The sequence below is a fragment of the Planococcus wigleyi genome, assembly GCF_014836985.1.
Classification (GTDB): Bacteria; Bacillota; Bacilli; order Bacillales_A; family Planococcaceae; genus Planococcus; species Planococcus notacanthi.
The window spans coordinates 115,049-172,719 of the sequence record NZ_JACSPU010000005.1 but is presented as its reverse complement, the minus strand read 5'-3'; the positions used below and the strand labels follow the sequence as shown (position 1 = coordinate 172,719).

Sequence of the window (57,671 nt, the reverse complement as noted above, 5' to 3'; positions counted from 1 at the left end):
GCCATCGCTTGGCTGGCCAATGCCTTGTCGGAATACGAAGTTTCATTGTTTGCCGGTGAAATCATTTTGACGGGTGCTTTTACAGCCGCTCTTTCGATAGAGGACGGAGATACATTTACTGCTGAATTTGCTCACTTAGGTTCAGTATCTGCAAGTTTTTCGAATGGAGGCAATTTGAAATGAAAACAGCATCATTGGAAAAAGCAGTAGAAGATTTATTCCAGGCGGAAAAGAATGTCCGGACCTTGCCGCAATTTGCGACGGAATTTCCGGATTTTGACGAAGACAAAGCTTATGACGTCCAGGAGCTCCTGATCGATAAAAAATGCCGCGAAGAAGAGACCGGGATTTCCGGATGGAAACTTGGGCTGACGAGCAAAGCGAAGCAGCAGATGATGGGCGTCCATGAACCTTCATACGGCGTGCTATTGAAAAACATGAGCCTGGATGAGGGACAGACGCATTCGATCGACCGTTTTATCCACGGCAAGTTAGAACCTGAACTGGCTTTCATCTTTAAAGAAGATATTCAAGGCCCTCATATAACCGCAGCTCAAATCATTCAATCGACGGCCTATGTGCTGCCGGCATTTGAAGTGATCGATAGCCGCTTTGAAGCATTTAAATTCACCCTTCTTGATGCAGTGGCGGATAATTCATCTTCCTGCCGCTACATACTCGGCAATCAGATGCTGCCACCGGATGCTGTAGATATGAGCCTGACTGGAATCGTCTTCCGGAAAAATGGGGAAGTCATGGCAACCAGCACACTGGCTGCCGTCATGGGCAACCCGGCAAGTGCCATCGCCTGGATGGCCAATAAAATTGCCAAACGCGGCCAATTCATCAAAAAAGGCCAAGTTGTTTTGAGTGGGGCCATCACACAGGCGGTCCACATCGAACCGGGGGATCATTTCTCAGCTGCATTTGACGGCTTCGGAACCATTAATGTCAATTTCAAGGCGGGAGAGTGAAAACTATGCCATTTATCCAAGTCACGATTGCTGAAGGACGGGAACCTGAGAAGGTGGAACAGCTGATTTCTGGTCTTACGACGACCGTATCAGAAGTTTTGGATGCTCCAAAGGAAAATGTCCGGGTATTGATCACAGAAGTGCCAAAAACACATTGGGGAATTGCAGGCCAGTCTATTTCAAAAAGAAAAGAGGAATCGCGATGACTACAGTCGAAACAACAGTAAGGGAAGTTCAGCATTTCATCAACGGGAATTATGAGGCTTCATCTGACCAGCAGACATTCAAAGTCAAAAACCCAGCGACACAGGAAGTGATCGCCGTTGTTGCAGAAGCGACGGAACAGGACGTAGCAAAAGTATGTGCGGCTGCACGGGAAGCATTTGAAAACGGCCCTTGGCGTACGATGACTGTAGCGGAACGTTGTGCGAAAATCCGTCGCATGGCAGATATTATTTTGGAACGCAAAGAAGAAATTGCGCGTCTGGAAGCATTGGATGTCGGAAAACCATACAGCCATGCATTTGCAGCGGAAGTTCCGCGTGCAGCGCATAACTTGAAATTTTTCGCGGATTTTGTGGAACAGCAAGGCGGGGAAACCTATCCGATGGAAGAGGCGTACATCAACTACACGCGCCATGAGCCGGTAGGGGTTGCAGGACTGATCACGCCGTGGAACGCTCCTTTTATGCTGACGACTTGGAAACTTGGTCCTTGTTTGGCAGCTGGAAATACAGCCATCATCAAGCCTGCTGAAATGACGCCCTTGTCGGTTTCTTTACTGGGCGAAATTGCAAAACAAGCAGGCATTCCAGATGGTGTCGTCAATATTGTCCACGGTAAAGGCAGTGTTGTCGGAACGGCGATTACCAAAAATACCGATGTCGATTTGATTTCATTCACCGGCTCAACAGCGACTGGAAAAGCGATAATGCGCAATGGTGCCGATACGTTGAAAAAGTTTGCCTTTGAACTTGGCGGCAAAGCGGCTAATATTATCTTTGAAGACGCAGATTTGGATAAAGCGATTCCAGTTTCGATTCAAGCCGCTTTCCTGAATTCCGGACAAGTATGTCTTGCGGGTTCACGGATTCTGGTACAGCGTTCAATATTAGATACATTCATCGAAAAATACAAAGCTGCAGCAGAAGCATTAGTAGTAGGAGATCCGCAGGCAGCCGAAACGAAAATGGGACCGCTTGTCAGTGAAGAGCATTTCAATAAAGTGAAATCCTATTTGGAAATCGCCAAAGAAGAAGGGGCCACTTTGATCACGGGAGGCGGCACACCCGAACTGGCATCCCATTTAAAAGAAGGTTATTACCTTCAACCGACGGTTTATTTGCACGAAGATCCTAAGGCCCGCATTTGCCAGGAAGAAATTTTTGGTCCGATTGTAACGATTATTCCGTTCGATACGGAAGAAGAAGCATTGCGGATTGCGAACGATACAGATTATGGATTGAACGGCGTGATCTGGACAGAGAACTTGAAACGGGCTCACCGCATCTCCCATGGCGTAAGAGCAGGCACAATCTGGGTCAACTGCTGGTTTGTACGTGATTTGCGTGCGCCATTCGGTGGTTTCAAAAAGAGTGGAATTGGTCGCGAGGGTGGACAACACAGTCTGGATTTCTTCACGGAAGCGAAAAACATCTGCATTGCTTTAAACTGAAGGGTGGAAAAGTGAATGGGACAAGAACTGACTTCTAACCGCGAACCGTTGAGAACGATGGGGAGTGAACAATCTCAGAGACTTCAAAAACGTGATTCAGTAGCATTGCCGCTGTCAGCTTTTTCAGCTTGGCAAAAGCAATTGGTTAAAATGCTTGGCATAGCAACCGTTAAAAAGAACTTCTTTCAGTTTGGCTGGTCACAGGGTGTCGAAGTGGCGCAGACTGTCAGCCGACGAGAGGATTTGGACTTGATTTCTCAAATGCTTCAAGGGGCTGAACTGCATGAAGCGTTGGGACAGGCAAATGTATTTATTGACGTCAAGAAGGTTGAAATTGTTGGGAATGAAGTGGTTTCTGTCCTGTTCAAAGGCCGATGGACCGATTCTTTCGAAGCAGACCAGTATATAAAAGAAGATACAACCGCTGTAAAACCTACGTGCTATATGCTTTGTGGGTTTGCCAGCGGTTATATCTCTACACTGGTAGACAAAGATGTATTTTTTAAAGAGCATGCCTGTCAAGCAAGTGGAGATGCCGCCTGCCACTGGGAAGGGAAATTGCTCGAGCACTGGGATCCGAAAGAATATGAACACTTAATGGGCGCGGATATTGAAGAAGAGATTCTTCCTTATACTAGGCTTGAAGAAGAACGTAACCGCCTGCAGATGGTTATTGATATTCATAACGAACTGACAGATGAGCTTATTCGGTCGAATAGTTTAGAAAACCTGTTAAGTATTTTAAAAAAATACATTTCACACCCCATCATCATTGAGAACCAGAAAGGCCAAATCACGGAATATGAAAACATCACCCTGGAAGAGGCAACTGTCCTGCAGGTACCTTTTCACCGGCGTTTGAAGGAATGGCCGATTCACAAAACAGATTTATTTCAATTCGAAGATACTAGCCGGTTAACGGCTCCAATATATATACAAAACCAGATTGCCGGCTATTGTTCATTTATCTATGGGCCGGGCGTTCAGCCTAAGGAAGAAATAGACCGGATGATTCTTGGCAGGCTGACATCGATCAGTACGTTGGTTCATTTAAACAATAGAAATATCATGGAAGCCAATGCGCGGACGAAAGGTATTTTGTTCGAGAAAATGCTGACGGATGGTTTCGAATCGAAAGAGCAGATTATACGGGAGTTGAACTTGCTGAATATCGATGTGTCGGGTGATTATCATATCGCTTATTTAGCACTTGGCTACAACGAATTCAATAAAGAGGACAATTTATCGATTTTCACAAATATCTATGAGGAAGTGGTGCAGTTTTTCCAGGAGCGCAGCTATGAAGTGCTGCAGGTTCAGCGGGCAAACGGGATTCTGTGCTTTATTCCGGAGTCAGCTGATCATGCCTTGATGGAAAATGGGCCGACCCTCTTCTATGAGCGCATTAAACGCGCCTATCCGAAAATCCAATGCCATGTCGGTGTCAGTTCTACGTCCAATGACCTTAGCTGCGTGACCGATCAAATGCAGGAAGCGATGACAGCAGCCAGGTTTACGACAACCTGTCAGCCGACGATGAATTTCAAGGAGTTGGGGATTCTTGGCATTCTTGTGCATTCGCAGGAAGAAAAAGCGATACGCAAAATCGCTGAACTTCAATTAGGTGAACTTTACGGGACTTCCGAGCAGCAACTCGATTATATGCAGACACTTTACGAATTCCTGATGAATGGCGGCAATTTGGAGATTACTTCTGCTAAGCTGCAATTGTCAGTGAGCGGCTTGCGCTACCGCATCAACCGGATTGGTGAAATCATAGAAGTGGATCTGCGTGATTCCGAAAAGCAATTCGATCTGCTGCTGGCTTTGAAGGCATTGAAGGTGATTGGGGAGTTTTAGGCAAACTTTATTTCAGGTAAGAGTTGGAACTATTTAATGATCAAAACAACTATTCTTATATATTCAGAAAAAATCCACTGAAGAAAAAGCTTGGCTTTTTCTTCAGTGGATTTCTTGTTTCCTATTCTTTTTCCGTCAAGAACGTAATGACCAAAAACAGCAGGAACGCCAGCAATAGCAAGCTTCCGCCTACGATGAAAAAGATCATGACGAAGGTTTCATTCCAATTGAATGGATTCAGGTTATACAACCACATGCCACTTGTCAATGTAAAGGCGCCGACCATGCCGAGTATGCTGTGGATGGCGACAAGTTTTTTGAACTTGATTGTATAAACCCGGTAGAAGATGCCCCATGCAAATACTGACAGCCAGCCGACGAGCAAGATGTGGGCATGGATTGGACGCAGGCTGTAATCCATTTCTCCAGCCATTTGTGAACCAAGAAACGTGCCGAACAAGCCAAAAATGGCTGAAAAGCGTATTAAACGAAGACTCCAAGTTTTTTCCATAATAAAACCTCCAACTTAGTATTGTGTGGGAACGGGATGCGGGAAGGACAGGATAAATTCACTTCCTGTGCCTAGCCGGCTATTAACCCGAATGGTGCCATGGTGCAAGGTGACGATTTGGTGCACAATCGACAGACCCAGTCCGGTGCTGTCTTTTTTGCGTGCGGCATCGACACGGTAGAAGCGGTCGAACAACTGGGGCAAGGCGTCTTCCGGAATGCCTTGGCCGCTGTCTTTAAATGTAACGGTGATGCCGGTATCGTCCGACTGCAGGATGATTTCGATGCTGCCGCCAGATTTATTGTATTTGATGGCGTTGGTCAACAAGTTGTCCCAGACATTATCAAGCAGTTCGGCATCGCCGCGGAAACGTGTTGGAGCGAGCTGGTAAGACAGGTTGATGTCTTCTTCTTCAAGCCGCCAGCGGTATTTCCGGACGACGCCTCTCAATTGTTCATCCAGCTGGAACTCTTTTGTTTTCATCGGATAAGCACCTTGGTCGAGCGATGTCAGCAGCAGCAATTGGCGTGTCAGGCTGGACAACCGCTTGGCTTCCTGGTCGATGATGGACGTATAGGCAAGGCGATCTTCATCGGAAAGCCCCGGTGACTTCAACAGATCCGCGTAGCCCTGGATGTTCATCAACGGCGATTGGAAATCATGTGATACGTTGCTGATGAACGATTTACGCGCCAAGTCGTTGTGCTGCAATTGTTTCTGCATCAAATTGAAGCTTTCAGAAAGCTGGCCGATTTCATCATTGCGCCGAATATCAAGCGGAAAGCTGTAGTTCTCGCGGGCAATATGTTTGGTCGCTTCTGTCAGCTGGACAATCGGCCGCGTCAATTGCCGCGCCATCCAAATCATGCCGATGATGCTGACAAGTGCAATTGCCACTACAAAGCCGATTAGGACAGAATGGATATCCGTCGACACCAGCTTGGTATCGGGACGGATGAACAGGCCATAAGGTTCACCGTTTCTTTCAAACGGCACGCCGACTGTATTGTGCAGTTTATTGGTGAAGTGGCCGATCATGAAAATGTCATCTGTGAAATTGTCCAGTCCCGTATAGACTTCATTTTCCGACAGAACAAGACCGGCCTGTTCAGGAAACGCCGTATCGTCAAACGGTTTTCCGAAAAACTGCATCTCTCCGGAACTGTCGACTAGCGCAATCTGGTAGCCGAGCTTTGCGACTGCCTGCAGGTAATTGGTGAAACTTTCATCCGAATACGGCACGTTTTGTACGGTGCTGATAATTTCTTCGGCAATGGCCACGTTTTGTTCGATCGTTTCATCTTTAGTGACCGTCACATAGAAGATATTGGCGATGGAAAACCCAATGAGGATGCTGATGGCCAGAATGAACAGCGTAGCGACAGTGAATTGCCGGTACAAAGTTTTCATTTTGAAGCCTCCAGCTTATAGCCGATTCCACGCAATGTGTGGATTTCAACATCAGCTCCGTAACGCTTGAGGCGGTCCCGGATCCGGTTGATGTGGGTATTCAAAGTCATTTCGCTGCCTTCGTGTTCTTCGCCCCAGACATAATCCATCAGCAATCCGCGGGGAGTGGCCAGATTGACGCGCGAAACCAGCAGCGACAGCAACTCGAATTCCTTCAGCGGCAAAATCAGTGTTTCTTTGCCGATGGTCACTTCGAAGTTCCGGCGATTGATCGATAGGTTTCCGGCCTGCAGATTCTCCTGGACAGAACGCTCCGAGCGGCGCAGGACAACGGCGACGCGAAACAGCAATTCCTTCGGTTCGAAAGGCTTGACCATGTAATCCTCGGTTCCGGACAGGAAGCCTTTTTCCTTATCCTCGAGCTGGCCTTTTGCTGTCAAGAGAATCACGGGAATATTGAGGTCCTGGGTCAGGATACGGGTCAGCTGAAACCCGTCCATGCCCGGCATCATAACGTCGACGATGGCCAGGTCAACAAGTTGGTCCTCAAGCAGCAGCAAGGCCTGTTCTGCATCATTTGCTTTAAAGACGGTATAGCCTTCTTTGCTGAGGTGAATTGCGACCAGCTGCTGGATATAAACATCATCGTCCACGACGAGTATTTTCATGCGGATTCCTCCCATTCAATCAGAAAGCCCGGCACATGGGTGGCCGGACTTTCCACTCTCTATATTATGCAGGGTTTACTTGTCTTTTTCAAAAAACAATATCAAAGCTGGAAGAAGCATGCCGCGCACCAGGAAAGTATCAATCAAGATTCCGATTGAAACCATGAAACCGAATACGAACAAATCAGCGATTGGCATAGTAGTCAATGCGGCAAAAGTGGCGGCCAGGATGATGCCGGCAGAAGAGATGACACCGCCTGTATGGCTGATGGCGATTTCCAGGGCTTTTTTGACTTTGTGTGATTTCCGTTCTTCGATAAAGCGTGAAACCAGGATAATGTTATAGTCAATGCCAAGTGCTACCAGGAAGATAAACGCATATACCGGTACACGTGTACTGATGGCCTCATAGCCGAACAACACATCGACCAGGAAAATTCCCAAGCCGAGCGCCGACAAGTAAGAAAGCAAAATCGTCGCCATCATATAGATCGGCATTTTCCAAGAGCGGGTCAGGACGAACAGCAATACCAAAATCAATAAGGTTTCAAGTACAACAATTTTGTAGATATCGCTATTGTTGACTTCCCGTTCATCAACGAGTTTCGGTGTAATGCCGCCGAAATGCGTGTCTCCGTCAATGGACGCACGATCAAGCAAAGCGCCGCTGTCGTTCCGCAGTTGTTCCACGAAATCAAGGGCTTCTGTCGAATACGGATTCATCGATAAGGCAATGTTGTATTTCACTGCTTCGCCATTATCAGTTTGGCCGGACAAACGGGCAGAAGCAATTTCGCCATAAGCAGTCAGCTCTTCAGAAAGAGCGGCTGCGGCTTCTTCTGTAATCGGCTCATCCCCAACAACCAATAGGGTGGAAGGCGCAATTTCGCCTTTGTCGAATTTCTGTTCAACAATTTCATAACCGACACGAGAAGGCATGTCTTCCGGGAATGATTTCACTGTATCGAATTCAAACTCCAGATTCACAATATTCAATGCTGAAACAATCATCAGAACGGCGACAAGTCCGCCGGAAATCAAAGGTTTGTTGACGACGAATTTCGCAACAGGTCCCCAGATTCCGTGTTTCACTTCTGAGGATTGGCCATATTTCGGCACTTTCGGCCAAAATGCTTTGCGGCCGAATAACGTGAATAAAGCCGGAATCAGCGTAATCGAAGCAATCATGATAACGAAAACAGCCGTACCGAAAATCGGTGCAAAATTTGCATAGTCACGGAAGTCTGCAAAGAACAGCACAAGCATGGCTGCAAGAACAGTACCGCCAGCGAAGAACACCGGTTCACCCGTTGCCCGCATGGCATGTTTCATGGCTTCGTGTTTGCTTTCGTAATGGTTCAATTCCTCACGGAAGCGTGAGAAAACGAACAGCGAGTAATCGATTACAGCCGCAAACAGCAGGATGCTCATGATCGAAGTCGTTTGGCTGGTCAGTTCCAATCCGCCAGAGCCCATGAAGGCAAGCGTCTGGTTAACCACCTGATAGACGATCACTGTCGCCAGAAGTGGAATGAATGCGAGTAGCGGCGAGCGGTAGATGACGATCAACAGTACAAGAATGATCAGGACTGTTGCAATCAACAACACAAAATCCGCTTCTTCAAACAATTTGACGGTATCGCCTGCAATGCCGGCAGGACCGGTAACGTAGAATTCCATCGAACCGGAATCAGCTGCGATGTCGCTGCCGATTTCAGAAGCTTCGTCATTGATTTCCGCAAAGTCGGCACTGCCGAGCCCTGCTTCAAGTGACATTGGAATAATCATTGTTGTATTGTCTTCGGAATAAAAACCTTCCAAAGCAGGAGGTGGCAATTGGCTTATGTCGACAATTGAGTCGATGCCTTTAATGTTTGCCTCTGTAATGCCTGTCAGAATTTCTTGGACAGTTTCGGGATTGACATCGCCTTCGCTGTTATGGAAAACGAGAATGCCAGGCGTTCCTTGGTCGTTCGGGAAATATTCTTTCAGTTTCTGGTCCGCGATAATTGATTGTGCATCATCGGGCAGTGATTGGAAATTGGCCACTTTGTAATCATTGAGTCTCGGTCCCATGCTGAGTGCAATCATTAGGACAAGCCAGACGATGATGGTGATCCACATGCCTTTTTTGGTCGATACCCAATCAGTGATTGGATTCAGGAATCTGTTCATTGCTTATTTCTCCTCTCTCTATAACATTTCTGATTTATCATAAAGGATGAATATAAATTGAATATCAATTTTTGATGGCAGAGATTTGAACAATAGAATTGTGTGTGTGCCAGGCACGCACACAATTGCATTCATGTACGAAAAAAAGACGGTGCGAGTAACTAGTCAAGTTACCTGCAACGTCTTTTCATATATGTTTACATCTTGATGGTAATGCGTTTTGTCATCAGGCGCGTGGAAATCAGCAAGACGGCAACCAAAATGAGTGAACCGGTGATGGCTAAAGCTGGTCCAGCTTCTGCAGGAATATAAGGTACCCAAGGAATAATGGAACTCAATCCACTGTCTCCAAGGAAATAGCCATTGAGGCTGAGAGCAGCAACCGCAATTCCGACGAAAACAAAGCCGATGATCCAGCCAAAGCGGTAATAGCCGAGTCCAATCAGCCAACCGATCAAGTAATAAGTGAAAGCGTTGATAAAAAACGTGACGGTGGCCGAAAGCCATCCGGATGACGGATAGAACGCGCCGACACCATCTGTGCCAATGGGCAGTGCAGCGAAGCCTGAAATAAAGTGCTCAATGCCGTTGACAGCGAGCGGCACTAAAGTGACAGCCGCCGCCAATGCAAGTGCGGATAAAACGGTACCCATATACAAATCCTTGCGTGTGATGCCTTGCTGCACATAGTAGCCAAGAAAGCCATAGGCTGCGATAATCCCGCAGACCAGCATGAAGATCGCTACAGAATAGCTTGAAAAGGCGAAGAAGGGATCAACGCTGGCATCGTTTCTGACTACGATGAACATGCCGATGATGTGTGCGGCAATCAAAAATGAGAAAAACCAAATCGCCCATTTAAACTGTTCGTAAAAGAGGTCGAAAGCAACTTTTGGATACAATTTTAATTGTTTCATCTTAATGCGCCTCCTCTGTTAAGTGGATGAACAGGTCCTGCAGCGGCACTGGGCCGATTTCAAGGCCTTGTTCCCGTGCGGCGAGTTGGTTCTGTTCAGTCAGCGTACCGTAAACCATAACTGATTTCGTGCCGCCCAGCCTTTGTTCGTTCAAAACTTTCATGCCGGCGACAAAATCATCAACCTGATCGGCTGCTCCTGTAATCGAAGCACCTTGAGCAGAAAGGGTTTCATATTCCTCGTTCAGCAAGAGGTTTCCTTGATCGATGATGACGACCTTATCGAAAAGGTAATCCATTTCCGACACCAGATGAGTGGAAAGAATGAAGGTCCGCGGATATTCTGCCTGGTCCGCTAGAATTTCCTCATAGAAGATTTGGCGTGCCGGTGCATCCATTCCCAGATAGGCTTCATCGAAAATTGTCACGGGCGTGCGGCTCGCAAGTCCGATGACCACATTCAACGCTGACTGCATGCCTTTGGATAATTTATGGGCAGGCTTGTCGAGCGGCAGTTTAAAGCGCTTCAGTAAATGGTTGGCGTAATCTTTGTCGTAGTTTGGGCGATACCTTTCCGGAAATTCAAGCAAAGCAGGAATCTTTTCGTATTCGTCTGCATAGTCCTTTTCATAAATGAACGAAATCTGCTGCATCTTCTCTGGATTTTCAAAGACTGGTTCACCATCAATCTCTATTTGGCCGGTTGTCGGTTCACGGAAAGCCGCGAGCAAAGACAGAAGGGAAGTCTTGCCAGCACCGTTGCGCCCGATGAGGCCGTGGATCTTGCCAACTTCCAGCGCCAGTGAAATGTCCTTTAATGCTTCAAATTTCCCGAATTTCAACGTGACATTTTTCATCTCTATTTTGGCAGCCATCATCCTTCACTCCCTTTCGTGTTTTTGATCAGGTCAATAATTTCTTGTTGGGAAATGCCAAGCTTCTTTGCTTCCTGAATGAGACTCCTGACGTAATTGTCGACAAATGCTTCTTTGCGCTGTCCGACCAATGTCTGTTTTGCTCCTTCTGCTACAAACATCCCAATCCCTCTCTTCTTAAATAAGATTCCTTCTTCCACCAGCTGGTTGATCCCTTTTGAGACAGTCGCATGATTGATCTTATAAAAATTGACGAGCTGATTGGTCGATGGTGCCTGATCTCCTTCTTTCAGCTGATCATTGACAATTTGGTCTTCAATCAATTCACGGACCTGCAAAAAAATCGGTTTACTCGAATCAAACGCATTGCTCACTGAAAACACCTCCTGAACCCTTCTGGTTGTACGGTTATATACTTATGTGTATAACCATATATCCGCTTGACTTATTTGTCAATTATTTTGTGTCATTTTTAAAACAATAGAACGAAATAAAAAGGTGTTGCACAAGCTGCTTTTCGCAGTTCAGGCAACACCTTTTGTTTACACTATTCCTGCATCTTAAAAATAACTAGTTATTTTCAGTTCTTCACAATCTGGTCGCCAAGCTTTTCCTTGCTCATCATAAACGCGACAATGAGCGCCAGAACAGCAGGGACGATCGCCCATAGGAATGTGCTCGCAATGGAAGAAGAAAGGGCATCCGTCAATTGGGCTGACAGTTCGGCAGGAATATTGGCACGTCCTTCAGCAGACAATAGGGCACGGGAGTCTCCAGTAAAGCTGGCAGCTCCGGCTCCAAAATTTTCGGTCATATTACGCGTGAACGCATGGCTTTGGATAATCCCGAAAATGGTGATGCCGATGGTCATCCCGAATGTACGCAGGAAGCTGACGGTGGAAGTTGCGGCACCGCGTTTGCGTACTGAAAACGGATGGATGGCGGCTGATGGCAGCACGGAGAAGGATGCGCCAATGCCAAGTCCGGCAAGAATCATAAAGAAGACCACCAGGAATCGTGATGTATCAATCGATAAAGTGGCAAGCAAAATCATGCCGACTGTCAGTAGAGCGAGTGTCGGAATCAAGAATGAGCGATAAGCGAACTTGGCCATCAAGGCGCCGCCGATCGAAGCACTGACAACCGAGCCGACCATCATCGGCAACAGAACGAGTCCGGAGTTCGTCGCATTCCCTCCTTGAACCCCTTGGATATAGAACGGGATGTAAACCGAAGCCGTGATGAAAGCAGCACCGCTGAAAATCGAAATGAGGCCACTTGTCGCAAAGAGGCGTTCTTTGAACATGCTGAAATCGATGACCGGTTCATCAGCGCGACGTTCTGCAATGATGAAGATGATGGCGAGTACAGCAAAGCCGGCGAATAAACCGAAGCTTTGAGGAGATACCCACGCAAATTCCTTGCCGCCCAGTTCCACTGCAAACATCAGGCAGACAACTGCGCCGACAAGTGTAGCAGCACCGAGCCAGTCGATTTTTTGTTCGGCGTGTTCGAGTGATTCTTTATAGAAGAAAGCCACCATTACGAAAGCAATCAAGCCAAGTGGGATGTTGATATAGAAAATCCAGGTCCAGTTGATGTATTCCGTGATATAAGCACCCAGCAGCGGACCAAAGACACTGGAAATCCCAAAGACAGCACCGAACATGCCGCTCATTTTGCCGCGTTGTTTCAACGGCACGACGTCAAACATGATTGTAAATGCAATCGGCATGAGCGCTCCGCCACCGATTCCTTGAATCGCACGGTAGATGATCAATTCATTGATGGTATCGGCTGTACCGCAAAGCACGGAACCGATCATAAAGACCAGTAACCCGAAAATGAAAAACCGCTTGCGTCCATACATGTCGGAAAGTTTGCCGAAAATTGGCATCCCGGCCATTTGTGCGACCAGATAAGCGGAAGTGACCCAGACGAATTTATCGACACCGCCCAGTTCCCCAACGATTGAAGGGAGCGCCGTCGTGACGATCGTGTTGTCCATGGATGCCACTAAAATCGCCAGCAGCAATCCCCCAATAACTACTTTAATATTGCTTTGCCCTTTATTGTTCATTTTTTCGCCTTCCATTTCTTTCAATTTAATTTTGGATGTTCATATCATAATCCTATAGAATAAAGAAAACCAAATTTGAAGGCTCGAATTTGTACCAAACTCGAAAGTTTTTTTGAGTTTTTATGATTAAGGCCTGCTTTGTATAAGTCCTTGGTTCTTTTGTTCTGTCTGGTTTTTATCTTTTAGAGCCAGCATATTCTGGTGATTGCGCAATTTATTGATTGTGGACCACTTTAACTCTGTAAAACGAAGCGCCTCTATCTTAAGAGGCGTTTTTATTTTGCTTAGGTGAGTTTAAAGAATGGTAAAATTTTAGTAGTGAAAAATAAGTGAAACGTTTTGAAGTGCCGCTGTCTCTAATTAATAAAGGGAGGATGAGGTGGATGCAGCACGATGAGGACATGATTGCAGCAGCAATTCGAGGCGATCGCTTAGCGCTTCAGAAATTATTGAAATTAGAAAAAGAGAAATTATACCGCATGGCCTATACATATGTGAAAAACGAAGATGAGGCGTTGGAAGTTTTTCAGCAGACTGTTCTTCAGGCCATTGAGTCAATCCATCAATTAAAGAATCCGGCTTACTTCTCGACTTGGTTAACACGCATCTGTATCAACAAAGCTCTGACAGCTTTGAAGAAAAACAAAAAGCTCGTTGTAATGGATAAAGTGGAAGAACAAGTACTGGAGATGGATTCCTCTGCAGATATAGCTCAGCAATTGGATGTGGCAAATGCCTTGGGTTTATTGTCGGAGAAATACAAGACGGCGCTGATGCTGCGGTATTACCAGGATTTTTCTGTAAAACAAATAGCGGAAGTAATGAACTGTGCGGAAGGATCGGTAAAGACGCTTATTCACCGGGGGCTGGCATTGCTGAAAAAGAATTTGAAGGGAGTGTATGCAGATGAACGGCAAAGAGATTTCAATTAAGAAAGCGATGGAACAGATCGATGTGCCGGAAGATCGTTTGGATGCAATCATTGAACAGGCATTCTTTGAAACTTCTGCTGCTAAAAAGAAGAAACAGCGTAGATGGCTGGCGCCGGCTGTCGCAGCCTCAGTCCTTTTTATCGGCAGTTCTGCTGCAGTTCTGACAGCCTCACCAGTACTTGCCAACTACATGGCGCAGATCCCAGTCATCGGCAATGTGTTCGCCATCTTTTCAGAGGAAGAGAGAGGGTTGTTGGAATATGAGCGCTTCAGTGAAGATGTGGGGTTGTCGCAAACAAGCAATGGCATTACAATTTCCATTGAACAGGCGGTGTACGATGGAACAAAAGTGACGTTCACATATACAGTTGAATCAGATCAAAAACTGGATTCTTCAGCGCATTTAACGGGATCTCCAATCTTACTTGAAGCAGAAGGGCCCACTGGCGGCATGGAATGGGAGCCGGTGGAAGGCGGAATTGCGGGTATTGCAGAAATCCTCCATCTTGATGAGGAGGCAAAACAGGTCAATGTCCAGTGGGAGCCTGTAAGCCTCTATACTGAACATGGGGAAATTGTGGGAGACTGGAAATTTGAGTTCGCGGTGGCGCAGCTGAAAAACTTAGAGCCTCTTATTTTAGATCAGAAAGTGAGCAATAACGGCGTCTCTGTGCACTTCGATAAAGTGACTTTTACAGACATCTCAGTAAATATTGCCTACCAGCAATTAGTGGAACCATCATTACTGCAGGACTGGCAGTATGTAGAAGCTGAACTGCTTGCCCAGGACGATTTGGGAAATGTTTATCCCGTTCCCTATAATGGCGGAACTACGCCAGGAGGTTCGCGAACAGCAGAAGATTTGGAATGGACAGCCACCGTTCGAGGATTGTCGCCAGAAGCGAAAACGCTGACCTTTTATCCGTTTGCGCACATCAGCAGGGTGGCTGAAGAAGGAGAACCAGATGCGAAGCGCATTGAATTTGATGCAGTAGAGATAGATTTGGTTGAAAGAACCCACTCTCTAATCGAAAATCCGGTATTCCCTGAATTGGAAGAAAAACAGGAGTGAAATCAGAACGAAACCCGCATCTGCCTGATCGGTAAGAGCGGGATTTATTTCATTGAAGCGACTGATATCGGTGAAATACAAGTGATAGGATTAATATCCACGGCAAGGGGTAAACTATCATTAAAATCTTTATTATTGGAGGAATCAGCAATGGCTAGAAAAGGCACAGCGGGGAAAACACCAGAAAAACACGTAGGCGCACCTGAATCGGGAATCGATAAAGCCATCAATAAAACAAAAGAAGTTTTTGACGGTGAAAACGAAGCCACTGATTATGAAGAAGTCAAAGGGAAAGAAGAAATGAAAGACGCGAAAGAACATTCTAAAAAAGTAGCGAATAAGAAGAATGAAGATAGCGAGAGAAATATTTAATCGAAAAGTGAAAAGGCACTGCCCTTACCCATTCAGGTTAGCGGCAGTGCCTTTTTAATTGCGCGGGTGCCTGGCACTCACACAATTAATTTTATTTTTATATAAAGTATAGAACGTTGAATAGTAGTTATTCTCAAACGGTTTTCTCACAAGGTATACACGCGATTAGCCATTCAATTTGTTAAAGGAATAAAATGAATAAAATCAAAACCTATTCATTCGACTGTTTGGCGGAAAGGTGGAGATGAGTAATTGCTCGAAAACCTGGCAGAGCAACTGCAGAAAAGGGAAATCCTTTTTAAAGTGCTTAATGGGAAGAATATGAATAAGTATGAATAATAGCTGGGGATTCCTGTTATTTCTCTGGAGGAAGGTTTTTAAGAGTGCTGCCTGAAAAAATGAATAAAAATATGAATTATAGGAATATAGATTTGGCCGATTATTAACTGCTATGGATGGAACCTGGTTCGTAGATTGGTTTCCCGGAAGAAAGTAAATCGGGCCTGACCTTTTCTATCGAAAGAAAAAGGTCTTGTTTTTCAATAGACAGGGTAGAGTCAAAGAAAGGAGTGATAGGAATGCTGACTGCAGAATTGCTGAAGCGATTAGATGCCAAAGAACAGCGCATCATTGACATACGGAGACACCTCCACGAACATCCGGAGCTGTCGTTTGAAGAAGAGAAGACAGCTGCCTATATTGAGGATTTCTATAAAGGGGTGGCGGTTGATTCGGTGGAGACGAATGTCGGCGGCCACCGGGGCATTGTGGTAACCATAAAAGGCGAAAAATCTGGCAAAACCATTGCGGTCCGTGCAGATTTCGATGCCTTGCCGATTCAAGAGGAAACGGATTTGCCCTTCGCATCCAAAACAAAAGGTGTTATGCATGCTTGCGGACACGATGGGCATACGGCTTATATGTTGGTTCTTGCCGAAACACTGGCTGAAATGAAAAAGCAATTGGCGGGGACGATTAAGGTTATTCATCAGCCGGCTGAAGAAATGCCGCCGGGCGGAGCCATCGGCATGATTAGAGCTGGCGTGCTTGACGATGTGTCGGCCGTATTCGGCATCCATGTTATGTCGACGATGGAAGCCGGAAAAATTTTTTACAGAAGCGGCAATACCCAAACCGGGCGTGCACGCTTTAAGCTGCATATCCAGGGAAAAGGCGGCCATGGTTCTTCTCCGCACATGGCGAATGATGCCATTGTGGCAGCAAGTTCTTTTGTCATGAATTGCCAGACCATCATCAGCCGACGGATGGATCCGTTTGATACGGCAGTGGTGACAATCGGCTCATTCGACGGCAAAGGGCAATTTAATGTCATCAAGGATGCTGTCGCACTGGAAGGCGATGTCCGGACGATGTCCCAGGAATCCCGTGAGCTGGTTGAAGCACAGGTGCGCCAGTTTGCGGAAGGGCTGGAAACTTCTTTCGGCGTTCAGGCGACACTGGAATATGCGAATGATTATCCGGTCCTCTATAACGATCCTGAAATTACCGGGCAAGTTCGCCAGGCGATTGAAGAAGCGAATATCCCGGAAGTAACAGCAGTTGAAGAAGTGGCGCCACAGCCCCCTTCTGAGGATTTTGCCTATTACCTGGAGGAAAAGCCGGGCTGTTTTTTCTATGTGGGTGCAAAACCCTTAGGAAAAGAAGCATATCCACACCATCATCCCAAGTTTGAAATTGACGAGAAAAGCTTGTTGATCAGCGCGAAGGCAATGGCTGCAGTGGCAGCGGATTTTTGTCGAGAAAAGAAAGATGATTGAGTTCTCTTTTTGAATAAAGATCTGAATAATCTTGCAACTTATTTACAAACCTCTAATACTGGTTTAAAGTGACAGTAAGGTGCGCGGAAGCATCAACTGTTCTTGCCGGGCACTTAGCGTATGTATACCCATGAAAAGATATTGCCAAGTCTGCAGAAATTTCACGATGAAATTTTTACGCGTAGATAGAAGCCAGTTCATCCAGACAAGCAGTCTTGCTGTTGTCTTTTTGAGCTGGCTTTTTTTGAAGAGCAAGAAAATCGGGAGGGGCGATTCATGATGGATTTTTCATTCACAGAAGAACAGGGGATGCTGCGAAGCACAACGCGCAGTTTTGTCGACAAGGAAATTATGCCGTTTATCGAAGAATGGGACCGGGCGGGCAAGTCAGACCCTGCCATTTACGGTAAGCTTGCCAACCTTGGACTGATGGGCGTTTGTATTCCGGGAAAATACGGCGGGAGCGGCATGGATTATAATTCGTTGGCGATTGTCTGCGAAGAATTGGAGCGAGGCGATACGACATTCCGTACGGCGGTATCTGTCCATACCGGATTGAACAGCCTGACCATTCTGCAATGGGGGACGGAAGAACAAAAGCAGCAATACTTGATCCCGCAGGCGAAAGGCGAGAAAATCGGCGCTTTTGGATTGACGGAGCCGGGTGCTGGATCAGATGTGGCGGCGATGAAGACGACTGCTGTGAAGCAAGGCGACCATTACGTGTTGAATGGGCAGAAGACCTGGATTTCTCTTTGCGATGTGGCAGACCATTTTCTGGTCTTTGCCTACACAGGTGAGCAGGAACAAAAGCATGGAGCGATTTCCGCTTTCATAGTAGAACGAACCTGGCAGGGTTTTTCTTCCAAGGCCATTAAAGGAAAACATGGCATCCGGGCGGGCAATACGGGTGAATTGTTTTTTGAGGATGTGAAAGTTCCGGCAGAAAATCTGCTGGGGCAAGAAGGCGAAGGGTTTAAGATAGCTATGTCGGCCCTTGATAACGGGCGCTTTACGGTGGCCGCCGGAGCTGTTGGACAAATCATGGCATGCCTGGAAGCGAGCGTCAGCTATTGCCATGAACGCCAAACTTTCGGCAAAGAAATCGGCAGACATCAACTGGTCCAGCAGATGATCGCAAAAATGGAAGCCGGTTTTCAAATGAGCCGCTTGCTCGTTTACCGGGCGGGCGAATTGAAAAACCAAGGAAAGCGGAATACCCGGGAAACTTCATTGGCGAAATGGCAAGCCTGTGATTTTGCTAATCAGGCAGCGGACGACGCATTCCAAATTCACGGTGCTTATGGTTACTCCGATGAATATCCGGTCAGCCGCTACTTGCGAAATTCCAAAGCACCGGTCATCTACGAAGGGACGCGTGAAATCCATACCATCATGCAGGCGGAATATGTGCTGGGCTATAAAGAAGATAAAACTTTGTCCAAAACATTGCCGGCCTGGGAGCGGCAAACCGACTCAACAGCCAGCCACTGAGGGGATGAAAAAGAATAGCGGGACACAATAGCTATTGCCAGTTGGAACTCCCATCAGCAGGAGGTTCGGAAGAGGATAGCATGCTTAATCTCTGCGGGTATAGGGTACTCTTTCATTAGGAAGAGAGACTGCCCGGCAGTCCAATAAACCACACAAAAAGGAGAATGATCATGGAAATTCTAAAAAGGTTCAAAGACATTATGACAAGCAATATTAATGCCCTGCTGGACAAAGCAGAGGATCCGGAAAAAATGATCGATCAATATTTGCGTGATTTGAACAGTGACTTGGGGAAAGTAAAGTCGGAGACGGCTGCGATTATGGCTGCGGAAAAACGGGAGCGCCGCGAACTCGAGGAATTTGAGAAAGAAATCGGTGACATGCAGCGTTATGCGGTAAAAGCATTGGAAGCTGGCAATGAAGACGATGCACGCAAATTCCTGCAGCGCAAAGCAGAGCTTTCCGAGAAAGTGACGGATAAACAGACAGCTGTTGAACTGGCGGCTGCTAATACACAACAGATGCGGCAAATGCATGACAAGCTGGAAGCGGATATCGGTGAACTGGAATCCCGCCGCTCAGAGCTGAAAGGCAAAGCATCTGTGGCAAAGACACAAAAACGCATGAACGATTTTGCTTCATCTGTAGATGGAGCGGGAGAACGGATTTCCGCCTTCGACAAGATGGAACAGAAAATCAATCAGGAGCTTGATGAAGCCATTGCCATGTCCGAATTGAACAAAGGCTCCAGTACAAATATCAAGGACCTGGCTTCAAAATACGACAGCGATTCATCGGTTGATGACGAGTTGGAGTCGCTGAAAGCAGGCATTAATGTAGACGATGAATTGGAATCATTGAAAAGCCAATTGGGCAAAAATGAATGAGAGCGGCTGTACGGACAGTTTCCTTTGACCTGAAGGGAGGCAGACACCATGGTCATTCAGTATAAATGTCCGAACTGCGGATCGGATATGGCGTTCGACAGCGAATCCGGACACCTGTCCTGTCCGAGCTGCGGCCGGCAGGATAACATTGAAACATTTCCGGAAACCAATATCCTGCGGAGATTCGACCCGGAGGAAGCGAAGGAATATCATTGTGAAAATTGCGGAGCGGTCATATTGACTGAAGCGGAAACCACTGCAACCCATTGCAGCTTCTGCGGGGCGCCGGTGCTGCTGGCAGACCGGCTGACAGGCGATCTGGCCCCGGCCAAGGTGATTCCTTTCACCATCAGCAAAGATGAAGCCGTCGCCGCTTTTCGGAAATGGACAAAAAACGGCAGGCTGACACCACCGGGTTTTGCCAGTGGCGACCGGATCAAAAAGATGACGGGGATGTATGTGCCTTTCTGGCTGTATGATATTGATGGGCAAGCCGATGTGTCAGCACTTGCAACCCGGGTGCGCAGCTATACCAGAGGGGATACGATCTACACGGAGACGGATTTCTATGATGTGCGCCGCGAAATGGACCTCAGCTATTTGAAGGTGCCAGCAGATGCTTCGGAAAAAATGGACGACGAATTGATGGACAAGTTGGAGCCCTATGATTACGGGGAATTGAAGGATTTCAAAATGCCTTATTTGGCGGGATACCTTGCTGAGAAGTACGATTATGACGATGACGCGTTGTTTTCCCGGGTCGAATCGAAAATTGTCCCCTATATCGATTCGTACATAAGCAGCACCATTTCCGGCTACTCAACCGTCAGCTATACGAATAAACAAATTTTAGCGAATAAAAAGAATGTCTACTATACATTGTTTCCAGTATGGATGGTTTATTATGATTTCGATAACAAGGAACATACCTTTGCGATGAACGGGCAAACCGGCAAAGTGGTCGGGAAGCCTCCGATCAGTGCATTCAAGGTCGCTGCTTGGTTCATCGGCATTGCCGCCTCCGCTTTCGCTGTGCTGAAAGCAATTTCGTTTGCGGTAGGAGGTGTGCTTTGGTGAAACAGTTTCAATTGAAAGGGCTAATGATGTTTTGCCTGCTGCTGTTTTTTATTAGCATCGGCGGAACTGCAGCTTCAGCAGCTGTGGAGCAGCGCGTATACGATAATGCCAATTTGCTGACCAGTTCAGAAATAGCCGAATTGGAAGCAGTGGCCGCAGAGCACAGCCGAAAGCATGGAACGGACTTTTTATTTTTAACATCTGAAGAACAGGCGCCTTTTTTCATCGTGGAGTACATGGGGGATTTCTTTGACACATGGGCAGTGGAAAATGGCCAGGAAAATGCCGTCTTGCTGACTATGAACATCGCCACGCGCGACGTTTACCTGGCAGGTTTTGGAACTGCAGAAACGACATTGAATAATCAGCGTGTCAATATGGTGCTCGACCGGATCATTCCGGACATGCAGCGGGGCGATTACGCAGGAGCTTTCCGTGAAACTGTAACCACGTCAAGCCGCTACATGGAATTTCGTCCTGGGGTCAACCCGGAAAATATTTTCTTCAAGACCTGGTTCCAGCTCGCCGTTGCTTTGCTGCTGGGCGGAATTGTTGTCGGCTCGATGCTCTACAATTCGGGTGGACGTGTGACGACGACAGCCGGTACTTATTTTGACGGCGACAATTCACGGGTGACAGGCAAGCTTGACCAGTTCCGCAACAAGACCGTATCGCGCCGCAGGGTTCCGAAGAAAAGCAGTGGAGGCGGTAGTGGATTTGGCGGTGGCGGCGTCACGGGTGGCGGCCGCTCTTTCAGCGGAGGCGGGCGCAAATTCTAAAATCAGTTTGAACCAAAGGAGGAGACCGCTAGAATGGGGTTTTTCAGCAACCAATTTTCAGATGTAGTGGAATGGGAAGAATTCAGAGACGATATGATCTTCTGGAAATGGAACAACAACGAAGTCAAAAAAGGCAGCCGGTTGATCATCCGCCCTGGACAGGATGCCATTTTCATCAACAACGGCAAAATTGAAGGGATCTTTGAGGATGAAGGCGAGTACGACATCGAATCGGAAATCGTGCCATTCCTGTCGACTTTGAAAGGCTTTCGCTTCGGTTTCAATAGCGGCATGCGTGTGGAAGTGCTGTTTGTAAACACCAAGGAATTCACCGTCAAATGGGGTACGCAGAACCCGATCAATATCCCGGCGCCACAGCTGCCCGGTGGCATGCCGATCCGTGCGAACGGCACGTTCCAGTTCAAAGTCAGCGACTACGTCGGCTTGATCGATAAAATTGCGGGTGTCCGCAACAGTTATCTGGTAGATGATGTGAAGATCCGCATCACGTCAATTCTGGATCAGCTGTTGATGAGATGGATCACTAAAGAAGGCAAGGACATGTTCAACTTGCAGGCCAATGCGCTTGAAATTGGCCAAGGAATCCAAGATGACTTGAATATGCAGCTGATGGACGACGGTATGAAAGTCACCGGGTTCCAGGTTATGAGCTTTAATTATCCGAAGGAAATCCAGGACATGATCAATAAAAGCGCCTCGCATGGCATGGTCGGGGATGTCGGAAAATACCAACAGATCTCAGTGGCCGATGCCATGGGCAAGTCATCGGGATCCAATACAGCATCCGACATGGCCGGCATGATGATGGGCATGAACATCGCCAAAGAAATGATGGATGGCCAGAAAGAATCTGATTCCGGCAAGCAGCAGAAAACAGACGATGCAGGCTCGAATGATTCAGACACGAGCGGGCAAGCAGCACCGAAATTCTGTCCGAACTGCGGCCAAAAAAATGAAGGCTCCAAGTTCTGTCCGAATTGTGGGCAGAAGCTGAGTTAATGAATAGCAAAAACCGCCACCTGGATAAAAAATCGGGATGGCGGTTTTTGTCTTTGAGTTTCTAGATCGTTAACTTATTTTCTTCTTTCAATCGGATGGCTTGAACTGTCAGTTTCTCGAGCAAGGCTGCAAACACGCAGACCGTTGATGATGCAACAATGCAGATCAGGCTCATCGTGAATATGCCGGCAATGTCGCCGCCGATAAAGACAATCAGAAACACCAATCCTGCTATAAAGCAAAGAGCGATTGCGAAAGCACAGTATTTGATTTTCTTTAATGCGCTCACCGAATCCATTGAAAATGCCTTGTTTCGGCTGATGAAACCCAGCAGTTTAAAGGCCTGGTAAAGGGCGATAAAAAACAGGCTGAACAATAGATAGGCAGACAGCATAAAAGGGTACTGCAGGTAAGCAGTCTCCGGATGGGCAGCTGCGTCTCTACTGGCCATTTCAGGAATAACGAACAGACAAAAAGCAAGAGCGGGAAGGCAAAGCAGGGCCAATACAGTTCTCAGAAAAAGCAGGGAAGCTCTCATGAAGCACACCTCTTTTATCAAGTGTTGGCTGGAGCCCGGTTATGAAGAGGAATCATCCTCTTCCGGCCGGTATTCCAGCACATCGCCTGGCTGACAATCCAAAGCTTTACAGATTGCCTCCAAGGTCGATAATCGAACGGCTTTTGCCTTGCCATTTTTCAGGATGGACAAGTTGGCCATGGTAATGCCGACTTTCTCTGAAAGCTCGGTTACGCTCATTTTTCGTTTAGCAAGCATCACGTCAATGTTGATTATAATTGCCATATCATTTCACCTCAGACCGTCAGATCATTTTCTGATTTTATTTCAGTTTTTATTTCAGTCGCATTTTCCAATAGCTTTTGAAGAACTGCCGCAAAGACGGCAATTACAAGGGCGCCAAAGGTAATGACCATCCCAAGCCCACCAAGGCCAGGAGCGTCATCCACTTGAGCCATGTACAAAATAATCGGCAAACACAACAAGTACAGGCCTGCGATGGTAAGGGCGCAGTATTTGATGTTCTTCAACGCTTTCACGGATCGTTCCGAGAAAGCGATGTTGCGGTCAATATAGCTCAAGAGCTTCATGGACTGGTATAAAGCAATAAAATAAGCAACGGCTGTGCCATACAGGGCAATCAGAAAGACATATTGCAGAAATGCCCATTCCGGCAAGAGTTCTCCGACAAACTGAGACAGCGGCGGCACCACAAAAATGCAGACAGCGATTACCGGAAGAGCCATGAGAAATAGAACGATTTTCAAAAACAGGGTTTCCCGTTTCATTTTTTAAGCACCTCGATTGTATAAGATTAGATTCAGTATAAGACAATATTTATCGAATTACAATATATAAATATTGATATACGGAATTAATAATCCAAATAACGATAGAGAGTAAAGTAGAAAATAACTGTTCTTCTATAGGTTGTTGGAATAGAATACAGTTTAAAATTCATCCCCCAAAAATATTAGATAAAGGTACCGGAATTAGAGAAATTAAAGAAAAGGCTCTGCCGCTGACCTCGATGGGTGATGGCAAAGCCCTTTGTATGGACGATAGCTTTTCAGTTCATAAAACCTAATTCAAGTAGACTGAAAAATCAAATAAATTTAATTGTTTTTTAAAAAAAGAGGAGTATGATAAAGGTAAAAGGAGGAGGAGTTAAAATGGAAGCCACCTTTGGTCTTGTGCCGATGCTGGTTTTGTCAGCCATTGTGATTCTGCTTATCGTGTTTTATTTCTTCTTCCACCACTGGGCAAAATGAATATTCAACAAGAAAGCCGCATGTCAGCATGCGGCTTTTTGTGTTGAACTGATAGGTAATATGCAAAGCCATAGAATAGAAAAGAACCTAGATGGTCATAAAATTCAGTACCAGTCACCGCATCTGTAGTGCTTTCTTGATCAAAGAAAGCTTAAAACAAGGGCCGCGACGAGAAGAACGGCTGCCACTTTTCGGTTTGGAATTTTAAAGCGCGGCAAACTGCCGTTAACCAATGCGACAATGGCAATAATGATGACAAAAATGACCAGTAGATCGACAATGCTGCCGATGCCGCCGCCAAAGAGTCCCAGTAATACAAGCAGAGCGACCAGCAAGTAAAGTGGTGCCACAAGAACTTTCTTCCATAAAGCGTTTGAGCGAAGACCTGGGAGATCCAGGATAAAACTAGTAAAGCTGGACCTTGGTCTTCGTCTTCGAAAACGATTGGGGTCATTCATTCGGATTCCTCCTTGAGCTTTCAAATTGTAACTTAAAGATATTCTCTTATTGTGACAGAAACTCTCTAACTTAGATATGGTTTCGGCTGAACAGAAAACGCATCCAATCATGAAAGAAATCCATGTATCATCTTCTATACCTCTAAAGTTTTATCTGGCGTTTGAAGGGAGGCGTTGGCAATACAAAAACGTTGAATAAAAAACGCCACTTCCAGATTCGAGATGCTGGAAGTGGCGTTTTTCTTATACGAACAAATGGCCGAACAACACAAGAATCGGCAAGGTGATGATAGTACGCAAGATAAAGATGACAGCCAGTTCCCAGAATTTCACCGGGATATTCGACCGCAGGATCAAAATACCGATTTCAGACATATAGATGATTTGCGTCAATGAAACACCGGCTAGCACAAAGCGTGTCAATTCGCTTTCGATTCCACTGCCAAGGACGGCTGGCAGGAACATATCCGCGAATCCGACAAGGAAGGTAGGAGCGGCTTCGGCTGCTTCCGGCAATCCAAGCAAAGTCAGAACCGGAATCAGCGGATAGGAAATGATTTTGAAAAGCGGTGTGTATTCCGCTACCATCAACGCCACTGTTCCCAAAGCCATGACCAGCGGAATCAATGCCAACCAGATATCCAGAACAGTTTCAATTCCGACTTGAGCTAATTTTTTTGGGCTTGCAGCGCCGGCTGCTTTGCGGCGGGCTTCATCGAATCCCCATTTGGCTAGGGGTACGCCTTTAGGAATATAATCGTCGATCTGTTTGCCTACCGGGGCGTAATAGTCATCCGGTTTGCGGGAAAGAGGCGGGATGCGCGGCATAATAATAGCAGCTACCAAGCAAGCAACCGAAACTGCTAAATAAAAGGGCAGGAACAGGTGCCCAATGCCGACCACATTTGCTACGACGAGACTGAAAGCGACAGAAGCAATGGAGAAGGTAGTGGCGATAACGGCTGCTTCGCGCTGCGTATAATTCCCTTCGTCGTATTGCTTCATGGTCACGAGTACGCCGACTGGCGCAGCACCCATCCAAGATGCCATCGCGTCGATGGACGAGCGGCCCGGCAAGGTGAATACTGGGCGCATGAACTTATTCAGCAGGGCACCGACAAATTCCATCAAGCCGAATTCAACGAGCAGCGGCAGGAGAATCCCGGCAAACAGAAACCATGTCAACAAGACCGGCGCCAAATCGTAGAGAACCACACCACCTGTATTGCGTGAGGAGATTGCTTCAGGACCGATTTCGTAATAAGCCATGATGCCGAATGCGAAAGCGAGCACACGGACGATCAACCCGAAAGGTCCATTGATGAAAGTAGCTCGCAAGAAAGGCGAGTTTCGGACGAAAGCAGGCTTTAAGGCAGTTGCCGTTAAGCTGGCGATTGCGGAGAAGCCAAGCAGGATGACGATGAATGGCGGAATGACCTCGCCAAATGCCGTCAGCAGGAACGACGCCAAGATGCCGACACCGATGGTCACTTCGCCGTTATAGGAAATTGGGCAAAGGAATAATAGCGCGCCGATGATGGAAGGAATCAGAAACTTCCACGTATCAGCGGGTTCAATGGTCTTTTTCTTTGTGTGAAGCATGGTCATGTAATTTTCCCCCCAAGTGATGTGCTTGTGTATTTTTTCAGTTTGCGGACGACGGAAGGCTGGCTGATGCCGAGCACATTTGCCATCTCCGTAGTAGTCCGGTATCGTTTCTGTGCGTTCAGCAAAATTTTCTTTTCTACGGATTCCAGTATATCCGGAAGCGTTTGGCCATCGAGTTCAAAGCCGATGCGCTCATCTGAATCCGGCTGATAGGCGGGGGGCAGATCGTCGAGTGTGATCAGAGCCGATTCACTTTCGATAAAGCTTCGCTCCAAAACATTGCGCAATTCCCGGAAGTTGCCTTTCCAGGGCAGCTGAAGCAAATGAAAATGGAGGTCATCAGAAACTGCTTTTTGTTGGTCGTAAGTCTGGTTCAGCAATTCAAGAAAATAGCCGATGGCCTGGTCCAGATCATCCGGCCTTTCCCGCAGCGGCTTCAGGTCAATCACAGCCAAATGCAGCAAATAAAACAGGTCTTCCCGGAAATTTCCGGCAGTGACCGCTTCTTCAATTAACGCACTGCTGATGGCGATGACACGTGCTGTGTGCGGCTGCTTTAGAATCTTGAACAACGCCGCCTGTGAAGCGGCTGAAAGCTGATCCAATTCATTTAGCGCCAATGTACCTCCGGCAGCGAGAGGGATATAGCCATCGCCATCCAATCCCGTAAAGCTGATGTCAAACACCGATTCCGGGATAGCGCTGCAATTGACCTCAATAAACGCAGCATCTCGTCTATTGCCCTGTGAGTGAATGAATTTAGCGAGCGCTGTTTTGCCGGTGCCTGGCTCTCCCTGGATCACTACTGGTACCTCCAGCTGCGCCATTTTAATTGCAGTCTGGAGTGCACGACTGGAAGAAGGGCTTTCCATAACACAGCCTTCTACTTGCAGCTGCTGGTTGCGAAGATGGGCAAGTTCTCCTTTGACTTTCGACATTTCCAGCTCCAGGTTGCCGAGGTATTCCTTCATAACCATGAGCTGTGATAGATCGTATGAATAGCTGACCACAAACTCCACATCCCCTTCGTCATTGAAAAGGGGGATGCCCGTGATCAGAACCTTTCTGCCGGAAGGCGTATCCTGCCGAAGCACGACTTTCTTCTTTTTTTCGAGAACCAGCGGTGTAATGGCCGGTGAGAAGATTCCTTCTGCTTCCAACGCATAGACGGATCTTCCGAGGAGTTCTTCAGGCGCTACTCCGTACGGTTCTCCGCTGAGTGGGGAGACTTTAATGATGCGGCCTTCCCGGGTAGTGACAATAATGTCTTCGTCATATGTATCAATGATTTCTTCATGGGTATTGGGAAGCAAAAACAAACTGTTCATTGGCGGCCTCCGTTATTCATTCTTGTATAGACTATACATGATTGAATAATCTATTTACAAGAAGAATTTATATTATTTCTCTATAACTTTACAAGAATACTGATTTATAGGGATTCTTTATTTTTTGATAGCAGGCTTGGTATGGAAAGGTGGAGTTTATTCTTATGAGAAGTAAAGTATTATTATGAATTGGGATGGTGGAAATAGGGGAATAAAAAGGCAAACCCCAAAATGGAGTTTGCCTGTAAACTTTTGATTGTCATTAATTTATTTCGTGTTTGTAAAACCGCCGTCGATACGGATGACCTCGCCGTTGATGTAATTGGCTTTTGAAGTCAGCAGGAACGCCACTAATTCAGCTACTTCTTCCGGTGTGCCAAGCCGTTTCTGAGGAATGCCGGAAGTGGCATTTTCTTTCATTTCCGGATTGTCGCGGTAAAAGGCTTCAACCATCGGCGTTTCAGTCGGACCTGGGGCAATGGAGTTGACGCGCAAGCCATCTTTTGCATATTCCGCTACCATGCTTTTCGTCATGCCGACGATGCCATGTTTCGTAGCCGAATAGGTCACGACTGAGTCCTGTCCAATTACGCCAGCGCTCGAAGCAGTATTAACAATCGAGCCGCCGCCATTTTTCAACATCACTTCAGCCACATAACGCATGCCGTACAAAGCGCCGAGCAGGTTTATGCCGACAATGCTTTCGATTTCACTGATGTCGGTATCCAGAAAGAATTTTCCGCTGCCGGAAATCCCTGCATTGTTGAAGAAATAATCGATGCTGCCGAAATGCTCCACTGTCTGGTCCACGTATTTTTTTACATCATCCGCTTTGGAAACATCTGCTTTAATGAAAATAGCGTCAGGCCCCAGTTTTTTTACCATCTCGACTGTTTCATTTCCACCTTTTTCGCTGATGTCGACCACCGCGATATTAATGCCTTCCTGTGCCAACCGAACCGCTGTAGATTGGCCCAGGCCACTTCCGCCGCCTGTAATGATTGCTGTTTTGCTCATGAAAAAATCTACCTCCAACGTATAAATGATTTTGTATCTACCTTATTACTAGTACCCGGAATTTGGGCGCTATAACCAGGTAAGAATAATGGAAACAACGTTTAAGGAAGTCCAAAAAGGGAACTATAGAAAGTAGAGACGTTTTACTTAATCTGAAATTTATAGGAGGAAAAGAATAGTATGGTAAACAATTCAACTGACAATCTGGAAGCAATCAAAACGGTAAATGAGCTGATCAAAGACATTGAAGTGGCAATGTTCACCACGATTTCTTCGGACAACAAAATCCTTTCACGCCCGATGCAGACCCAGGAAGTGGAGTTTGATGGCGAACTATGGTTCTTGACTATGAAAGACACAGATAAGTACCAGGAAATTGCCGCTAACCCACATGTAAACTTAGCTTATGCAGGGAAATCCTATGTCTCCATCAGCGGAACTGCGGAATTCATTGAAGATGAAGCGAAGAAAAAAGAATACTGGAATCCGGTGTTCGATAAAATGCTGGATACAAGCTATGACGACCCGAATGTCGTGCTCATCAAAGTGGATGCTGATTCAGCAGAGTATTGGGACTCGGGAAATACATTAAAATCCGTCAAAACGTTCGTAAAGAAATTGACGAATAATGAAACAAAAAAAGATGAAAAAGAAATAAACGATACGGTAGATTTTAAATAAAACCAGTTAATTCAAAAGCCCGCAGACAAAAACTTGTCTGCGGGCTTTTTTAAGTTGCTCAAAGAACTTCTGTTTTTAAAGCAGAATCTGTTTCTGTCGAGCTTCCTGCTTTTCTGTCTTGCGCTTCATGCAGCTTGACCATAGCGAAGCGGGCAACCGGTTGGATGACCAGGCTTTCAGCGATCAAGACGATGACAAAGTTACGTGGCCAATTTGCCAGCCAGTTGCTGAAAAGCTCCGAGTGGAAACCGTGGCCGACAATGTCGCCAATCAACGTCATCGCCGCGGACATGCCAAGGACGGTAAACAAGATCCGAAACAGGATTTTAGCGTTGAAGCTGTCTGAAGGTGTTGTCAGTTTGGCAGTCAATGCTTCTGCCAGACGCCCGAAAATAACCGGTTCGATGATCATGACGATGATCCACATGATCGGCAGCATTTTGACGATGCTCCAAGCGATGTCGGCATTGAATTCTCCTGCGAAGTAAATGACACTGAACGAAGTCATAAACAGGACAGTCATGGTAGAAATGAGGCCGCCATAAAGAAGGCCCTCTTTTCCGTTGTGTGGCAATCTTTTTTCCAGGTGCATATTCGTCTTCCTTTCAAAATACGTCTATTCGACTTGTTGTGCGTTCAATATTTGAGCTGATGGAGAGAAGGACAATCATTAAAGAGAGGACAAACTAATGGAGATATGGAGATGTTGAAGATTTCCGTATATCAGCCGACTGTTGTGAAGGTTTCTATCCCTTATTACAGAAGCGGCGATGCTCTTTTATAGATGGCCATGCCCAAAACTAAATATGGTACGTTTTGAAGTCTGTTGGTAACTATAACAAGCGGGGCATTTTTAGTGTAAGTGTCAATTCTGTGTCTTTTTTGATGGCACTTTATCCCTTCTTTAATTTAAGGGAAACTGAAAAACCGGCTGCACAATTGCAGCCGGTTCTTCATCATTTAGTTTATTCCACAGCAATCAATTCTTTTGTGACCGTGCCATCGAGTTTGACGGACTTCACTTCGCCGAAACCTTCAACCATATAGTAGGTGTGGCCTTCTTCCAAAAATTCGGGATCGGGGGCCACTGTTACTTCTACAGCATTCGTGAACGTTTGAAATTGGGTTTCCACGGTCACACCGATACCGCTGATGATGCGCGGAGCAGCATACATCGTATCTGTGTACCAGGCTCGGCCCACTTCAGCAGGATATTCCAATTCAGAATAGGATTCCGAATACGGCAATCCGAATGTATAGTGTTCATGCGTCTCGATTTCAGTCGAATCGGTCAACAACGATCCATCGTCTTTATAGATGCTCCAAATGAAGCCCATCGGCAAGCCATTGCGCGCCGATACGTAATTATAGGCGTGGCGCTCAATGCCGTATTCCGTATCATAGACATAGTTTTTTGTTTTGTCTCTCAAATAGGACTGTGCAATGGTGGCGTCATTTTTAAATTTCGGTTCCAGGCCACGGGCCATAAATGCTGAAAATTGTCCGCGTGTTACAGTGGCGTTCGGGCGGAATGTCTTGTCGGGATAGCCGATGGTGATATTCGCCGCTAGTATTTGTTGAACCGGTTCATAGACCCCCATATTCGGCGATACATCTGTAAAGCTGACATCTGCCCGGAATGGGACGATAAACAGCCGAGACAGGATAAATGCCATTTCAGCTCGTGTAATCGTGTTTTCTGGGCGATAAGTTCCATCAGGATATCCTTTGATCAACTGCGCTTTGGCTGCTGCAGCGATAGAGCCGCTTGCTTTATGGGAAGCAGGTACATCCGGAAAACCTGTGGCACGCGGCGTAACATCAAATTTTTTCAAGCGGCTGATCATAATTGCTGCTTCTGCACGCGTCACCCCTGCGTTCGGCCGCATGGTGCCATCAGGATAGCCTTTCAACACATCACGGTCAATCAAATAGGTGATTTCGTCATAAAATTCATGGGACTCAGGCAAATCGGAAGCTCCTTCAACAGGAACGGCCAAACTCAGCATCACAATCAGTATGGTCAACCATGAAAACTTCTTCAAAGTCCTCACTCCTTACCCTTGTATTTCACCGCCCTATGCACCTCGAGCCTTGTCCTCAACTTCCCGGCTGCTGCTTTTATTTTTCCATACCCCCTAAAGGCAATTTTTAACGGGAAATTGAGAATTTTGTTCTTTGATAGAAAATACTGTTTTATAGAAGAAACAGTATAAAAATAGAGAAATTAGTATGCAGAAGACAAATGAATCTCTTAAAATTCACCTATTAATAAAAAAAAACTCAATTTGTCACAAAAAACTTAAAACAGTGAGCTACTGCCAATGATAGCGTTTTCTTGTGTTTGGAAACCTCCTGCTTTAAGGCAAGATAAGCTGTTAAAGGCAAATATTAGTTTGCGTCAGCTTTAATCAGTTTGTATAATTGAACTTAAATATTAAATAGTGCGAATAATTATTCAAATATTCCGCGTTATCATAACAAGAGGGGATTGAAAACATTTGCCATATGCACAACAAGAAAATCCAATCAAACAACAATCGTCTTCTGAATATATAAAAGCCATCCATAAAAAACTTAAAGACCGTAATCCGGGTGAATCAGAATTTCTGCAGGCTACCTGGGAAGTATTCGATTCGTTGCAGCCGGTGTTTGAACAGCATCCGGAATACGTGGAACAGGGAATTCTGGAACGCATCTCCGAGCCGGAACGCTTTATTGCTTTCCGTGTAACCTGGGAAGACGATGCGGGCAATGTCCATGTCAATAGAGGCTATCGGGTACAGTTCAATAGCACACTTGGGCCTTTCAAGGGCGGCTTGCGCTTCCACCCCTCTTTAACGGCAAGTGTTGTCAAATTCCTTGGATTTGAACAAATCTTCAAGAACGCTTTAACCGGTCTGCCAATCGGCGGCGGTAAAGGCGGTTCTGATTTCGATCCAAAAGGAAAATCGGATCGTGAAATCATGCGTTTCTGCCAAAGTTTCATGACAGAACTGACGCGCCATATTGGTCCGGATATCGATGTGCCAGCAGGCGATATCGGCGTCGGAAAACGGGAAATCGGTTATATGTTCGGACAGTATAAACGTCTTCGCAATGCTTCTGAAGCCGGCGTCTTCACCGGGAAAAATCCCGACAACGGAGGAAGCCTGATCCGAAAAGAAGCAACCGGCTATGGAACTGTCTATTTTGTTGAAGAAATGCTGAAAGAGCAAGGGCATTCATTTAAAGGCAGCAAAGTCATCGTTTCAGGTTCCGGAAACGTTTCGATTTATGCGATGGAAAAAGCCATTGAATTCGGTGCTACAGTTGTAGCCTGCAGTGACTCGGAAGGCTTCATCTACGATCCTGAAGGCATTGACGTCGAAACGGTTAAGCAATTGAAGGAAGTGGACAGAAAACGGATTTACCACTACCTTGAAACTCACCCGAATGCCCAATACGGCAACGACAAATCGGATATCTGGAAAATCCAATGTGATATCGCATTGCCTTGTGCAACGCAAAACGAAATTGATAGAGAAAGCGCGCAGGCCATGGTCGAAAATCTGGTGAAAGCAGTAGGCGAAGGCGCCAATATGCCTTGTACGGAAGAAGCCGTTCGTGTCTTGACTCACAATGGCGTGCTATTCGCTCCAGCAAAAGCGGCCAATGCAGGCGGTGTTGCAGTTTCGGCGATGGAAATGTCCCAAAACAGCATGCGCTATTCATGGACAGCTGAAGAAGTGGATGAAAAACTGCTGCAGGTCATGAAGAACATTTATAAAACATGTACCGAAACGGCGTCGCAATATGGCGCACCGGGCAATTTGATTGTCGGTGCCAATATTGCCGGCTTTAAAAAAGTGGCCGATGCGATGGTCAGCCACGGCTTGAATTAATCTGTTCGAAATAAAATCTGATAAAGCAATTTTGCAACGCCCCTGGCATCTAATTCCGGGGGCGTTTTTTGCATTTGGTTTGATGGTTTATTAATCGCGGCAAATCGCTTACAGTAAAAGGGAGAAGAAAGTGCAAAGGATGAGTTATGTGAAAGATTTCGCCACCCACGCCGAACAATTGGAGATACTCGAAGAGCGTGGCCTGAAAATTACTGACAAAGCGGCTGCCAGACGGATTTTGTCGCGTGAGAATTATTACGCGTTGATCGATGGCTATAAAGAGCCTTTTCTCGAACACGACATAGCGCTTAATCCGTACGGCCGGGAACAGTACCAGGAAGGCAGTGAGTTTAGCCATATTTATGCGCTGCACCGGTTTGACCGGAAACTGCGTCTGCTTTTGTTGAACGATCTATTGAAATTCGAAAAAAACATCAAATCAAAAGTGGCTTACCGTTTTTCGGAGAAGTTCAAAGGCGCGGACAGCTTTTTGGATCCGAATCATTACAGTCCCGACTGCAGCCATCACCACGAGCGTGATCGCATCATTTCCACGCTTGCGAACTTGATCAAAAGCCATAAAAAACGCGACAAAGTGAGATACCCGGCCATCCGTGAATTTTATGACAAGCATAAGAATGTCCCGCTTTGGGTGCTCGTCAACTTTCTGTCGCTTGGACAAATCACTCATTTCTATGCGGTGATCGACGAAGAGCTGCGTGACCGCATCGCACGGGATTTTTCGGAAGAATACAGCGACGAGTACCAAAGTATCCGTATGAAAGCCCGTGACTTGGACGCTATCCTCCACATCGTCTTTCCGTATCGGAATAAATCCGCGCATGAGGAAGTGCTGTACCGTTACCATCTCCCGCATCCTGTAGAACTGGGCGAACTTGAATCGGTGCTGAACAAAAACAAAGGAAGTTTGAGCGGCGCTACCGTTTTTTCTGTGATCAGTCTATTGAAAATGGTTCTGGCAAAAGAGGATTATGAGATGTTTGCGGAAGACTTGGAGAAAATCGTCAAGGAATTGGAAGCCTCAGTGCCGGTTCGGCCATTCGAAAAAATCCTGAAGGATGCGGGCTTTGCCGGAACTGATTGGAAATAAAGCGGGATCAGTCCATTCTGTAGTATGAGGAGAGGGTTTCCATGATGTATGTGGCATTGCTGAGAGGCATCAATGTAGGCGGCAAAAACAAAGTGGACATGAAGCAGCTGAAGCAGGCGTTTGAAGAGGCCGGGATGTCTTCTGTCCTTACCTATATCAATTCCGGCAATATTCTTTTTGCTGACAGCAGCCATTCAAAAGTCCAATTAGCGCCTTTATTGGAACAAGTGATTTACAGCCATTTTGATTTGCAGATCAAAGTGTTGGTTTACGATGAAAACGAGTTTAGAAAAATTGCAGAGTCAGTTCCCGAAGACTGGTCAAACGACCAGCAGAAGAAAAGCGATGTCTTGTTTTTATGGGAAGACGTCGACAAGGAAACGGTGCTTGACCAGTTGACAGTTAAACCGGAAATCGACCGGGTCCAGTATGTCCCGGGCGCCATCCTGTGGTCTGTGGACAAAGACAAAGTCACGAGAAGTGGCCTGCTGAAGATTGTGGGATCCGAGCTTTATCAGCGCGTCACCGTCCGCAATGTCAATACGGTCCGGAAAATCCTTGGCATGCTGCAGAAAATGGAACATTAAAATGCCGTCCTCTTTTACAGGAGGACGGCATTTTTCGCTAGATATAACGGTTCAACCCACTGTAGATTTCTACAATGTCAGCCAGCTTCATGCGCACCAATCCGCTGGAGGAAGGTGCCACATATTCAACGATGCCGGGGATCACCGGTTCTTTCTGGGCGCCCCAGGAAACTGTTTTCCGGTTGCTGAACTGCTGGTAGACGCCTTTGCCGACAAAACAAACGGCTTTTGGGCGCAACAGCCGGATTTTTTGCTCCAGCTGTTTGGCGCCTTCAGCATATTCCGCTTTGGAAATTTCCGCTGCTTCCCTGGTTGGACGGGCGACGATATTGGTTAGGCCGTATCCAAGTGCCAGCAAGTCGCTATTTTCGTCAGGCCGGTATTTCCGAGGGGTTAACCCCGCTTGGTGGAGGATCTTCCAGAATCGGTTATTCGGATTGGCGTAATGAAAACCAGTTTCTGAAGAGCGGATGCTCGGATTGAAGCCGACGAATAAAATTTTCAGGTTTTCCTCTAAATGATCGGGAATCGGTTCAAGCTGCAAAATCGAGTGCCTCCTTAAAGCTGTGTGGGAAATTAAGCTCTGCCATGTTTTCTCTGGAAATCCTCTTCAGATTGCAGAAGATAGAGAATGCCTTCAATGACGCCGATGACTGCGGGTATGCCTGTCCAAAAGAACAGCAGATACAAAATCCCCATGCCTGGTTTGCCAAGGTAAAATTTATGTGCGCCGAAGTCGCCAAGGAAAATGGCGAGAAGTGCGGCTGCCAATTTGCTTTTCATTGTCCATCATCCTTTCTTATCTATAATAATGTATTCCCAAATTTTAAAGAACTAACAGCTAAAAGTTATTCTTTCCAAATGAAAAAGATGAGGGTTAAATAAAACAGCTGCGGTAATTTAGGCCTTGGGTTTTATTACGGAAAAGACAGATTGAGGAAATGAACACCATTTATATATCAGTAAGTGTGAAGAATTAAAAATGAAAACGGTATCATTAATTTATTGTAAAAAAGTTTATGGATTCAGGTTTTTTTATTTGTACAGGGGTTATACAGAAAGATATTAAAAAGGAAGAAGGTGGCTGCTCCAGCTAGTGTCCATAAAAAGTTCAAGAAGATGCCTTGGTAATTATTTGCGGTTTCTGCTACACTATCAACTTGTAAATAGTTTTTCTAGAAAAATGTTGCTGGATAATGGAAAAGAACAAAAGTTGAAATAGGCGTTCGGACATCTTCAAAAAAGATCAGGGGTTACGGCCGATTGATTGATAGGGAGACTGGCCAAGGTCTTTGTGAGGGATCAGTTATGAACAAAAAATGGTGGAAAGAAGCAGTCGCGTATCAGGTATATCCGAGAAGTTTTAAGGATTCGAACGGTGACGGCGTTGGCGACATCAACGGCCTGACCAGCAAGCTGGATTATTTAAAAGACCTTGGGATTGATGTTATCTGGATTTGTCCGATGTATAAATCACCCAATGATGACAACGGTTATGACATAAGCGACTATCAGGAAATTATGGAAGAGTTCGGAACGATGGCGGATTTTGACCGCCTGCTTGAAGAAGTGCACGCGCGGGACATGAAATTGATCATCGACTTGGTGATCAACCATACAAGCGACGAACATCCGTGGTTCATGGAATCACGTGCTTCACGCGATAACGACAAACGCGATTGGTATATCTGGAGCGATGAACCGACCAACTGGGAAAGTATTTTTGGCGGTTCTGCCTGGGAATACGATCAGCAAACCAAACAGTATTATTTGCATTTATTCTCCAAAAAACAGCCGGATTTGAACTGGGAGAACCCGGAAGTGCGGCAGTCATTATACGATATGGTCAATTGGTGGCTGGACAAAGGAATCGATGGATTCCGTGTGGACGCCATCAGCCACATCAAAAAAGAAATGAGCGATATCGAAGACCCGGAACAAAATTTGTATGTGCCGGCTTGGGAAAAAATGATGAACGTCAAAGGCATCCAGCCGCTGCTTGCGGAATTGCGCGACGAGACGTTTGCGAAATACGACATCATGACGGTCGGTGAAGCGAATGGTGTGAAAGCTGACAACATTAAAGAATGGATTTCCGAGGACGATGGAAAATTCGATATGGTGTTCCAGTTTGAAAGTATGGGACTTTGGGATACTGACTCCACGACGGGAATTGATGTGCCGAAGCTGAAAGAAGTGCTTACGAAATGGCAGAAAGCGGTGGAAGGCCATGGCTGGAACGCGCTGTTCGTGGAAAACCACGACAAGCCGCGCATCGTATCCTCATGGGGAAACGATCAGCAATACTGGAGGGAAAGTGCGACAGCCATCGCCTGCATGTATTTCTTCATGCAAGGGACGCCGTTCATCTATCAGGGGCAGGAAATCGGCATGACCAATGCGCCGTTTGAAGAATTGGCGCATTACAACGATATCCAAACCCACAACCTGTACCATTTCAACCGTTCGGAAGGCATGGAACATGACGCAGTGATGACGATCATCAAAGCGCAAAGCCGCGACCATTCCCGCACGCCGATGCAATGGGATGCCAGCCCGAACGCGGGTTTCTCAAATGCTGAGCCCTGGCTGCGGGTCAATCCGAATTACGAGGAAATCAATGTGGCGGCACAGTTGCGCGATCCGCATTCGATTCTTTGGTTCTACCGGAAGATGATCTGGCTGCGCAAGCAGCAAGACGTCCTCGTCTACGGAAACTACGAGCTGCAGGATGTCGGGCACGAATCGATTTATGCCTATACCCGCACAGATGAAGAAAAGACCTTATTGGTCATCACCAATTTGACGGAGTACGCCTGCTACTGGGACGAACCGGAAGCAGCGCGCTGCCTGCTCGGAAATTATCAACAGCAGGATCCGAAACAATTGCTGCCTTTTGAAGCACGCGTTTACGAATTGTGAATTTGAAAGTCCCCGTCCTTAAGCAATTTGCTTGAGGACGGGGGCTTTCTTCTTGAGGAGAGAGGCGGATGTTTTATTTTCGGCTAAAATAAGCCATTGCGCAAACAAAATGGGGGATTCTGCAAACAAACCTCGATATTCCGCAGATAAAGTCAATTATTCCGCAAACAACCACGCCTATTCCGCAAACAAATCAAGAATTCCGCAAACAACCACACTTCAAGTGCTATAACTATAAAAACAACGTGAAAACAGTTTTATTCCATTTCACGCACTATAAATGCGGCTTTCCAGTTAAATGACTAAAATTTCGTCTCTATCTGCCAATAAAACAGAAAAAAACACCTTGCCCGAGGGCAAGATGTTTTCGATAGTTTGCGGCGTATCAAGCCACGCTCCACAACGTGTTTCCAAAAAGGAGTGCTTGTCCGTCTTACGCAAACGAGCTCATCGCGTAGTTAACAATAGAGGATATTGATGAGTCTGTCAATGTTTTTGCAGGTAAAGCGCAATCGCCGCAGTATTTTTTGCATATATTTATCACTATCGAGACGGATCTTGGCACGGGTCTAGTTCGTCAACCTATACACACTGGCCGCAATGGATTTTTAGAAATAAGGAGAGATGTTATGGATCAATCATGGCAAGAGATAGCGAAATTGCTTTCAGCGATTAATGTAGTGGCGCATCCGAATAATGAACCGGTAACGATAGAAGGCATTGCGGAAGGTTTTCGCTGTATTGGAGTAGGGACCGATGCAGCAGTGTTTCAATTTTTAGAAGCTCCGGAGTATGCCTTCAAGTTATATGCGGAAGGAAAAGAAGGGAAACTTGACGCAGAAGCGAAAGTGTATGATGAAATCGGCTCTTCGTTCTACTTCTCCACCTGTTATGGCGCAACTGACCGCATGTTAGCCATTAAGTATGAACACGGCATAACCTTGTTCGATTGTCTGTTGCAGGGAATCCACGTACCGGAACAGGTAATTGCAGATGTAGAAGAGGCACGGGACTACATCCGGAAAATCGGATTAAATCCACGGGATATCCACTTGAAGAACATATTATTGCAAAACGGCCGGGCAAAGTTGCTTGATGTTTCCGAGTATATTAAGCAAGGCAATGATTTTAGATGGGAGCATTTGAAAAAAGCATACGAAGAGTATTATCCAATTATCGACAGCAAGCCGATGCCGTTCTGGCTGTTGGATACCATCAGGAAATGGTACCATCACTGGAACCGCTACTCTTCTTCCTTTGATGAATTCATGAAGATTGTTTCGAAACAGATAAGCTATTGGAATTAAGGGCACTGCCTTAAAATTATCTCCCTGACCCAAAAAAGGCAGGAACAAGAGTAAAGCGACCATATCCGTACAGGAAAAATCGGATGCGCCGTTTTTATTCCTCTTAAAATAGAAAAGGAAGGAGGGGTGTGCATGGACATGCTGAAAGATATGAATGAAGCGCTCCGCTATATCGAGGAACACTTGGACAGCGATATTGATTTCGGCAAAGTGGCGAAGATTGCCGGCGTGTCGGAATTTCATTTCCATAAATTGTTTTCGTATTTATCGGGGATGGGGTTGAGCAGTTATATCCGCAGCCGGCGCTTGTCACAGGCAGCCAGCGATTTGCAGCGGGGGAAGGAACGGGTTCTGGATGTGGCCATCAAGTACGGCTACGACTCGGCAGACGGCTTTAGCCGGGCGTTTCGTGAATGGTCGGGGATGAACCCATCTGAAGTGAAGAACAGCGATCAGTTTAAAGCATTTCCACGCCTTACTTTCCAATTGACGATTCGAGGAGGAATGGATATGGAATACCGCATTGCAGAAAAAGACGCCTTTAAACTGGTGGGCATTAAAGAACGGGTGCCCATCGTTTTTGAAGGACAGAATCCTGAAATTATGAAAATGGTGCAGGCTATCACAGTGGACCAGCGTGAGCAGCTGCAAAAATGGCGCAACACAGAAGTTCAAACGGTAGTCAATGCCTCCTTTCATTTTGATGAGGGCCGCTTAGAAGAAAAAGGCCAGCTGGATCATTTGATTGGATCGATTACGACTTTAGAAGGTGATTTCGATGATTTTGATGTTGTGGAGGTGCCAGCGGGAAGCTGGGCCGTATTCAGTCTTGAAGGTCCGTTTCCTCAAAAGCTGCAGGATACTTGGAGCAAAATTTTTTCCGACTGGCTGCCCTCGTCGAATTACGAATTGGTCGAAGGTCCGGAAATTTCCTTCAACGGCGATATGGCGAATCTGCAGAACGTCTATAGTGAAATTTGGATTCCGGTAACAGAACGGAATGAATAAAACATGCTCTCTGCGCATTCTCGGTTTAAAAACCATTGAAGGCTGCAGAGAGTTTTCTTGTTCAAGAAAATAAAGTATGTCTTTTCTCTTATTAACGCTTATATTTCCAAATGGTAGAATAAGACTATTCAAGATATTTTTCCAATAACAGGTGAAAATGAAACTTCTCTACAGACAGAACCGTAAACTTATGAAAGAAAAACGAATGGAGTGAATTCCCAGTATGACGAAATTCAATAAACTGATGCTGTTCGGGGTATTAACCGCTGGAATCCTTACAGGTTGCTCGGATAATCAAAATGCAGGTGCAGCAGAAGAACCAGCTGTAAAGGAAGAGCACCCTTCTGAAGAAGAAGCAGTTGAAGAACAACAGGCGGAAGAGCCGGCCGCAGCAGAAGCGGCTGTACATAATGTGGAAGAGATCGTAAAGGAAAAAGGCAAATACGTCCTACAAGAAACGGATCAGCAAAAGGAACAATTGCAGGCAGAGCTGGAAGCGGCGCCTGAAGGGATGACAGGAGAGGAAGCGTATTCCTTCGCAGTATCATTAGTGGCAGCGGATGTTGAAGAAGCTGCAGAAAAGTTTGAAGCCATTAATCCAGTAATCACCATCGATTCCGCTACGCCGGAAGACAGCATCACCTTGCCTGAAGAAGAGACAATCAATGTGGCCATCTTGTTGGATGCCAGCGGAAGCATGGCTGGCCATGTATCGGGCGGCGAAAAGATGAAGCTGGCCAAAGAAGCGGTGCAGACCTATGCAGGAGATTTGCCGGAAGGATCGAACGTCATGCTGCGTGTCTATGGGCATGAAGGAAGCGGTACGAACGCGGACCGGGAAATGTCCTGCAGCAGCAACGAAGTAGTGTATGAACTAGGGGCTTACGATGAGCAGCATTTCAGCGAATCCTTGGATCAGTTTGCACCGGCTGGCTGGACGCCTTTAGCGGGTGCCATCCAAGCTGCTGAAGAAGACTTGAAAGAACAAAAAGGTGAACATGTACGCAATGTGGTGTATGTGGTCAGCGATGGAATTGAAACCTGTGATGGAGATCCGGTGGCAGCTGCGGCTTCATTGAACGCATCCGATATCCAAGCGGAAGTGAACATCATCGGTTTTGATGTCGACAACGAAGGCCAGGCGCAGCTGGAAGCTGTAGCCAAAGCAGGGAATGGACAATATAAGTCCGTTTACTCGGAAAGCGATTTGAATGATTATCTGAAGCAGGAGCACAGCCGGCTTTACTGGGAATGGCTGGCCTGGAGCAATGACCGTTATTTGGAAATTCTCCAGCAAAGCAATAACATTGCTGGAGATCTATTGAAGTACAATAACGAAATTTACGGGAAATCCCTTGCGGAAAACAATAGAATGCACAGCCTGCAATACAAGCTGACAGAGCTTGAAAAATTTAAAGACAATGAAGCCGCTGATAAGTTTAACGAACTGGCAAACATCAGGCATAAAACCCTGACTCAATATTTCAGACAGGAAAAAGATCGGAAAGATACGATCCGCAAAGAGATGCATGAAGAACTGGAGAAGAAAGTGAAAGAGACAAGTGAGGAAAAAGAAGGAGATTATGCTTCTTAACGAAGGAAACTACTCTTTATCACCTATTTTAGCGAACATTAAACCGATACTTACGGTTTAATGTTCGATTTTTAGGTTGACCCTTTGTTTTGCCTTTGCTATAGTTGCCAAGTGACAGACAAACAACATAATCGCTCGTATAAATTCGGTAATACGGTCCGAATGTTTCTACCAGGTTCCCTTTAAAGAATCGGACTACGAGTCGAAGTATGCGGTCAGCCGGCTTTTCAGCTGGCGGCTGTTTGATTGGTGTGCCTCATCTTGATGCATTCAAACGTGCTTCGGCTTACTGGATTCCATAGGCAGAAATAAATGACTGTTTTAGGCGCTATTTTTTGGCTCCAATACCGGCAGAGCAGACATCAAGGGGGAAGTTCGCATGAAAAAGATGCAAATGAAGACAAAATTCAGCAATCCAGTTTTATTTACCATCATGGCCATGATCTTGTTGGCCGTAATGGCTGGGTGCAGTTCAGCGGGAGAAGCTGAAGCAACTGAAGATAAAGAAGCGGCTGGAGAAACCAAACGCCCGATCCTGATTCAAGGGCCGATGCCGATTGAAGCGGAAACCTTCGCGGAGCGCCTTGAGAACGTTACAATAGAAGAATCAGGTTCGACTTATGAATTTTACATCGGTACAGTAGACGGCTATCCGGTCATCGTTTCAAAAACCGGTAAAGGCATGGAAAATGCTGCAGCTTCTACAGCGATCGCTATTGAAAAATACAATCCGGCCGCCATCATCAACCAAGGCACGTCTGGCGGACACGATCCGGAATTGAATGTATTTGATATCGTTCTCGGTGAACGTACCGTCAACATCGGTTCGATGAAAACTGGAGACCGTGCAGCAGGTGAAGGCATTGAACCGACCGAATGGAAGCCGATGGACGTCATGGCATCTGAAGGCAGTGCTGGGGAAGATCCAAATGCAGAAAAAGCCCGCTATTACGAAGGGGACGCTGACCTATTGGCTGCAGCTAAAGCAGTGAAAGACAGCTACACCAAAGGCAAGATCGTTGAAGGCACGATTGGCTCGGCTGATCTTTGGAATAACGAAGTGGATCGCATCAAGTGGTTCCACGAAAATTACGGCACATCGGTCGAAGAGATGGAATCGGCATCGGTAGCCATGATTTCAAAAGCGTACGATGTACCATTCCTGGCAATCCGTGTTCTGTCGAACAATAAAACCAACGACGGTGCCTATAATGCAGATACGGCCATAGCGAACCAGGAATATGTTTACGAAGTTGTGAAAGAGTATATTTCCTTTTTGGAAAGCAACTAACAAAAGGCATCTTGTCTCTCTGAAAAAGAGGTGACAGGATGCTTTTTTTATTCAAAGGAAATATGAAAACAATAATTTAATGTCTAAAAGCAATATTTATTTATTGTAAAACAATAAATAATAAGCTATTATAAAGGCAATACAAATAAGTGAGGTGCTTTTCATGAGCCGAGGATCGACTCTATTTTTAAAAACAGTTATTATTCTTATGGGATTGCCGGTACTGGCCGGCTGCATATACGGCTTATCAAGGTTTGATCCAAATTCCCCTTACTGGGCTTCTCCTGAACTGGAAAAACTGCAATATCCATTATTGATCGGCATGTACTTGGCGATGATTCCATTTTTCGTTGCCTTGTATCAGACATTGAAGCTTCTCAGCTATATTGACAGGAACGAGGCATTTTCAAAGCTGTCAGTCAAAGCGTTGAAGACCATCAAGTATTGTGCAGTCGCCATCATCATTGTGTTTGCGCTGGAAATGCCATTTTTCTATCTATTGACAAAAGCTGACGATGCTCCGGGCATTTTGATTGGCCTAGTAATCATATTTGCTTCGCTTGTCATTGCTGTATTTGCGGCTGTGCTTCAACGGCTCCTGCAGGACGCCATCGATATAAAAGAAGAAAACGATTTAATCGTCTGAGCCGAGGTGAATTCCATGGCAATAATCATCCATATCGATGTGATGTTGGCTAAGCGGAAAATGAGCGTTACAGAACTTTCGGAAAGAGTCGGCATCACTATGGCTAACCTTTCGATCCTGAAGAACGGCAAAGCAAAAGCCATCCGCTTGTCCACTTTGGAAGCTGTCTGCAAGGCGTTGGACTGCCAACCGGGGGACGCGCTGGAGTAACGGCCAGAAGAATGAAATAACAGGCAATCAAAAAGACCAGCCAGTTGGATGATCTTTTTGATTGCTTATTTTATTCCACGACATGTTCGGTGGTGACTTCATACGTTTCGCCTTGTCGGGGTGTCAGCCAAGCGGTCAGTTCATAGGTCCCGGGTTCAAGGTCGAGCTGCGGAATTTCGAATTCGTAACTCAACTTGTCGCCCTGGTCGACAGATTCTTCACCTAAAGCCTGCAGATAAGTGCTGACGGATGAAAAGAGGAAAACTTCTTCGCCGCTTTCATTTGCTAGGGAAAAATCATAGCGTTGGCTGCTGGTAAATTCAAAGGTATGCGGTTCGCCGCTTTCGTTGATCACGGTATAGCGATAAACATCACCATCGACGTGTTCGATTTCAGGTTTCATTTCCCCATCGGTACTGCCTCCTGTGGTTTCATCGTTCGTTCCGGATTCTTCAGTGTTCGGATCTTCAGGGGAGGTTTCTGTTTCGTCTCCTTGCCCGGTGCCGCACGCTGCGAGAATCAAAGCGGCCATCAAGATCAAAAAGGCTCCCAGCCAAAATTTATTTTTCATGGATATTCCTCCTCGTGGATAGAGAGATAAGTGAATCACTTACACATAAGAACGTTAAAGCGCCTGAAAAGTTACAATGTCCATTAGGACAGTCTAAATATCGGGTGGATTTCACTGACAGCCTACACATTAAGAGAACTACCCTGTAGAATGAAGAATAAGAGATTTCACATAATTCCATCAGCTAGATGAAAGGGGCACAACCTACTTGAAAACAACATTCCATTTTTCAAAAGATATTGAAATGGCTTTTAAAAACGATCCACCCGGGCAATGGCTTTCCACCTTGCCGCCAGGCTGTCTTCGTCTCAGCTCAGGTTATCCTGAACCGGCATTGGTTCCTTCTGAAGAAATCAAACTGGCAGTGGCACGTTTGCTGGATGAGGAACGTGATTTACCGCTTCATTATTTGGGCAGCCCAAGGATTCCGCAGCTGAAGGAATTTCTTCGCAAACGAATGGCGACGCGCGGTGTAGAAGCTGCAGAGGACGAATTGCTGGTGACTTCAGGAGCCTGCCAGGCTATTGATCTGATTGCCCGTGTCCTTTTAGACGACGAAGCTCTAGTGGCTGTTGAAGCACCGACCTATATGGAAGCTTTGGAGATTTTCCAGAACTACACTGAGCACTATCTGACGATCCCGATAGATGAAAAAGGGCTACAGACAGAATTGTTGGCGGATTTGTTGGCGGACCGGAAAGTACACGGACAGCCGCTGCCGCGATTGCTTTATACGATTCCGACCTATCAAAATCCGACAGGCACTACGCTGTCTCTTGAACGCCGGAAGCATTTGCTTGAACTGGCCGAACAATACGACTTCCTGATACTGGAGGATGATGCATACGGAGAACTGGGCTTTCAGGATCGCCCACAACTTCTAAAAGCAATGGATACCAACAACCGTGTCCTGTATGTCGGTTCTTTATCAAAAGTCGTGGCTCCCGGCATGCGGATTGGCTGGGTGGCAGCGGACGAACGCATCATCGACCCATTGAATTGGTTCAAGAAAGACCTGAACCATCCATTTGATCAGGCAACGATGGCGTCATTCCTTGAAGCCATCAACTTTGATGAACATCTGAATGGATTGGCGTCCGTCTATGAAGCCAAATGTGCCACGATGTTGTCGGCGTTGGAAGAATTTCTGCCTCCTGCGGTTTCATGGTTCACGCCAAAAGGAGGATATTTCGTGTGGGTTAAAATTCCGGGCGTCGATACCTCAGAACTGCTTCCGAAGGCATTGGCTGCAGGCGTTTCTTTCGTGCCGGGCAAATACTTTTTCCTGAACCAGCAGGAGGGGCTGCCATATCTGCGTTTGTCGTTCAGCTATGCCAGCGAAGAAGAAATTGTCAAAGGCGTGGAATTACTGGCACAAGTCATCGGCATAAGTATTCCGCAGCCGGAACAAGAGACGGACCGGCAGTAAAGAGAATATCTATTTTAAACGCGTTCGATTGCATCTGCAGCCGGGCGCGTTTATTAATCTTCTCAGCTTTTCGAGAAAACCATATTATAAATCTTTAATTGACTATATTTTCTGAATACGGTACAGTTAAATATACTAATTAAGGAAATATGGAAATTTCTAACGTCTTTCGAAGCATTAGAGATTTCAAAGGCAGGAGGGTTGATTATCGGGACAGTCGATTACTAAAAAGAGGGGGAAATCCAAATGAACATTACGACAACACTTGCACAGAATGCAAAGCGTTTTCCAGATAAAATGGCCATCGCTTTCGAAGGACAACGTTATTCCTACCAGGAGCTGAACGAAGAAGCAAATCGGCTGGCAAATGGTTTACTCGAAACAGGGATGCAAAAAGGGGATAAGGTTTCGCTGTTCCTGAAAAATTCCGATCATTATGTACTGGCTTTTTTTGCTGTGCTAAAGGCTGGGGGTGTGGCAGTGCCGGTCAATTACCAGCTAAGTGCAGATGAAAGCGGCTATATTTTCGGACAATCTGAAAGCGTATTCGTCATATGCGACCACGAATTTGAAAAGACTGTAACTGAAGCGAAAAAGCAGGCAGCTCAGCTTCGACAAGTTATCGTCCACCCGGCACCTGATAATAATGATTATCTGAGTTGGGAAAGTGTATTGAGTGATAATGCGCTGGAGCCTTCTGTTGAAGTATTGAGCAGTGATGATGCGGAAATCCTTTATACTTCCGGTACAACCGGGAAACCAAAAGGGGCATTATTTGATCATCAGCGGCTGACCGCTGCCAGTTCGTCATTCGTGTTTGGCGTGGAACTCGGGGCAAAGGACCGCATTCTTCATGCAGTGCCTTTATTTCATTCGGTTCAATTGAATCTGTTTTTGGTAACCGGCATCATGTTGGGTACATCCAACATCATTCTGCGTGATTTCAATCCGGAAAAAGTGGCTGAGGCCATCACCGAATTCCAGATTTCCATATTCTTCGGCTTGCCGGAAACGTACACCAGGTTGTTGCAGTTGCCGAATATCGAAGAGGCAGATCTGTCTTCGGTTAAAAAATGCATGTACGGGGCAGATCCGATTGATCCGGAACTTGTCAAGCGGGCAATGGAGGTTTTCGGCCATCAGCAGTTCTATAACCTATGCCTGTTGACGGAAGGCGGGCCGGGAGGTGTTTTCTTATTGCCTGAGCAGCATGAACACAAGGTGGGATCAGGCGGAAAACCGATGTACTTCACAGAAGTGCGGGTGGTGGACGATGAATTTTTGGATGTCCAGCCGGGAACCATCGGTGAATTTGTCATCAAAGGCGATACGGTCATGAAGGAATACTTCTATAAACCTGAAGAAACCGCAGAGGCTTTCCGAAACGGCTGGCTGTTGACGGGCGATTTGGCCACAATTGATGAGGATGGCTTTATCTCTCTCGTGGACCGAAAAGCGGACCGCATCATTTCAGCCGGAGAAAATATCTATTCCATTGAAGTGGAACAGGTCATCAACAGTCATCCTCAAGTGGAAGAAGCTGCGACAGTCGGCTTGCCGGAAGAGGAATGGGGAGAAATTGTCGGTGTGATCATTGTTCCGAAAGAAGGTGAGACCATCGACGAAGACCAATTGATGGACTACCTCCTGGAAAAACTTCCAGGCTACAAGATTCCGCGCAAGTACTTGGTCACCGATTCCTTGCCGCGGAACTCCTCGGGGAAAATCATGAAATACCAATTGCGTGAACTTCACATCAGTGAATTCGAATGGTTCCGGAAAACTCCGGCCAGCCGTTACTGATTCTCAAAACAAAAATGCCCTGCAGCGTTAATCGCTGCAGGGCATTTTCGTGGAGTCATGTAATGGAAGCTTCGTAAATGCCTTTGATGGAGTTTTCCAGCATGGCATTGAATTCTTCATCGGATTGGCTGGCGCTGACGCCTTCGGACAAGGCGCGAGAAAAGCTGGCGATCAGCCCTTCGTTGGCAGCCAATTTCTGATTGGCATCATCTCGTTTATAGCCGCCGGACAAAGCCACTACGCGGAGTACACGAGGGTGGTCAATCAATTCCTTGAAGAAGTTATCGACTGTTGGAATGGTGATTTTGATCATGATATTTTGATCCTCACTCAATTGGTCCAAGTGCTTCAACATTTCCTCTTTCAGGATTTGTTCGATTTGTTCTTTGTCCGTGCTGTTGATATCGACTTCCGGTTCAAGAATCGGCACCAAGCCAGCTGCCAGAATCTGCTTGCCGACTTCGAATTGCTGCTCGACTACTTTCTTGATGCCTTCCGGATTGGCTTCCTTAATGACCGAACGCATTTTGGTGCCGAAGATGTTTCGTTCGTTGGCGCGTTTCAGCACATCGTCCAAATCCGGAATCAGCTTCATGACCTGAACGCCGTTTTCTTCATCTGCAAGGCCCTTGTCGACTTTCAAGAAAGGCACAACCCCTTTTTGCTGCCATAAATAATCAGCTGTGTATTGGCCCTCGACTTTACGGTCCATCGTCTGTTCAAAAAGGATTGCGCCGATAATCGAATCGGAATTGAAGGAAGGAGCCGTCATGACGCGTGTCCGCATTTCGTGGATCAGGTCATACATTTCCTCTTCTGTTGAATATTGGTCTTCTGACACCCCGTAAAGTGCGAGTGCTTTTGGTGTGCTGCCACCACTTTGGTCAAGCGCAGCAATAAAACCTTTCCCATTTTTCACGAATTCCAATTGTTCTTGATTCATCGTCCCAGCTCCTTAGATAAATTTTTAGAAAGTTAACCGCTTGATTATAAAAAATTTACTGCAAAGAACCTCTTTCACTGAATATTGTAACAATATAAAGAGGAAACTACAAAAAGAAATTTTTTACTGATTAAGCTGTACTTAGGATGTTCCCTTATTGAAGTTCTACAAACGTTAGCTGGGCAGATGAAAGAGAAGAAATTATAGATCTACTGCCCCTTAAACCCTAGAGAATAGAGAGCTTGTTGAATCATCATTACGTTCCGCAGAAAGTCTGATAAGGCCCGTTTGTCGGCTCCGGCGGTTCCGTATAGGCTTCCTGTTCGGCAGAATGGGCATAAGGGTCAGCCAGGACTGTGAGCAGCCGGTGAAGGACGCTGTAATCTCCCTGGAATTCTGCTGCGGCCAGGGCTTCTTCCACCCGGTGATTGCGGGGGATGATGGCCGGATTGTTGTTGCGCATCAATTGCTGGCTCTCTTCCTGCGACTCCTTCTGGCGCTCCAGACGTGCCTGCCAAGAACTGTGCCATTCCTTGAACTCTGGCGTTTCAAACAATTCACTGCCCTGGAGTTTCGTGAAAGTCAGCGCACGGAACAGATTGGTGTAATCGGCATCATGTTGGTGCATCAGATTCAGCAATGCTTCCACCAATGTGGAATCTTCAGCTTCTTCATTGAAGATCCCAAGTTTTTTGCGCATGCCGGATAGCCAGTGGTTCTGGAACTGCTCAATATAGCCGGTGAGTTCTTCCTGTGCCATATTGACCGCTTCCTCCGGAGTATCATGCAGCAAAGGCAACAGGCTCTCCGCAAAACGTGCCAAGTTCCATCCGGCAATCATCGGCTGATTGCCGTAAGCATAGCGGCCTTGAACATCGATGGAGCTGAAAACCGTCTTCGGATCATAGCTATCCATGAATGCGCAAGGTCCATAATCGATGGTTTCTCCACTAATCGCCATGTTGTCGGTATTCATAACTCCGTGAATAAAACCGACGAGCTGCCATTTGGCAAGCAAAGCTGCTTGCCGTTTGATGACTTCCTGGAATAAGGCAAGATACGGGTGCGAAGCGTCTTGGACATGCGGAAAGTGGCGCTCCAGCGCATAGTCGGCCAGTGCTTTCAAGTCTTCTTTGGTACCGAATCTTGCAGCGTATTGGAATGTGCCGACGCGCAGATGGCTGTCAGCAATCCGTGTCATGACCGCTCCAGGCAGCGCTGTTTCCCGACGGACCATTTCACCGGTTTCGACAACGGACAAGCTGCGGGTCGTCGCAATGCCCAGACCGTGCATCGCTTCACTGATGAGGTACTCGCGAAGCATAGGCCTTAATGCAGCACGACCGTCGCCGCCGCGGGAATAAGGCGTTCTGCCCGAGCCTTTCAACTGGATATCCAATCGTTTGCCGGATGGTGTGAGCTGTTCGCCAATCAATAAAGCACGGCCATCTCCAAGCATCGTGAAATTGCCGAATTGATGACCTGCATAAGCCTGGGCAATCGGTGTGCTGCCTTCAGGAACCTGATTTCCAGCCAGGATGGCGACCCCGTCTTCAGCTGTTAATTCTGCAGGATCCAGACCAAGTTTTTCTGCCAATGCCTCATTAAAGATGACCAATTTAGGCGACTTCACCGGATGGACCGTGATTTTTCTATAAAAAACTTCAGGCAACCGCGAATAGCTATTTTCCAGCTGCCAGCCGGTATGGGTTAGTTCCTTTTTATTCATAATGGACCTCCTTATTTTGTTGAAGTGTTACTTATATTATACCCGCTCTGTCCGCCGATCATGTCTTTGCTGTTTAAGGGATTCTTTGCCTGTGCTATAATCTCTTTAATAATAAATCGAATATTCAATCGAAAAGGAGGCGAGAAAATGAGCGATCAAAAAGTTTTGTTTGTGTTGCTGGACGAGTATGCCGACTGGGAAGCAGCTTCATTGGCTGCGGCGCTTAACGAAGAGCCGGAGGGCCAGGGACGAAGATTCGATGTCAAGACGGTGTCGCTGACAAAGGAACCGATCCGATCAATCGGCGGCTTTACGGTGCTCCCGGATTACGGACTGGATGATGCACCGGAAGAGTTTGCGGGACTGATTCTGATCGGCGGCAATTCTTGGCGAAAAGAAGGCAGCGAACGGATCATGAAACTGGTCGGCAAAGCCATCGAAAAGAAAGTGGTGTTTGGTGCAATTTGCGATGCTACGGTATTTCTGGGAAGAAATGGGCTGTTGAATGAAATTCCGCACACCAGCAATTACCTGGAAGACTTAAAGGAAACAGCAGGGGACAGCTATACGAATGAAGCAGGCTACCTGCAGCAGCAGGCGGTCCGGAGCGGAAACGTCATCACTGCCAACGGCTCGGCATTTTTGGAGTTCGGCAAAGAAGTGATGGAAGCCCTTCAATCGGCTCCACAGGAAGAAATCGATGAGTGGTACGACTTTTTTAAACAAGGCTATCACGAATACATGAATACTAAACAATAATGTCAGCTGAATAGGTCACCTTCGATTGTGAGATTAGGCACAATCGAAGGTGGTTTGTTTTTGACGGTGCTTTTGCATGTCAGCCAAAAGGCTGAATTTATCTATTGCAAAGCAGATGCGCTTTCAACTGGCTGCTAATCGGATACGATGTAAATAAAGGGGCCAGGCTTGTCGGCACCAGTGTAAGGGTAAAGAGATAGTCAAGGAGGAATTTAAATGGCCATTACCACACAAAATATATTTGAACCGTATACGTTTACATCCGGTTTGTCTGTCAAAAACCGCATTCTGATGGCACCGATGACCACATCATCTTCAGATCCGAATGGCGATGTGACAGAAGACGAACTAATCTATTACAAAAGGCGTGCCGAAAGCGGACTGGGAGCTGTCATTACGGCTTGTGCACATGTCGAGCCGTTGGGTGTCGGATTTCCGGATCCATTAGGGGCAGACAGCGATGAACGAATTGTCAGTCTGACCCGTTTAGCAACATCCATTCAAGACGGAGGCGCTAAAGCAATCCTGCAGCTTTATCATGCCGGACGCATGTCGAATGAAGACTTGCTGAAAGGCGAACAGCCGGTTGGACCAAGCGCAGTGCCGGCGCCGCGCCCCAATGCGGCGGTTCCGCGTGAAATGACCGAGGAAGAAATTGAAGCAACGATTGCGGCATTCGGAGAAGCCGCCAGACGGGCTATCCAAGCAGGCTTTGATGGAGTCGAAATACACGGCGCCAATACGTATTTGATCCAGCAATTCTTTTCTCCCCATTCCAATGTCCGCACCGACAAATGGGGAGGCGATGTGACTGCGCGCATGGCGTTTCCGATAGCCGTCATCAGATCGATCCAGCAAGCTGTTGCTGAATATGCAGAGAAGCCTTTTGTCGTGGGTTACCGGATCAGTCCGGAAGAACGTGAAGAACCGGGCATCACAATGGATGATACATTGAAGTTTTTGGAGGCCATTGCTGACGAAGGCATCGACTACATCCATGCGTCAGTCGGCAAATTTTTCGGCGGATCGATCCGTGAGGAAGACAACCGGTCACGTGTGGAAATGATCCAACAGCATATTGGCAACCGTGTACCGGTGATCGGGGTAGGGGGCTTACAGACGCTTAAGCAAGTGAAAGAAGCATTGGAAGTCACGCCGTTGGTGTCGCTTGGCCATGCCTTGATCATGGACCCGGACTGGTTGGCGAAAGTGAAAAAAAGCCGGGACGAAGAGATTTTTCAGGCAATCCATTTGAGCAAAAAAGAACAGCTGGATATTCCAGAGAACTTATGGAATATGGTGACCAAGGCACCGGGCTGGTTCCGGATTGAAGAGTAAGAAAACAAGGGACTAAAGGAAGCCGGGGAATTCCGCACTTTAGGGCTGATCTAATAAAAAACGCTGTCTGGATTGATTCCAGACAGCGTTTTTTTGAGTTTCTATAACGAGTTTTCCGCAGTTTTACCGGAAAGTACCGGGCGTTTTCTGCCCATTAGATTGACGATCATGACCCCGCCGATTGCAATGACGCCACCGATAAGCGACAAAGCAGTCGGCAGTTCATGGAGCCACATCCAGGCAACGATAATCGCTACTGCCGGTTCCAGATAAATCAGGCTTGAAACAGAGCTGGCATTAGCAAGTGACAAAGCTGTTGCCCATGTGACATAGGCGATTGCCGCAGGGAATATGCCCACATAAAGAATCGCTAAATGGGCTTCCAGTGTGGCGCTTTGCATGGCACTGAAGAGGCCCGGTGAAAAAATAAGAAATGGCAAAGTGCCGGCCCATGTAAAGTAAGCGGTCAATTCAATCGCCGAGTAGCGTGTCAGCAGCGGCTTCTGGAAAACAAAGAAAATTGCTGATGCAAACGCAGCGACCAATACCAGCAATGCACCATTGGTCAAAGTGAGGGATGCACCTGCAGATCCGAAAGCGATAAACAGAATACCGATAAACCCAATGCCCAGACCCATCCAGCCAAGGCCAGTCAATCTTTCCTTTAAAACAAAAGCCGCAATCAGCGCTGTAAAAATCGGTCCGGAACCGACCAGCATGCCGGCGGTGCCGGCAGAAATCGTTTCCATGCCAAATGTAACGAAGATATGGTACAAGCTGATGCCGATCCAACCGAGAATAAGGATCCGAACGGCATCGCCTTTTTCGGGCAGCCGAAATTTGGTTCCCGGCCACAGTGCATAAATCAGGAACAATGCCGAGGCAATCAGGAAACGGACCAGCACATTCTGTCCTGCGTCATAGCCGCCCTGCAGTCCAACGCGAATGGCGGCAAAGGAAGAGCCCCATATTAAAACTGAGAATAATGCCAATGAAAAAGCTTTTGCGTTCAAGTGATCTCCTCCATTAACCATTGATTGAACCAATGGCTATCCTGCCTGCAATCATAAAACAGACAAAGATTATTATATTCTTTTCAGGAGGAAAAGTCTTCAAGAAGAAACGGTCATTTTGGAAACTCGAACCTGTCAGACAATTTTTCGTCCGCTTCGGCCAAGTGCATAGTAGATGCCATGCTGGAGGCTTTGCAGCGATTCAAAAGTATTCAGGCTGTTTTGGGATTGTGCAATGATAATGGCGAGTTCCGGGGAGATGCCGACAAGAATGACTTCAGTTCCCAACAGCCTCGCAGAAGCGCCAAGTTTATCGATCAACGATGCGGTATGCTCCGTGATGTGCTGATTCAGCCCGCTTAGATCTACCAACAGGTAATCCGCTTTATGCTTCGGCAACTCGGTCAGAGTTTTAAAAATCAAATCTTCAGTCCGCTGTTCATCGTAGCTGCCGATCATCGGCACCACAATAATGCCTTCCAGCACAGGGATGATGGGAGAGGATAGTTCCTTCACCAGGTTCTGAAGAGATTGTGTATGCTCATTGACCCGGGCTTCCAGCTTTCGGATTTGTTCAGCTTCCTGTTTGCGGGACAGCTCATGGATGTTTTGCTGGACGGTCACGGTTGAAGGGAAGTACTCCACAATGCTATATGGCGTACTGTCATTTTGATGCTGAATGATTTTATACCAGAAATTGATGCCGAACAAGCCGGTTAGGACACCGGCATAGTGCGAAGGCACAAAAATGCCTTTTGAGTTTTTGTTTTTCAGCAGGTTCATCTTATACTCCCAATCGTTCTGGATATGCATCGTAAATGTATTTTTTTCATTATCCATTTCAACGATTTCAACTTTGCCCCAACCGGCAGGAGCGTATGTATTGGAGATCCATTCAACAACATTTGATGTATCAATTTGCTTCATGTCTTTGAACCCTTCTCCAACAATGACGCCTTGGCGAAATCCGGTGGTTTCCAAAACCAATTGTGTGGCTTCGATTCCAGAAATGTCTTTAATTGTGTCAAAGAATGTTTCCATTGCCGAGGTCCAAAAGAGAACCACATCTCCTCCTTCAAACAGAACTTCGCCAGTTTCCAAATTCCATTCCAATTCGATGCCACCGACCGTAATGTTTTTTTGGTTCATACCATAAATTCCTCCATCTTTTAAAAATAATTGCAACGTAAATCCTAACTCGTCTTTTCAGTATTCCCGCAAGAATAAACAATATGTCTGGATATGGAATTTTTTTACCCCGGATGAAGCTTCTTCTTTGAGAAATGGTATGCAGTAAATATCTTTTAATGGGAGAGATCAAAAGGATAACTGACCTGAGTCAATTTTTCCGATACGTCCCACAGCCTTCGGGAGATTTCCTGGTCCGTTGCATTGGCATGGGGCGTGCCAAGAGCAGGGTAGCCTTTTCGTTGAAACTGGCCGAGAGGACCGATGTATTCGCCGCCTGTCATGTTCGGTTCTGTCGCCGCATAGATTGTCGATAAAGCGCCCATGCCGGGAGGCTGGAGGAAAAGATTGGCGATGCGTTTAAGAGCTGACGGTATTTCACGCGTGCCAAGCTTTAGGATATTGGTGGCAGAGACGCCCGGATGGCAGGCGATGCTGATGGTTGGGAAGCCATGTGCTTTCAAGCGTTTATCCAGTTCCAAAGCGAAGTACAAATTGGCCAGCTTGCTCTGGTTATAGAATTTCTTTGCGTGGTATCCTTTTGCTCCGTCGAGGTTGTCAAAGTCGATTGAACCCCGGCTGTGTGCCCGGCTGCTGATGGTGACAATCCGGGAGCCAGGGGTGTTTGCCAACAGCGGCAAAAGCAGGCCGGTTAATGCAAAATGCCCCAGGTGGTTGCTGCCGAACTGCATTTCAAAACCGTCTTTTGTTTTGGCATAAGGCGGTGCCATGATGCCGGCGTTATTAATCAGAATATCGAGCTGGTCAAAAGAACTTTGGAACTTGTCGGCAAAGGTTCTCACACTTTGCAGGTCCGCTAAGTCGAGTTGCATCACATCGATTTGAGCCCTGGGGTGGAGTTCAGCCAATAGTGCTCTTGCGGCATTTCCTTTTTCCGTATTACGCACAGCCAAGATGATTCTTGCCCCCATTGCCAGTAGCCCTTTGGCCGTTTCCAATCCAATGCCGCTGTTGCCGCCCGTGATGATGACTGTATTTCCTGTAAGCAAACGATCACTTCCTTTTTTTCAGCCCATTCAATTGGGTTTAGTCTTTAAAGGTTATTTTATCGGTTGTGCGGATTTTTTGGAAATCCCAGGGGAAAGATGTGAATATCACTTTATTATTTATTCAGGAGACTTAGCGGTAGAATGGAGAAAAGGAGGCGGGAACCGGTTTATGGAGATTAAAATTATGGAATTGACCAAAACGTTCAAAGATCGAGTTGCCGTTGACCAGCTTACCTTAGCAATAGGGCAAGGGGAGTTTTTTGCCCTATTAGGTGAAAATGGCGCGGGGAAGACCACCACCATCAAAATGCTGAGTTGCCTCATGGAACCGACAAGTGGGGACGCCATCATGCTGGGCGACAGCATTGTGGAAAATCCGCAAGCGGTAAAGAAAAAGCTGAACATTTCACCTCAGGAAACGGCAGTGGCGCGCAACTTGTCTGTACAGGAAAATCTGGAGTTCATTGCCAGAATTTATGGCAGTACAAAACAGGACGCAGAGCAAAAAGCAATCCGGCTGATGGAGATGTTCGGTTTGGCGGAAAGGGCCAAAAGCAAAGGAAGGAATCTGTCAGGAGGAATGGAGCGCCGATTGAGTATCGCAATGGCCATGATTTCAGAACCGGAAATCATTTTTTTGGATGAGCCGACCGTCGGGCTGGATGTCCGGGCACGTTTGGATCTGTGGCAGATTTTGTTGAATTTGAAAGGGCAGATTACTATTATTTTGACGACGCATTATTTAGAAGAAGTGGAAGCGCTGGCGGATCGCATTGGCATTATGCATAAAGGCAGGCTGCAGGCGCTGGGGACACTGGAGGAATTGAAACACCAGACCGGGCAAATCAAGCTGCAGGATGTATTTCTCCAACTGACAGCAGAGGGGGAAAGTACATGAAGGCCCTAACATTCGCACAGCGGAATCGAAAGGAAATTTTGCGCGATCCCATGACGCTGCTTTTTGGAATGGTTTTGCCGGTCCTGATGCTATGGCTGTTTTCGATGATGTCCGAAAACATGCCGTTTGATCTCTTTACGCTGGAGAAGCTGGCTCCTGCCATCATCGTCTTCAGTTTTTCGTTCATCACTTTATTTACCGGCATGCTCATTGGCCGTGACAAAAGCAGCTCTTTTTTAATGAGGATTTTCGCATCACCGATGGCTGCCACCGATTACCTGATCGGCTATGCATTGCCGCTATTGCCGGTAGCGTTTATCCAGATGTCTGCCTGTTACGGAGCAGCGCTGCTTTTGGGGATGCCATTTACATATGACGCTATTCCTGCATTTGGTTTGCTGGTCATCATTTCATTTCTTTATATCGCATTCGGCCTGTTCTTCGGCACCTTTTTCACGGATCGGCAAGTCGGGGCGATCTTTGCGATCTTCGTCAATGTCACGACCTGGTTTAGCGGAACCTGGTTTGGGCTCGAAATGATCGGCGGTACTTTCGAGACGGTTGCTTACCTGCTGCCATTCGCCCATGCGGTAGATGCTGTGAGGGCGGCGTTTGCCGGCAATTACAGCGAGGTCTTCATAACGATGCTGTGGGTTATTGCGTATACAGTAGTGATTTTCGGCGTAGCGGTATGGGGATTCAGGAAAAGGATGCGCGGATAACTCGGTTTTTGGATGGAACTGTTTAAATTAAAAGACAAGGAGTTTTGAAAATGGGTTATGTAGAAGAACTTCGTGCAGTCGTTGGTCACCGGCCGCTCATCTTCGTGGGCGCAGTTGTGGTGATTGTGGATGGGGAAGGGCGCTTGCTTTTGGAGGAGCGGAAATTTCCGAAAGATTTATGGGGGCTGCCAGGCGGATTGATGGAACTGGGAGAGTCGACGGAAGACACCGCAAAGCGGGAAGTCATGGAAGAAACCGGCTTGACGGTCGATG

Annotated in this window: 57 protein-coding genes and 1 riboswitch (2 of these 58 running past the window's edge); of the genes, 32 read left to right on the top strand and 25 right to left on the bottom strand. The window is 46.6% G+C overall.

Annotation, left to right across the window (positions count from 1 at the left end; translation table 11 throughout):
- The 5 genes in view from H9630_RS14620 to H9630_RS14600 are tightly spaced (at most 15 nt apart) and all read left to right on the top strand, a layout consistent with a single transcriptional unit that may run on beyond the window.
- On the top strand, positions 1–183 hold the 3' end of the coding sequence (locus H9630_RS14620) for a 2-keto-4-pentenoate hydratase (RefSeq protein WP_191716227.1). The gene continues 612 nt to the left of window position 1, outside the view; the window shows 183 of its 795 coding nt (coding positions 613–795); its start codon lies off the left edge, out of view; the stop codon is at positions 181–183.
- A complete protein-coding gene (locus H9630_RS14615) occupies positions 180–974 on the top strand; it encodes a 2-keto-4-pentenoate hydratase (RefSeq protein ID WP_191716226.1) in 795 nt (264 codons plus the stop codon). Before H9630_RS14620 ends, H9630_RS14615 begins: the two co-directional genes overlap by 4 nt.
- Before the next feature lie 5 nt (positions 975–979).
- Positions 980–1,180: a 4-oxalocrotonate tautomerase gene (locus H9630_RS14610; protein WP_191716225.1), complete on the top strand. Its 201-nt coding sequence runs from the start codon at positions 980–982 to the stop codon at positions 1,178–1,180.
- Complete coding sequence (locus H9630_RS14605; RefSeq protein WP_191716224.1) at positions 1,177–2,649, top strand: aldehyde dehydrogenase; 1,473 nt, start codon at positions 1,177–1,179, stop codon at positions 2,647–2,649. Before H9630_RS14610 ends, H9630_RS14605 begins: the two co-directional genes overlap by 4 nt.
- A gap of 15 nt (positions 2,650–2,664) precedes the next feature.
- The gene (locus tag H9630_RS14600) at positions 2,665–4,509 is read left to right on the top strand and encodes a helix-turn-helix domain-containing protein (protein WP_191716223.1); all 1,845 of its coding nucleotides are present in this window, start codon (positions 2,665–2,667) and stop codon (positions 4,507–4,509) included.
- A 121-nt stretch (positions 4,510–4,630) separates the two neighbouring features.
- Here H9630_RS14600 and H9630_RS14595 read toward each other — a convergent pair whose 3' ends face one another.
- The 8 genes from H9630_RS14595 to H9630_RS14560 all read right to left on the bottom strand — a co-directional run bounded on the left by H9630_RS14595 (position 4,631) and on the right by H9630_RS14560 (position 13,144).
- Positions 4,631–5,020 carry a hypothetical protein gene (locus H9630_RS14595; protein WP_191716222.1) on the bottom strand — a complete coding sequence of 130 codons (390 nt, stop codon included), beginning with the start codon at positions 5,018–5,020 and terminating at the stop codon, positions 4,631–4,633.
- Between the two features lie 15 nt (positions 5,021–5,035).
- The gene (locus tag H9630_RS14590; protein ID WP_191716221.1) at positions 5,036–6,430 is read right to left on the bottom strand and encodes a sensor histidine kinase; all 1,395 of its coding nucleotides are present in this window, start codon (positions 6,428–6,430) and stop codon (positions 5,036–5,038) included.
- Positions 6,427–7,098: a response regulator transcription factor gene (locus tag H9630_RS14585; protein ID WP_191716220.1), complete on the bottom strand. Its 672-nt coding sequence runs from the start codon at positions 7,096–7,098 to the stop codon at positions 6,427–6,429. Before H9630_RS14585 ends, H9630_RS14590 begins: the two co-directional genes overlap by 4 nt.
- Before the next feature lie 75 nt (positions 7,099–7,173).
- Positions 7,174–9,273 carry an MMPL family transporter gene (locus tag H9630_RS14580; RefSeq protein WP_191716219.1) on the bottom strand — a complete coding sequence of 700 codons (2,100 nt, stop codon included), beginning with the start codon at positions 9,271–9,273 and terminating at the stop codon, positions 7,174–7,176.
- A 197-nt stretch (positions 9,274–9,470) separates the two neighbouring features.
- Positions 9,471–10,190: a hypothetical protein gene (locus H9630_RS14575; RefSeq protein ID WP_191716218.1), complete on the bottom strand. Its 720-nt coding sequence runs from the start codon at positions 10,188–10,190 to the stop codon at positions 9,471–9,473.
- 1 nt (position 10,191) lies between these two features.
- Positions 10,192–11,046: an ATP-binding cassette domain-containing protein gene (locus tag H9630_RS14570; RefSeq protein ID WP_404825537.1), complete on the bottom strand. Its 855-nt coding sequence runs from the start codon at positions 11,044–11,046 to the stop codon at positions 10,192–10,194.
- Between the two features lie 17 nt (positions 11,047–11,063).
- The gene (locus H9630_RS14565; protein WP_191716217.1) at positions 11,064–11,438 is read right to left on the bottom strand and encodes a GntR family transcriptional regulator; all 375 of its coding nucleotides are present in this window, start codon (positions 11,436–11,438) and stop codon (positions 11,064–11,066) included.
- Between the two features lie 206 nt (positions 11,439–11,644).
- Positions 11,645–13,144, bottom strand: a complete 1,500-nt coding sequence (locus tag H9630_RS14560) for an MDR family MFS transporter (RefSeq protein WP_191716216.1) — start codon at positions 13,142–13,144, stop codon at positions 11,645–11,647.
- Between the two features lie 383 nt (positions 13,145–13,527).
- On the opposite strand from H9630_RS14560, the gene H9630_RS14555 reads away from it, so the two are divergent.
- The 9 genes from H9630_RS14555 to H9630_RS14515 all read left to right on the top strand — a co-directional run bounded on the left by H9630_RS14555 (position 13,528) and on the right by H9630_RS14515 (position 22,555).
- Positions 13,528–14,076 carry a sigma-70 family RNA polymerase sigma factor gene (locus tag H9630_RS14555; protein ID WP_191716215.1) on the top strand — a complete coding sequence of 183 codons (549 nt, stop codon included), beginning with the start codon at positions 13,528–13,530 and terminating at the stop codon, positions 14,074–14,076.
- Positions 14,051–15,148 carry a DUF4179 domain-containing protein gene (locus H9630_RS14550; protein WP_191716214.1) on the top strand — a complete coding sequence of 366 codons (1,098 nt, stop codon included), beginning with the start codon at positions 14,051–14,053 and terminating at the stop codon, positions 15,146–15,148. Before H9630_RS14555 ends, H9630_RS14550 begins: the two co-directional genes overlap by 26 nt.
- Positions 15,149–15,298: 150 nt before the next feature.
- Positions 15,299–15,520, top strand: coding sequence for a hypothetical protein (locus H9630_RS14545; RefSeq protein ID WP_191716213.1), 222 nt, complete (start codon positions 15,299–15,301; stop codon positions 15,518–15,520).
- Between the two features lie 578 nt (positions 15,521–16,098).
- Positions 16,099–17,298: an amidohydrolase gene (locus H9630_RS14540; protein ID WP_191716212.1), complete on the top strand. Its 1,200-nt coding sequence runs from the start codon at positions 16,099–16,101 to the stop codon at positions 17,296–17,298.
- A gap of 279 nt (positions 17,299–17,577) precedes the next feature.
- Complete coding sequence (locus tag H9630_RS14535) at positions 17,578–18,792, top strand: acyl-CoA dehydrogenase family protein (RefSeq protein ID WP_191716461.1); 1,215 nt, start codon at positions 17,578–17,580, stop codon at positions 18,790–18,792.
- A 170-nt stretch (positions 18,793–18,962) separates the two neighbouring features.
- Entirely contained in the window at positions 18,963–19,679 is a 717-nt protein-coding gene (locus H9630_RS14530; RefSeq protein ID WP_191716211.1) for a PspA/IM30 family protein, read from the top strand.
- 48 nt (positions 19,680–19,727) lie between these two features.
- Positions 19,728–20,756: a TFIIB-type zinc ribbon-containing protein gene (locus H9630_RS14525; RefSeq protein ID WP_191716210.1), complete on the top strand. Its 1,029-nt coding sequence runs from the start codon at positions 19,728–19,730 to the stop codon at positions 20,754–20,756.
- Positions 20,753–21,535, top strand: a complete 783-nt coding sequence (locus H9630_RS14520) for a TPM domain-containing protein (RefSeq protein ID WP_191716209.1) — start codon at positions 20,753–20,755, stop codon at positions 21,533–21,535. The genes H9630_RS14525 and H9630_RS14520 overlap by 4 nt, the downstream gene beginning before the upstream one ends.
- 33 nt (positions 21,536–21,568) lie before the next feature.
- Positions 21,569–22,555 (top strand): SPFH domain-containing protein, encoded by a 987-nt coding sequence (locus H9630_RS14515; RefSeq protein WP_191716208.1) that lies wholly within the window; start codon positions 21,569–21,571, stop codon positions 22,553–22,555.
- Between the two features lie 61 nt (positions 22,556–22,616).
- Here the strand turns inward: H9630_RS14515 and H9630_RS14510 are convergent, their stop codons facing one another.
- From H9630_RS14510 to H9630_RS14480, 7 genes are all read right to left on the bottom strand, one after another.
- The gene (locus H9630_RS14510; RefSeq protein ID WP_191716207.1) at positions 22,617–23,093 is read right to left on the bottom strand and encodes a DUF2975 domain-containing protein; all 477 of its coding nucleotides are present in this window, start codon (positions 23,091–23,093) and stop codon (positions 22,617–22,619) included.
- Between the two features lie 39 nt (positions 23,094–23,132).
- Complete coding sequence (locus tag H9630_RS14505; RefSeq protein WP_191716206.1) at positions 23,133–23,357, bottom strand: helix-turn-helix domain-containing protein; 225 nt, start codon at positions 23,355–23,357, stop codon at positions 23,133–23,135.
- An 11-nt stretch (positions 23,358–23,368) separates the two neighbouring features.
- The gene (locus H9630_RS14500; RefSeq protein WP_191716205.1) at positions 23,369–23,860 is read right to left on the bottom strand and encodes a DUF2975 domain-containing protein; all 492 of its coding nucleotides are present in this window, start codon (positions 23,858–23,860) and stop codon (positions 23,369–23,371) included.
- 623 nt (positions 23,861–24,483) lie between these two features.
- Positions 24,484–24,693, bottom strand: coding sequence for a hypothetical protein (locus tag H9630_RS14495; RefSeq protein WP_191716204.1), 210 nt, complete (start codon positions 24,691–24,693; stop codon positions 24,484–24,486).
- Between the two features lie 351 nt (positions 24,694–25,044).
- Positions 25,045–26,409 (bottom strand): YjiH family protein, encoded by a 1,365-nt coding sequence (locus H9630_RS14490; RefSeq protein ID WP_191716203.1) that lies wholly within the window; start codon positions 26,407–26,409, stop codon positions 25,045–25,047.
- Entirely contained in the window at positions 26,406–27,737 is a 1,332-nt protein-coding gene (locus tag H9630_RS14485; RefSeq protein WP_191716202.1) for a sigma 54-interacting transcriptional regulator, read from the bottom strand. The genes H9630_RS14490 and H9630_RS14485 overlap by 4 nt, the downstream gene beginning before the upstream one ends.
- A gap of 267 nt (positions 27,738–28,004) precedes the next feature.
- Positions 28,005–28,754 carry an SDR family NAD(P)-dependent oxidoreductase gene (locus H9630_RS14480; RefSeq protein ID WP_191716201.1) on the bottom strand — a complete coding sequence of 250 codons (750 nt, stop codon included), beginning with the start codon at positions 28,752–28,754 and terminating at the stop codon, positions 28,005–28,007.
- A gap of 180 nt (positions 28,755–28,934) precedes the next feature.
- Between H9630_RS14480 and H9630_RS14475 the strand changes: the two genes are divergently transcribed.
- A complete protein-coding gene (locus H9630_RS14475) occupies positions 28,935–29,435 on the top strand; it encodes a pyridoxamine 5'-phosphate oxidase family protein (protein WP_191716200.1) in 501 nt (166 codons plus the stop codon).
- A gap of 58 nt (positions 29,436–29,493) precedes the next feature.
- Here the strand turns inward: H9630_RS14475 and H9630_RS14470 are convergent, their stop codons facing one another.
- Together H9630_RS14470 and H9630_RS14465 are read right to left on the bottom strand one after the other, a co-directional pair.
- Positions 29,494–30,027: a DUF2798 domain-containing protein gene (locus H9630_RS14470; protein WP_191716199.1), complete on the bottom strand. Its 534-nt coding sequence runs from the start codon at positions 30,025–30,027 to the stop codon at positions 29,494–29,496.
- A gap of 373 nt (positions 30,028–30,400) precedes the next feature.
- Entirely contained in the window at positions 30,401–31,489 is a 1,089-nt protein-coding gene (locus H9630_RS14465) for an S-layer homology domain-containing protein (protein ID WP_318248003.1), read from the bottom strand.
- A 474-nt stretch (positions 31,490–31,963) separates the two neighbouring features.
- Here H9630_RS14465 and gdhA point away from each other — a divergent pair, with 474 nt between their 5' ends.
- The 3 genes from gdhA (at position 31,964) to H9630_RS14450 (ending at position 35,017) form a co-directional block, all read left to right on the top strand.
- Positions 31,964–33,319 (top strand): NADP-specific glutamate dehydrogenase, encoded by a 1,356-nt coding sequence (gene gdhA, locus H9630_RS14460; protein ID WP_404825536.1) that lies wholly within the window; start codon positions 31,964–31,966, stop codon positions 33,317–33,319.
- A gap of 139 nt (positions 33,320–33,458) precedes the next feature.
- Positions 33,459–34,430: an Abi family protein gene (locus tag H9630_RS14455; RefSeq protein WP_191716196.1), complete on the top strand. Its 972-nt coding sequence runs from the start codon at positions 33,459–33,461 to the stop codon at positions 34,428–34,430.
- Positions 34,431–34,471: 41 nt separating this feature from the next.
- Positions 34,472–35,017: a DUF1697 domain-containing protein gene (locus H9630_RS14450; RefSeq protein WP_191716195.1), complete on the top strand. Its 546-nt coding sequence runs from the start codon at positions 34,472–34,474 to the stop codon at positions 35,015–35,017.
- A gap of 37 nt (positions 35,018–35,054) precedes the next feature.
- Here H9630_RS14450 and mug read toward each other — a convergent pair whose 3' ends face one another.
- A complete protein-coding gene (gene mug, locus H9630_RS14445; protein WP_191716460.1) occupies positions 35,055–35,564 on the bottom strand; it encodes a G/U mismatch-specific DNA glycosylase in 510 nt (169 codons plus the stop codon).
- 29 nt (positions 35,565–35,593) lie between these two features.
- Complete coding sequence (locus tag H9630_RS14440; protein WP_191716194.1) at positions 35,594–35,800, bottom strand: TM2 domain-containing protein; 207 nt, start codon at positions 35,798–35,800, stop codon at positions 35,594–35,596.
- A gap of 525 nt (positions 35,801–36,325) precedes the next feature.
- Between H9630_RS14440 and H9630_RS14435 the strand changes: the two genes are divergently transcribed.
- The 7 genes from H9630_RS14435 (at position 36,326) to H9630_RS14405 (ending at position 43,995) form a co-directional block, all read left to right on the top strand.
- Positions 36,326–37,939, top strand: a complete 1,614-nt coding sequence (locus tag H9630_RS14435) for a glycoside hydrolase family 13 protein (RefSeq protein WP_191716193.1) — start codon at positions 36,326–36,328, stop codon at positions 37,937–37,939.
- A gap of 629 nt (positions 37,940–38,568) precedes the next feature.
- A complete protein-coding gene (locus H9630_RS14430) occupies positions 38,569–39,246 on the top strand; it encodes a serine/threonine protein kinase (RefSeq protein ID WP_191716192.1) in 678 nt (225 codons plus the stop codon).
- Between the two features lie 132 nt (positions 39,247–39,378).
- Positions 39,379–40,254, top strand: coding sequence for an AraC family transcriptional regulator (locus tag H9630_RS14425; protein ID WP_191716191.1), 876 nt, complete (start codon positions 39,379–39,381; stop codon positions 40,252–40,254).
- Between the two features lie 223 nt (positions 40,255–40,477).
- Positions 40,478–41,848, top strand: a complete 1,371-nt coding sequence (locus H9630_RS14420; protein WP_191716190.1) for a vWA domain-containing protein — start codon at positions 40,478–40,480, stop codon at positions 41,846–41,848.
- Between the two features lie 115 nt (positions 41,849–41,963).
- A riboswitch (purine riboswitch) is annotated at positions 41,964–42,066 on the top strand.
- A 161-nt stretch (positions 42,067–42,227) separates the two neighbouring features.
- The gene (locus H9630_RS14415) at positions 42,228–43,139 is read left to right on the top strand and encodes a 5'-methylthioadenosine/S-adenosylhomocysteine nucleosidase (protein WP_191716189.1); all 912 of its coding nucleotides are present in this window, start codon (positions 42,228–42,230) and stop codon (positions 43,137–43,139) included.
- Positions 43,140–43,302: 163 nt separating this feature from the next.
- Positions 43,303–43,785: a DUF2975 domain-containing protein gene (locus H9630_RS14410; RefSeq protein ID WP_191716188.1), complete on the top strand. Its 483-nt coding sequence runs from the start codon at positions 43,303–43,305 to the stop codon at positions 43,783–43,785.
- A 15-nt stretch (positions 43,786–43,800) separates the two neighbouring features.
- Positions 43,801–43,995, top strand: coding sequence for a helix-turn-helix domain-containing protein (locus tag H9630_RS14405; RefSeq protein ID WP_191716187.1), 195 nt, complete (start codon positions 43,801–43,803; stop codon positions 43,993–43,995).
- A gap of 70 nt (positions 43,996–44,065) precedes the next feature.
- Here H9630_RS14405 and H9630_RS14400 read toward each other — a convergent pair whose 3' ends face one another.
- Complete coding sequence (locus H9630_RS14400; protein ID WP_191716186.1) at positions 44,066–44,566, bottom strand: BsuPI-related putative proteinase inhibitor; 501 nt, start codon at positions 44,564–44,566, stop codon at positions 44,066–44,068.
- 208 nt (positions 44,567–44,774) lie between these two features.
- Here H9630_RS14400 and H9630_RS14395 point away from each other — a divergent pair, with 208 nt between their 5' ends.
- Positions 44,775–45,995 (top strand): aminotransferase-like domain-containing protein, encoded by a 1,221-nt coding sequence (locus tag H9630_RS14395; protein ID WP_225218575.1) that lies wholly within the window; start codon positions 44,775–44,777, stop codon positions 45,993–45,995.
- A 246-nt stretch (positions 45,996–46,241) separates the two neighbouring features.
- Positions 46,242–47,798, top strand: coding sequence for a class I adenylate-forming enzyme family protein (locus tag H9630_RS14390; protein WP_191716185.1), 1,557 nt, complete (start codon positions 46,242–46,244; stop codon positions 47,796–47,798).
- 55 nt (positions 47,799–47,853) lie between these two features.
- On the opposite strand, the gene H9630_RS14385 is transcribed toward H9630_RS14390, so the two are convergent.
- Both H9630_RS14385 and H9630_RS14380 read right to left on the bottom strand, forming a co-directional pair.
- Positions 47,854–48,741, bottom strand: coding sequence for a fructose bisphosphate aldolase (locus H9630_RS14385; protein WP_191716184.1), 888 nt, complete (start codon positions 48,739–48,741; stop codon positions 47,854–47,856).
- A 256-nt stretch (positions 48,742–48,997) separates the two neighbouring features.
- The gene (locus H9630_RS14380) at positions 48,998–50,470 is read right to left on the bottom strand and encodes a protein adenylyltransferase SelO (protein WP_191716183.1); all 1,473 of its coding nucleotides are present in this window, start codon (positions 50,468–50,470) and stop codon (positions 48,998–49,000) included.
- A 147-nt stretch (positions 50,471–50,617) separates the two neighbouring features.
- Between H9630_RS14380 and H9630_RS14375 the strand changes: the two genes are divergently transcribed.
- On the top strand, positions 50,618–51,229 hold the full coding sequence (locus H9630_RS14375) for a type 1 glutamine amidotransferase family protein (RefSeq protein ID WP_191716182.1): 612 nt from the start codon (positions 50,618–50,620) through the stop codon (positions 51,227–51,229).
- Positions 51,230–51,445: 216 nt separating this feature from the next.
- Positions 51,446–52,567, top strand: a complete 1,122-nt coding sequence (locus H9630_RS14370; protein WP_191716181.1) for an NADH-dependent flavin oxidoreductase — start codon at positions 51,446–51,448, stop codon at positions 52,565–52,567.
- 101 nt (positions 52,568–52,668) lie between these two features.
- Here the strand turns inward: H9630_RS14370 and H9630_RS14365 are convergent, their stop codons facing one another.
- The 3 genes from H9630_RS14365 to H9630_RS14355 form a co-directional block, all read right to left on the bottom strand.
- Positions 52,669–53,580 (bottom strand): DMT family transporter, encoded by a 912-nt coding sequence (locus H9630_RS14365; RefSeq protein WP_191716180.1) that lies wholly within the window; start codon positions 53,578–53,580, stop codon positions 52,669–52,671.
- A 135-nt stretch (positions 53,581–53,715) separates the two neighbouring features.
- Positions 53,716–54,729 carry an STAS domain-containing protein gene (locus tag H9630_RS14360; protein WP_191716179.1) on the bottom strand — a complete coding sequence of 338 codons (1,014 nt, stop codon included), beginning with the start codon at positions 54,727–54,729 and terminating at the stop codon, positions 53,716–53,718.
- Positions 54,730–54,884: 155 nt separating this feature from the next.
- Complete coding sequence (locus H9630_RS14355) at positions 54,885–55,778, bottom strand: oxidoreductase (RefSeq protein WP_191716178.1); 894 nt, start codon at positions 55,776–55,778, stop codon at positions 54,885–54,887.
- Positions 55,779–55,947: 169 nt separating this feature from the next.
- Here H9630_RS14355 and H9630_RS14350 point away from each other — a divergent pair, with 169 nt between their 5' ends.
- The 3 genes in view from H9630_RS14350 to H9630_RS14340 are tightly spaced (at most 50 nt apart) and all read left to right on the top strand, a layout consistent with a single transcriptional unit that may run on beyond the window.
- A complete protein-coding gene (locus H9630_RS14350; protein WP_191716177.1) occupies positions 55,948–56,676 on the top strand; it encodes an ABC transporter ATP-binding protein in 729 nt (242 codons plus the stop codon).
- Entirely contained in the window at positions 56,673–57,398 is a 726-nt protein-coding gene (locus H9630_RS14345; protein WP_191716176.1) for an ABC transporter permease, read from the top strand. The genes H9630_RS14350 and H9630_RS14345 overlap by 4 nt, the downstream gene beginning before the upstream one ends.
- Before the next feature lie 50 nt (positions 57,399–57,448).
- Positions 57,449–57,671 carry the start of an NUDIX hydrolase gene (locus tag H9630_RS14340; RefSeq protein ID WP_191716175.1) on the top strand. 251 nt of this gene lie beyond the right edge of the window, so 223 of the gene's 474 nt are visible here — the first part of the coding sequence; it begins with the start codon at positions 57,449–57,451; the stop codon falls past the right edge of the window.

Excerpts from the sequence above, each read along its gene's own strand:
- H9630_RS14615 (WP_191716226.1), top strand. The coding sequence starts at position 180 with ATGAAAACAGCATCATTGGAAAAAGCAGTAGAAGATTTATTCCAGGCG.
- H9630_RS14610 (WP_191716225.1), top strand. The coding sequence starts at position 980 with ATGCCATTTATCCAAGTCACGATTGCTGAAGGACGGGAACCTGAGAAG.
- H9630_RS14605 (WP_191716224.1), top strand. The coding sequence starts at position 1,177 with ATGACTACAGTCGAAACAACAGTAAGGGAAGTTCAGCATTTCATCAAC.
- H9630_RS14600 (WP_191716223.1), top strand. The coding sequence starts at position 2,665 with ATGGGACAAGAACTGACTTCTAACCGCGAACCGTTGAGAACGATGGGG.
- H9630_RS14595 (WP_191716222.1), bottom strand. The coding sequence starts at position 5,020 with ATGGAAAAAACTTGGAGTCTTCGTTTAATACGCTTTTCAGCCATTTTT.
- H9630_RS14590 (WP_191716221.1), bottom strand. The coding sequence starts at position 6,430 with ATGAAAACTTTGTACCGGCAATTCACTGTCGCTACGCTGTTCATTCTG.
- H9630_RS14585 (WP_191716220.1), bottom strand. The coding sequence starts at position 7,098 with ATGAAAATACTCGTCGTGGACGATGATGTTTATATCCAGCAGCTGGTC.
- H9630_RS14580 (WP_191716219.1), bottom strand. The coding sequence starts at position 9,273 with ATGAACAGATTCCTGAATCCAATCACTGATTGGGTATCGACCAAAAAA.
- H9630_RS14575 (WP_191716218.1), bottom strand. The coding sequence starts at position 10,190 with ATGAAACAATTAAAATTGTATCCAAAAGTTGCTTTCGACCTCTTTTAC.
- H9630_RS14570 (WP_404825537.1), bottom strand. The coding sequence starts at position 11,046 with ATGAAAAATGTCACGTTGAAATTCGGGAAATTTGAAGCATTAAAGGAC.
- H9630_RS14560 (WP_191716216.1), bottom strand. The coding sequence starts at position 13,144 with ATGAACAATAAAGGGCAAAGCAATATTAAAGTAGTTATTGGGGGATTG.
- H9630_RS14555 (WP_191716215.1), top strand. The coding sequence starts at position 13,528 with ATGCAGCACGATGAGGACATGATTGCAGCAGCAATTCGAGGCGATCGC.
- H9630_RS14550 (WP_191716214.1), top strand. The coding sequence starts at position 14,051 with ATGAACGGCAAAGAGATTTCAATTAAGAAAGCGATGGAACAGATCGAT.
- H9630_RS14545 (WP_191716213.1), top strand. The coding sequence starts at position 15,299 with ATGGCTAGAAAAGGCACAGCGGGGAAAACACCAGAAAAACACGTAGGC.
- H9630_RS14540 (WP_191716212.1), top strand. The coding sequence starts at position 16,099 with ATGCTGACTGCAGAATTGCTGAAGCGATTAGATGCCAAAGAACAGCGC.
- H9630_RS14535 (WP_191716461.1), top strand. The coding sequence starts at position 17,578 with ATGGATTTTTCATTCACAGAAGAACAGGGGATGCTGCGAAGCACAACG.
- H9630_RS14530 (WP_191716211.1), top strand. The coding sequence starts at position 18,963 with ATGGAAATTCTAAAAAGGTTCAAAGACATTATGACAAGCAATATTAAT.
- H9630_RS14525 (WP_191716210.1), top strand. The coding sequence starts at position 19,728 with ATGGTCATTCAGTATAAATGTCCGAACTGCGGATCGGATATGGCGTTC.
- H9630_RS14515 (WP_191716208.1), top strand. The coding sequence starts at position 21,569 with ATGGGGTTTTTCAGCAACCAATTTTCAGATGTAGTGGAATGGGAAGAA.
- H9630_RS14510 (WP_191716207.1), bottom strand. The coding sequence starts at position 23,093 with ATGAGAGCTTCCCTGCTTTTTCTGAGAACTGTATTGGCCCTGCTTTGC.
- H9630_RS14505 (WP_191716206.1), bottom strand. The coding sequence starts at position 23,357 with ATGGCAATTATAATCAACATTGACGTGATGCTTGCTAAACGAAAAATG.
- H9630_RS14500 (WP_191716205.1), bottom strand. The coding sequence starts at position 23,860 with ATGAAACGGGAAACCCTGTTTTTGAAAATCGTTCTATTTCTCATGGCT.
- H9630_RS14490 (WP_191716203.1), bottom strand. The coding sequence starts at position 26,409 with ATGACCATGCTTCACACAAAGAAAAAGACCATTGAACCCGCTGATACG.
- H9630_RS14485 (WP_191716202.1), bottom strand. The coding sequence starts at position 27,737 with ATGAACAGTTTGTTTTTGCTTCCCAATACCCATGAAGAAATCATTGAT.
- H9630_RS14480 (WP_191716201.1), bottom strand. The coding sequence starts at position 28,754 with ATGAGCAAAACAGCAATCATTACAGGCGGCGGAAGTGGCCTGGGCCAA.
- H9630_RS14475 (WP_191716200.1), top strand. The coding sequence starts at position 28,935 with ATGGTAAACAATTCAACTGACAATCTGGAAGCAATCAAAACGGTAAAT.
- H9630_RS14470 (WP_191716199.1), bottom strand. The coding sequence starts at position 30,027 with ATGCACCTGGAAAAAAGATTGCCACACAACGGAAAAGAGGGCCTTCTT.
- H9630_RS14455 (WP_191716196.1), top strand. The coding sequence starts at position 33,459 with ATGAGTTATGTGAAAGATTTCGCCACCCACGCCGAACAATTGGAGATA.
- H9630_RS14450 (WP_191716195.1), top strand. The coding sequence starts at position 34,472 with ATGATGTATGTGGCATTGCTGAGAGGCATCAATGTAGGCGGCAAAAAC.
- H9630_RS14440 (WP_191716194.1), bottom strand. The coding sequence starts at position 35,800 with ATGAAAAGCAAATTGGCAGCCGCACTTCTCGCCATTTTCCTTGGCGAC.
- H9630_RS14435 (WP_191716193.1), top strand. The coding sequence starts at position 36,326 with ATGAACAAAAAATGGTGGAAAGAAGCAGTCGCGTATCAGGTATATCCG.
- H9630_RS14430 (WP_191716192.1), top strand. The coding sequence starts at position 38,569 with ATGGATCAATCATGGCAAGAGATAGCGAAATTGCTTTCAGCGATTAAT.
- H9630_RS14425 (WP_191716191.1), top strand. The coding sequence starts at position 39,379 with ATGGACATGCTGAAAGATATGAATGAAGCGCTCCGCTATATCGAGGAA.
- H9630_RS14420 (WP_191716190.1), top strand. The coding sequence starts at position 40,478 with ATGACGAAATTCAATAAACTGATGCTGTTCGGGGTATTAACCGCTGGA.
- H9630_RS14415 (WP_191716189.1), top strand. The coding sequence starts at position 42,228 with ATGAAAAAGATGCAAATGAAGACAAAATTCAGCAATCCAGTTTTATTT.
- H9630_RS14410 (WP_191716188.1), top strand. The coding sequence starts at position 43,303 with ATGAGCCGAGGATCGACTCTATTTTTAAAAACAGTTATTATTCTTATG.
- H9630_RS14405 (WP_191716187.1), top strand. The coding sequence starts at position 43,801 with ATGGCAATAATCATCCATATCGATGTGATGTTGGCTAAGCGGAAAATG.
- H9630_RS14400 (WP_191716186.1), bottom strand. The coding sequence starts at position 44,566 with ATGAAAAATAAATTTTGGCTGGGAGCCTTTTTGATCTTGATGGCCGCT.
- H9630_RS14390 (WP_191716185.1), top strand. The coding sequence starts at position 46,242 with ATGAACATTACGACAACACTTGCACAGAATGCAAAGCGTTTTCCAGAT.
- H9630_RS14385 (WP_191716184.1), bottom strand. The coding sequence starts at position 48,741 with ATGAATCAAGAACAATTGGAATTCGTGAAAAATGGGAAAGGTTTTATT.
- H9630_RS14380 (WP_191716183.1), bottom strand. The coding sequence starts at position 50,470 with ATGAATAAAAAGGAACTAACCCATACCGGCTGGCAGCTGGAAAATAGC.
- H9630_RS14375 (WP_191716182.1), top strand. The coding sequence starts at position 50,618 with ATGAGCGATCAAAAAGTTTTGTTTGTGTTGCTGGACGAGTATGCCGAC.
- H9630_RS14370 (WP_191716181.1), top strand. The coding sequence starts at position 51,446 with ATGGCCATTACCACACAAAATATATTTGAACCGTATACGTTTACATCC.
- H9630_RS14360 (WP_191716179.1), bottom strand. The coding sequence starts at position 54,729 with ATGAACCAAAAAAACATTACGGTCGGTGGCATCGAATTGGAATGGAAT.
- H9630_RS14350 (WP_191716177.1), top strand. The coding sequence starts at position 55,948 with ATGGAGATTAAAATTATGGAATTGACCAAAACGTTCAAAGATCGAGTT.
- H9630_RS14345 (WP_191716176.1), top strand. The coding sequence starts at position 56,673 with ATGAAGGCCCTAACATTCGCACAGCGGAATCGAAAGGAAATTTTGCGC.